Origin of the sequence: Escherichia sp. 93.0816 (assembly GCF_013368855.2) — a bacterium.
Lineage (GTDB): Bacteria > Pseudomonadota > Gammaproteobacteria > Enterobacterales > Enterobacteriaceae > Escherichia > Escherichia ruysiae.
In genome coordinates this window covers 1-57,551 of record NZ_JABWNC020000025.1, presented here as the reverse complement: position 1 = coordinate 57,551, position 57,551 = coordinate 1, and the positions used below count along the sequence as shown (strand labels likewise).

Annotated in this window: 54 protein-coding genes, 1 tRNA gene and 1 pseudogene; 26 read left to right on the top strand and 30 right to left on the bottom strand. The window is 49.4% G+C overall.

Annotation, left to right across the window (positions count from 1 at the left end):
* Positions 1 to 240: hypothetical protein (locus tag HEM79_RS22505; protein ID WP_207105871.1), on the top strand; the 240-nt coding region annotated here is incomplete at its 5' end.
* Positions 241 to 255: 15 nt separating this feature from the next.
* Here the strand turns inward: HEM79_RS22505 and HEM79_RS19540 are convergent.
* Entirely contained in the window at positions 256 to 363 is a 108-nt protein-coding gene (locus HEM79_RS19540; RefSeq protein WP_176241942.1) for a type I toxin-antitoxin system toxin Ldr family protein, read from the bottom strand.
* 475 nt (positions 364 to 838) lie between these two features.
* On the opposite strand from HEM79_RS19540, the gene HEM79_RS19535 reads away from it, so the two are divergent.
* Positions 839 to 2,110 (top strand): aromatic amino acid transport family protein, encoded by a 1,272-nt coding sequence (locus HEM79_RS19535; protein WP_176241938.1) that lies wholly within the window; start codon positions 839 to 841, stop codon positions 2,108 to 2,110.
* Between the two features lie 29 nt (positions 2,111 to 2,139).
* Here the strand turns inward: HEM79_RS19535 and dppF are convergent, their stop codons facing one another.
* From dppF to HEM79_RS19465, 14 genes are all read right to left on the bottom strand, one after another.
* Positions 2,140 to 3,144, bottom strand: coding sequence for a dipeptide ABC transporter ATP-binding subunit DppF (gene dppF / locus HEM79_RS19530; RefSeq protein WP_176241937.1), 1,005 nt, complete (start codon positions 3,142 to 3,144; stop codon positions 2,140 to 2,142).
* Positions 3,141 to 4,124, bottom strand: a complete 984-nt coding sequence (dppD, locus tag HEM79_RS19525) for a dipeptide ABC transporter ATP-binding protein (RefSeq protein ID WP_001196445.1) — start codon at positions 4,122 to 4,124, stop codon at positions 3,141 to 3,143. Before dppD ends, dppF begins: the two co-directional genes overlap by 4 nt.
* A 10-nt stretch (positions 4,125 to 4,134) precedes the next feature.
* Positions 4,135 to 5,037, bottom strand: a complete 903-nt coding sequence (gene dppC / locus HEM79_RS19520) for a dipeptide ABC transporter permease DppC (protein WP_130258811.1) — start codon at positions 5,035 to 5,037, stop codon at positions 4,135 to 4,137.
* 9 nt (positions 5,038 to 5,046) lie between these two features.
* The gene (gene dppB, locus HEM79_RS19515) at positions 5,047 to 6,066 is read right to left on the bottom strand and encodes a dipeptide ABC transporter permease DppB (RefSeq protein WP_000938857.1); all 1,020 of its coding nucleotides are present in this window, start codon (positions 6,064 to 6,066) and stop codon (positions 5,047 to 5,049) included.
* Positions 6,067 to 6,216: 150 nt separating this feature from the next.
* Entirely contained in the window at positions 6,217 to 7,824 is a 1,608-nt protein-coding gene (gene dppA, locus HEM79_RS19510; protein ID WP_001222876.1) for a dipeptide ABC transporter substrate-binding protein DppA, read from the bottom strand.
* Positions 7,825 to 8,564: 740 nt separating this feature from the next.
* Positions 8,565 to 8,641 (bottom strand) — tRNA-Pro (locus HEM79_RS19505).
* 91 nt (positions 8,642 to 8,732) lie between these two features.
* The gene (gene eptB / locus HEM79_RS19500) at positions 8,733 to 10,424 is read right to left on the bottom strand and encodes a kdo(2)-lipid A phosphoethanolamine 7''-transferase (protein WP_176241936.1); all 1,692 of its coding nucleotides are present in this window, start codon (positions 10,422 to 10,424) and stop codon (positions 8,733 to 8,735) included.
* Positions 10,425 to 10,687: 263 nt separating this feature from the next.
* Positions 10,688 to 11,218: a long polar fimbrial protein LpfE gene (gene lpfE, locus HEM79_RS19495; protein ID WP_176241935.1), complete on the bottom strand. Its 531-nt coding sequence runs from the start codon at positions 11,216 to 11,218 to the stop codon at positions 10,688 to 10,690.
* Between the two features lie 5 nt (positions 11,219 to 11,223).
* Positions 11,224 to 12,279 carry a fimbrial protein gene (locus HEM79_RS19490; protein WP_176241934.1) on the bottom strand — a complete coding sequence of 352 codons (1,056 nt, stop codon included), beginning with the start codon at positions 12,277 to 12,279 and terminating at the stop codon, positions 11,224 to 11,226.
* A 15-nt stretch (positions 12,280 to 12,294) separates the two neighbouring features.
* Positions 12,295 to 14,868 carry an outer membrane usher protein LpfC gene (lpfC, locus tag HEM79_RS19485; RefSeq protein WP_176241933.1) on the bottom strand — a complete coding sequence of 858 codons (2,574 nt, stop codon included), beginning with the start codon at positions 14,866 to 14,868 and terminating at the stop codon, positions 12,295 to 12,297.
* Positions 14,869 to 14,891: 23 nt separating this feature from the next.
* Positions 14,892 to 15,578 carry a long polar fimbrial biogenesis chaperone LpfB gene (gene lpfB / locus HEM79_RS19480; protein ID WP_176241941.1) on the bottom strand — a complete coding sequence of 229 codons (687 nt, stop codon included), beginning with the start codon at positions 15,576 to 15,578 and terminating at the stop codon, positions 14,892 to 14,894.
* 68 nt (positions 15,579 to 15,646) lie between these two features.
* Positions 15,647 to 16,171, bottom strand: a complete 525-nt coding sequence (gene lpfA, locus HEM79_RS19475) for a long polar fimbrial major subunit LpfA (RefSeq protein WP_176241932.1) — start codon at positions 16,169 to 16,171, stop codon at positions 15,647 to 15,649.
* A gap of 317 nt (positions 16,172 to 16,488) precedes the next feature.
* Complete coding sequence (locus HEM79_RS19470; protein WP_176241931.1) at positions 16,489 to 17,691, bottom strand: L-lactate MFS transporter; 1,203 nt, start codon at positions 17,689 to 17,691, stop codon at positions 16,489 to 16,491.
* Between the two features lie 228 nt (positions 17,692 to 17,919).
* The gene (locus tag HEM79_RS19465) at positions 17,920 to 18,618 is read right to left on the bottom strand and encodes an autotransporter outer membrane beta-barrel domain-containing protein (protein ID WP_016160033.1); all 699 of its coding nucleotides are present in this window, start codon (positions 18,616 to 18,618) and stop codon (positions 17,920 to 17,922) included.
* Between the two features lie 157 nt (positions 18,619 to 18,775).
* Here HEM79_RS19465 and tag point away from each other — a divergent pair, with 157 nt between their 5' ends.
* Both tag and HEM79_RS19455 read left to right on the top strand, forming a co-directional pair.
* On the top strand, positions 18,776 to 19,339 hold the full coding sequence (tag, locus tag HEM79_RS19460; protein ID WP_176241930.1) for a DNA-3-methyladenine glycosylase I: 564 nt from the start codon (positions 18,776 to 18,778) through the stop codon (positions 19,337 to 19,339).
* Positions 19,336 to 19,776 carry an N-acetyltransferase gene (locus HEM79_RS19455; protein WP_176241929.1) on the top strand — a complete coding sequence of 147 codons (441 nt, stop codon included), beginning with the start codon at positions 19,336 to 19,338 and terminating at the stop codon, positions 19,774 to 19,776. The genes tag and HEM79_RS19455 overlap by 4 nt, the downstream gene beginning before the upstream one ends.
* Here the strand turns inward: HEM79_RS19455 and bisC are convergent.
* On the bottom strand, positions 19,745 to 22,078 hold the full coding sequence (bisC, locus tag HEM79_RS19450) for a biotin sulfoxide reductase (RefSeq protein WP_176241928.1): 2,334 nt from the start codon (positions 22,076 to 22,078) through the stop codon (positions 19,745 to 19,747). The two genes, HEM79_RS19455 and bisC, sit on opposite strands and share 32 nt — an antisense overlap.
* A gap of 152 nt (positions 22,079 to 22,230) precedes the next feature.
* Between bisC and HEM79_RS19445 the strand changes: the two genes are divergently transcribed.
* The gene (locus HEM79_RS19445) at positions 22,231 to 22,890 is read left to right on the top strand and encodes an OmpA family lipoprotein (protein WP_000747625.1); all 660 of its coding nucleotides are present in this window, start codon (positions 22,231 to 22,233) and stop codon (positions 22,888 to 22,890) included.
* Between the two features lie 103 nt (positions 22,891 to 22,993).
* Positions 22,994 to 23,968, top strand: a complete 975-nt coding sequence (gene ghrB / locus HEM79_RS19440) for a glyoxylate/hydroxypyruvate reductase GhrB (protein WP_176241927.1) — start codon at positions 22,994 to 22,996, stop codon at positions 23,966 to 23,968.
* A gap of 49 nt (positions 23,969 to 24,017) precedes the next feature.
* Here the strand turns inward: ghrB and HEM79_RS19435 are convergent, their stop codons facing one another.
* On the bottom strand, positions 24,018 to 24,728 hold the full coding sequence (locus HEM79_RS19435) for a DUF3053 domain-containing protein (protein ID WP_000190517.1): 711 nt from the start codon (positions 24,726 to 24,728) through the stop codon (positions 24,018 to 24,020).
* A 432-nt stretch (positions 24,729 to 25,160) separates the two neighbouring features.
* Here HEM79_RS19435 and HEM79_RS19430 point away from each other — a divergent pair, with 432 nt between their 5' ends.
* Together HEM79_RS19430 and cspE are read left to right on the top strand one after the other, a co-directional pair.
* On the top strand, positions 25,161 to 25,451 hold the full coding sequence (locus HEM79_RS19430) for an HTH-type transcriptional regulator (RefSeq protein WP_010344962.1): 291 nt from the start codon (positions 25,161 to 25,163) through the stop codon (positions 25,449 to 25,451).
* A 280-nt stretch (positions 25,452 to 25,731) separates the two neighbouring features.
* Positions 25,732 to 25,944, top strand: coding sequence for a transcription antiterminator/RNA stability regulator CspE (gene cspE, locus HEM79_RS19425; protein ID WP_000014594.1), 213 nt, complete (start codon positions 25,732 to 25,734; stop codon positions 25,942 to 25,944).
* Positions 25,945 to 25,997: 53 nt separating this feature from the next.
* Here the strand turns inward: cspE and yidD are convergent, their stop codons facing one another.
* A complete protein-coding gene (gene yidD / locus HEM79_RS19420) occupies positions 25,998 to 26,390 on the bottom strand; it encodes a membrane protein insertion efficiency factor YidD (RefSeq protein ID WP_071995216.1) in 393 nt (130 codons plus the stop codon).
* Between the two features lie 112 nt (positions 26,391 to 26,502).
* Here yidD and HEM79_RS22775 point away from each other — a divergent pair, with 112 nt between their 5' ends.
* Complete coding sequence (locus tag HEM79_RS22775; RefSeq protein WP_286178639.1) at positions 26,503 to 26,574, top strand: hypothetical protein; 72 nt, start codon at positions 26,503 to 26,505, stop codon at positions 26,572 to 26,574.
* Here the strand turns inward: HEM79_RS22775 and hokA are convergent.
* The 4 genes and pseudogenes from hokA to HEM79_RS19400 form a co-directional block, all read right to left on the bottom strand.
* Positions 26,551 to 26,704 (bottom strand): annotated as a pseudogene (gene hokA, locus HEM79_RS19415) (type I toxin-antitoxin system toxin HokA). The gene HEM79_RS22775 and the pseudogene hokA sit on opposite strands and share 24 nt — an antisense overlap.
* 322 nt (positions 26,705 to 27,026) lie before the next feature.
* On the bottom strand, positions 27,027 to 29,096 hold the full coding sequence (gene glyS / locus HEM79_RS19410) for a glycine--tRNA ligase subunit beta (protein WP_021550005.1): 2,070 nt from the start codon (positions 29,094 to 29,096) through the stop codon (positions 27,027 to 27,029).
* 9 nt (positions 29,097 to 29,105) lie between these two features.
* Entirely contained in the window at positions 29,106 to 30,017 is a 912-nt protein-coding gene (gene glyQ, locus HEM79_RS19405; RefSeq protein ID WP_001168544.1) for a glycine--tRNA ligase subunit alpha, read from the bottom strand.
* 94 nt (positions 30,018 to 30,111) lie between these two features.
* Entirely contained in the window at positions 30,112 to 30,411 is a 300-nt protein-coding gene (locus tag HEM79_RS19400; RefSeq protein ID WP_021550004.1) for a YsaB family lipoprotein, read from the bottom strand.
* Between the two features lie 174 nt (positions 30,412 to 30,585).
* Here HEM79_RS19400 and HEM79_RS19395 point away from each other — a divergent pair, with 174 nt between their 5' ends.
* A complete protein-coding gene (locus HEM79_RS19395) occupies positions 30,586 to 31,581 on the top strand; it encodes an acyltransferase (RefSeq protein WP_021550003.1) in 996 nt (331 codons plus the stop codon).
* 41 nt (positions 31,582 to 31,622) lie between these two features.
* On the opposite strand, the gene yiaA is transcribed toward HEM79_RS19395, so the two are convergent.
* The 4 genes from yiaA to xylA form a co-directional block, all read right to left on the bottom strand.
* Positions 31,623 to 32,060, bottom strand: a complete 438-nt coding sequence (gene yiaA / locus HEM79_RS19390; protein ID WP_010349690.1) for an inner membrane protein YiaA — start codon at positions 32,058 to 32,060, stop codon at positions 31,623 to 31,625.
* A 45-nt stretch (positions 32,061 to 32,105) separates the two neighbouring features.
* Positions 32,106 to 32,447: an inner membrane protein YiaB gene (gene yiaB / locus HEM79_RS19385; RefSeq protein WP_010355159.1), complete on the bottom strand. Its 342-nt coding sequence runs from the start codon at positions 32,445 to 32,447 to the stop codon at positions 32,106 to 32,108.
* 167 nt (positions 32,448 to 32,614) lie between these two features.
* Positions 32,615 to 34,069, bottom strand: a complete 1,455-nt coding sequence (gene xylB / locus HEM79_RS19380; RefSeq protein ID WP_176242892.1) for a xylulokinase — start codon at positions 34,067 to 34,069, stop codon at positions 32,615 to 32,617.
* 71 nt (positions 34,070 to 34,140) lie between these two features.
* Entirely contained in the window at positions 34,141 to 35,463 is a 1,323-nt protein-coding gene (gene xylA, locus HEM79_RS19375) for a xylose isomerase (protein WP_001149551.1), read from the bottom strand.
* Positions 35,464 to 35,829: 366 nt separating this feature from the next.
* On the opposite strand from xylA, the gene xylF reads away from it, so the two are divergent.
* From xylF to xylR, 4 genes are all read left to right on the top strand, one after another.
* A complete protein-coding gene (gene xylF, locus HEM79_RS19370; protein WP_000694881.1) occupies positions 35,830 to 36,822 on the top strand; it encodes a D-xylose ABC transporter substrate-binding protein in 993 nt (330 codons plus the stop codon).
* 76 nt (positions 36,823 to 36,898) lie between these two features.
* A complete protein-coding gene (xylG, locus tag HEM79_RS19365) occupies positions 36,899 to 38,440 on the top strand; it encodes a D-xylose ABC transporter ATP-binding protein (protein WP_176242893.1) in 1,542 nt (513 codons plus the stop codon).
* Positions 38,418 to 39,599, top strand: a complete 1,182-nt coding sequence (xylH, locus tag HEM79_RS19360; protein WP_000045978.1) for a xylose ABC transporter permease XylH — start codon at positions 38,418 to 38,420, stop codon at positions 39,597 to 39,599. Before xylG ends, xylH begins: the two co-directional genes overlap by 23 nt.
* 77 nt (positions 39,600 to 39,676) lie before the next feature.
* On the top strand, positions 39,677 to 40,855 hold the full coding sequence (xylR, locus tag HEM79_RS19355) for a D-xylose utilization transcriptional activator XylR (RefSeq protein WP_176242894.1): 1,179 nt from the start codon (positions 39,677 to 39,679) through the stop codon (positions 40,853 to 40,855).
* A gap of 128 nt (positions 40,856 to 40,983) precedes the next feature.
* On the opposite strand, the gene HEM79_RS19350 is transcribed toward xylR, so the two are convergent.
* Entirely contained in the window at positions 40,984 to 41,808 is an 825-nt protein-coding gene (locus tag HEM79_RS19350; RefSeq protein ID WP_016160045.1) for a protein bax, read from the bottom strand.
* 410 nt (positions 41,809 to 42,218) lie between these two features.
* Between HEM79_RS19350 and malS the strand changes: the two genes are divergently transcribed.
* On the top strand, positions 42,219 to 44,249 hold the full coding sequence (malS, locus tag HEM79_RS19345) for an alpha-amylase (protein WP_176242895.1): 2,031 nt from the start codon (positions 42,219 to 42,221) through the stop codon (positions 44,247 to 44,249).
* 176 nt (positions 44,250 to 44,425) lie between these two features.
* Positions 44,426 to 45,679 (top strand): valine--pyruvate transaminase, encoded by a 1,254-nt coding sequence (gene avtA / locus HEM79_RS19340; RefSeq protein WP_000144334.1) that lies wholly within the window; start codon positions 44,426 to 44,428, stop codon positions 45,677 to 45,679.
* Positions 45,680 to 45,829: 150 nt separating this feature from the next.
* Here avtA and HEM79_RS19335 read toward each other — a convergent pair whose 3' ends face one another.
* Both HEM79_RS19335 and yiaJ read right to left on the bottom strand, forming a co-directional pair.
* Positions 45,830 to 46,303 (bottom strand): 4Fe-4S binding protein, encoded by a 474-nt coding sequence (locus HEM79_RS19335; RefSeq protein ID WP_176242896.1) that lies wholly within the window; start codon positions 46,301 to 46,303, stop codon positions 45,830 to 45,832.
* Positions 46,304 to 46,404: 101 nt separating this feature from the next.
* The gene (gene yiaJ / locus HEM79_RS19330; protein ID WP_176242897.1) at positions 46,405 to 47,238 is read right to left on the bottom strand and encodes an IclR family transcriptional regulator YiaJ; all 834 of its coding nucleotides are present in this window, start codon (positions 47,236 to 47,238) and stop codon (positions 46,405 to 46,407) included.
* 216 nt (positions 47,239 to 47,454) lie between these two features.
* Between yiaJ and yiaK the strand changes: the two genes are divergently transcribed.
* From yiaK to araD, 10 genes are all read left to right on the top strand, one after another.
* Positions 47,455 to 48,453 (top strand): 3-dehydro-L-gulonate 2-dehydrogenase, encoded by a 999-nt coding sequence (gene yiaK, locus HEM79_RS19325; protein WP_176242898.1) that lies wholly within the window; start codon positions 47,455 to 47,457, stop codon positions 48,451 to 48,453.
* Positions 48,454 to 48,464: 11 nt separating this feature from the next.
* Positions 48,465 to 48,929, top strand: a complete 465-nt coding sequence (locus HEM79_RS19320; RefSeq protein WP_176242899.1) for a YhcH/YjgK/YiaL family protein — start codon at positions 48,465 to 48,467, stop codon at positions 48,927 to 48,929.
* Between the two features lie 22 nt (positions 48,930 to 48,951).
* Positions 48,952 to 49,872 (top strand): DUF4862 family protein, encoded by a 921-nt coding sequence (locus HEM79_RS19315; RefSeq protein WP_176242900.1) that lies wholly within the window; start codon positions 48,952 to 48,954, stop codon positions 49,870 to 49,872.
* Positions 49,873 to 49,981: 109 nt separating this feature from the next.
* Positions 49,982 to 50,449: a 2,3-diketo-L-gulonate TRAP transporter small permease YiaM gene (gene yiaM, locus HEM79_RS19310; protein ID WP_000821448.1), complete on the top strand. Its 468-nt coding sequence runs from the start codon at positions 49,982 to 49,984 to the stop codon at positions 50,447 to 50,449.
* Positions 50,450 to 50,451: 2 nt separating this feature from the next.
* The gene (gene yiaN / locus HEM79_RS19305; protein ID WP_000153835.1) at positions 50,452 to 51,729 is read left to right on the top strand and encodes a 2,3-diketo-L-gulonate TRAP transporter large permease YiaN; all 1,278 of its coding nucleotides are present in this window, start codon (positions 50,452 to 50,454) and stop codon (positions 51,727 to 51,729) included.
* 12 nt (positions 51,730 to 51,741) lie between these two features.
* Positions 51,742 to 52,728 (top strand): 2,3-diketo-L-gulonate TRAP transporter substrate-binding protein YiaO, encoded by a 987-nt coding sequence (gene yiaO, locus HEM79_RS19300; protein WP_176242901.1) that lies wholly within the window; start codon positions 51,742 to 51,744, stop codon positions 52,726 to 52,728.
* A 3-nt stretch (positions 52,729 to 52,731) separates the two neighbouring features.
* Positions 52,732 to 54,228 (top strand): L-xylulokinase, encoded by a 1,497-nt coding sequence (lyxK, locus tag HEM79_RS19295; RefSeq protein ID WP_176242902.1) that lies wholly within the window; start codon positions 52,732 to 52,734, stop codon positions 54,226 to 54,228.
* Positions 54,225 to 54,887 (top strand): 3-keto-L-gulonate-6-phosphate decarboxylase UlaD, encoded by a 663-nt coding sequence (gene ulaD, locus HEM79_RS19290; RefSeq protein WP_176242903.1) that lies wholly within the window; start codon positions 54,225 to 54,227, stop codon positions 54,885 to 54,887. The genes lyxK and ulaD overlap by 4 nt, the downstream gene beginning before the upstream one ends.
* Positions 54,880 to 55,740, top strand: a complete 861-nt coding sequence (locus HEM79_RS19285) for an L-ribulose-5-phosphate 3-epimerase (RefSeq protein ID WP_176242904.1) — start codon at positions 54,880 to 54,882, stop codon at positions 55,738 to 55,740. Before ulaD ends, HEM79_RS19285 begins: the two co-directional genes overlap by 8 nt.
* Positions 55,734 to 56,429: an L-ribulose-5-phosphate 4-epimerase gene (gene araD / locus HEM79_RS19280; protein WP_176242905.1), complete on the top strand. Its 696-nt coding sequence runs from the start codon at positions 55,734 to 55,736 to the stop codon at positions 56,427 to 56,429. Before HEM79_RS19285 ends, araD begins: the two co-directional genes overlap by 7 nt.
* A gap of 81 nt (positions 56,430 to 56,510) precedes the next feature.
* On the opposite strand, the gene HEM79_RS19275 is transcribed toward araD, so the two are convergent.
* Complete coding sequence (locus HEM79_RS19275; protein ID WP_010357067.1) at positions 56,511 to 57,551, bottom strand: YiiG family protein; 1,041 nt, start codon at positions 57,549 to 57,551, stop codon at positions 56,511 to 56,513.

Here is a 57,551-nt window from a genome sequence, read left to right as displayed (position 1 = left end):
CCAGCAACCAATGCCACCAGGGATAAAGCCCCCGCAACATTGCGCCTCACCGGAATCTTCCGGCTTGCCGCTGATTCTACGACTGTTTTTCCGCTTCGAAATCCATCACTTCTTCACTCTGTGCTGCGCGTTCCGCACAATATTACCGGCTTGCAGCCGTTGCATTTTTCTTACGAAAAAGGCCGCAGAGTTTCCCCCTGCGGCCTGGTCCGGGCGCAAATTGCCATTACGGCAGCCTGACGCCCGCATGGCACGTTACTTCCGCTTATTCAGCCAGCTCACGATCAGGCTGGCGAGAATGCCAGCAATGACCGGAGCCGCTAAATCGTGCCAGAAGGCCACGCCTAACTGCGCGAGCGTCATATAGCCGCCTGTGTTGTAATGACAACGTTTCGCGGCTATTCTTGAGTTGTTCAGGTTCAAGAATGGCCCCCGTGATGTTGTCAGGTGCATACCTGCAACGTGCGGGGGTTTTCTCTCTCCAGCAACCAATGCCACCAGGGATAAAGCCCCCGCAACATTGCGCCTCACCGGAACCCTTCCGGCTTGCCGCTGATTTTACGATTGCTTTTTACTGTCAGCACCCGGCAATCTTCCTCATTGCGTGATGCCTTCCAGCTTAATTTCTTTATTTGCAATAGTTGCAGTTCATATCCGAGCTGACTCCAGACTGGTAGTGAAATGCGCAATTTTGTAGAATTGCGCCTCCTCGCGACCTCCCCAGTGAATCTGTTGCCTCATTTTTTACATACTGCGTATTCGACTTCTCCACCTGTTGCGCAAGAGAAACTGGGTTTATTCATTTTTGCGAGGCCGACTTCTTTCTGGACAGGACTTTATGCAGCACAACACACTACCGAAACACGATCAGAAATTGCCGTTTACACGCTACGACTTCGGCTGGGTTTTATTATGCATAGGCATGGCGATTGGTGCCGGAACCGTGCTGATGCCAGTACAAATTGGCTTGAAGGGAATTTGGGTATTTATTACCGCAGCGATCATTGCTTATCCTGCCACCTGGGTAGTGCAGGACATTTATTTAAAAACCCTTTCTGAAAGCGATTCCTGTAATGACTACACCGATATTATCAGTCATTACCTGGGGAAGAACTGGGGAATATTTCTCGGCGTTATCTACTTTTTGATGATTATCCACGGGATTTTTATCTATTCCCTCTCCGTAGTTTTCGACAGCGCCTCGTACCTGAAAACCTTCGGTTTAACCGATGCCGATCTTTCTCAATCTCTATTTTATAAAGTCGCCATTTTCGCCGTACTGGTGGCGATTGCGTCTGGTGGTGAACGATTACTGTTTAAGATTTCTGGGCCAATGGTGGTGGTCAAAGTAGGGATTATTGTCGTGTTCGGTTTTGCGATGATCCCGCACTGGAATTTCGCCAATATAACCGCGTTCCCACAAGCCTCCGTCTTCTTCCGCGACGTTCTGCTTACTATTCCTTTTTGCTTCTTTTCTGCGGTATTTATTCAGGTGCTTAACCCGATGAATATTGCCTATCGTAAACGGGAAGCGGATAAAGTACTGGCAACTCGGCTCGCGCTGCGTACCCACCGGATTAGTTATATCACGCTCATCGCGGTGATCCTGTTTTTTGCCTTTTCGTTTACCTTCTCAATTAGCCACGAAGAAGCCGTTTCTGCCTTTGAACAAAATATCTCGGCACTGGCACTGGCGGCGCAGGTGATCCCTGGGCATATCATTCATATCACCTCTACTGTGCTGAATATCTTTGCCGTACTGACCGCATTCTTTGGCATTTACCTCGGTTTCCACGAGGCCATTAAAGGCATTATTCTCAATCTGTTAAGCCGAATTATTGATACCAAGAAAATTAACTCACGCGTGCTGACTCTGGCGATCTGCGCTTTTATCGTCATTACGTTGACGATTTGGGTTTCGTTTCGCGTATCGGTGCTGGTGTTCTTTCAGATGGGAAGTCCGTTGTATGGCATTGTGTCGTGCCTCATTCCGTTTTTCCTGATCTATAAAGTCGCACAACTGGAAAAACTTCGCGGATTTAAAGCCTGGCTGATTCTGCTGTACGGCATTTTGCTATGCTTGTCGCCACTGTTGAAGCTGATTGAGTAAACCGGAGCGCATGGCCCCGGTTTTGTGAGTTAACGCTGCGGATTTTCATCCTGATCAACAGCAAAACAAGCGACCAGTTGACCGCCGTAGTCTTTTAGCTGCGGCTGCAACTGGGTGCAGGGGCCGAAGCGTCGACGGCAGCGGGCGTTGAAGGCGCACCCCGGCGGTGGATTCAGCGGGCTTGGCAGTTCACCGGTAAGCTTAATGCGCTCGCGGCGGTCGTCCGGATTCAGGCGTGGCGTCGCGGAGAGCAGCGCCTGGGTGTACGGATGGCGCGGGTTATTGAAGATTTGGTCCTTCGTCCCCTTCTCCACGCAGCGCCCCAGGTACATCACCATCACTTCATCAGCGATGTGCTCCACCACCGACAGGTCGTGCGAGATGAATACATAAGACAGCCCCAACTCCTGCTGCAAATCCATCATCAGGTTGAGCACCTGCGCACGCACCGAGACGTCCAGCGCGGAAACCGGCTCATCGGCAATCACCACGTCCGGGTCGAGCATCAGACCACGGGCGATGGCGATACGCTGGCGTTGACCGCCGGAAAACATGTGCGGATAGCGGTCGTAGTGCTCGGTTTTCAGGCCGACTTTCGCCATCATCGACAGGGCTTTTTCCCGGCGCTGTTCTTTGCTTAAACTGGTGTTGATCAGTAGCGGCTCTTCAAGAATTTGCCCGACTTTCTTACGCGGATTCAGCGAACCGTAGGGGTTCTGGAAGACGATCTGGATTTTCTGCCGACGCAGCTTCTGCGCCTGCGGATCGTGCTTGAGCAGATCCTGCCCCTGGTAATACAGCTCACCGCCGGTGGGCGTTTCAATCATCGTCAGCAGCCGACCAAGCGTCGATTTACCGCAGCCGGATTCCCCTACCACCGCCAGCGTTTTGCCGCGTTCAAGGGTAAATGAAACGCCATCCAGCGCCTTCACCAGACGTTCCGGTGCAAACATGCCTTTCTTCACCGGATAATGTTTTTTCAGGTCAATTGCCTGCAACAATGGCTGTTGCGAGGTGGCCTCATGCGTACTCATAGTGTGGGCCTCCCGGCATCATCAAGTGGGTAATGGCATTTGGACTGACGCCCGTCAGCGAGCATATTCAGCGCCGGTTCTTCGGCGCGGCATTTGTCCGTCGCGTAGGGGCAGCGCGGATTAAGCAGGCAGCCGTTCGGGCGGTCGTACTTGCCGGGAACGACGCCAGGCAACGACGCCAGACGTTCTTTGTCCTGAGCAAATTCCGGCAGCGCACGCAGCAATGCCTGAGTATACGGATGACGCGGCGCACGGAAGATGGCGTGAGCATCGCCCGTTTCCACCACCTGACCTGCATACATCACGATGATTTTATGTGCCGCTTCCGCCACCAGCGCCAGGTCATGGGTGATCAACACCAGCGCCATGTTTTCTTTCTGCTGTAGCTCCAGCAGCAGTTCGATGATTTGCGCCTGAATGGTCACGTCCAGCGCGGTGGTCGGTTCATCCGCAATCAGCAGTTTTGGCCGACAGGCAATTGCCATCGCGATCATTACACGCTGGCTCATGCCGCCGGAAAGCTGATGCGGGTAAACATCCAGACGCGACGCCGGATCGGGAATGCCGACCTGATTCAGCAGGTCAATTGCCCGCTGACGGCGGGTACTTTTGTTACCGCCCTGATGCACCTTAATCGCTTCCATAATCTGGAAACCCACGGTGTAGCACGGGTTGAGACTGGTCATCGGGTCCTGGAAGATCATCGCTACTTCGGCACCCACCAGATTGCGGCGCTCTTTTTCCGAGATACGCTGCAAATCCTGGCCGTTAAATTCCAGCTTTTCCGCCATCACGCGACCCGGATAATCAATCAGCCCCATAATCGCCAGTGAACTGACCGATTTACCCGAACCGGATTCCCCCACAATCCCGACCACTTCGCCCTGTTTCACGCTGTAGCTGATGCGGTCTACGGCGCGGAATGGTGCGCTTTCGTCACCGAAATGCACCGATAATTTATCTATATTTAATAACGCCATCTCGAACCTCTTACTGCTTCAGTTTGGGATCGAGCGCGTCACGCAGACCGTCACCCATCAGGTTAAATGCCAGCACCGTCAGCAGGATCGCCAGACCAGGGAAGGTCACGACCCACCAGGCGCTTTGCGCGAACTGCAACACGTCAGAGAGCATGGTGCCCCACTCCGGCGTTGGCGGTTGCGCCCCCATGCCGAGGAAACCAAGAGCAGCCATATCGAGAATGGCGTTAGAGAAACCGAGCGACGCCTGGACAATCAGCGGCGCAAGGCAGTTGGGAAGAATATTGATAAACATCTGCCGCAGCGCCCCGGCTCCCGCCACGCGGGAAGCTGTCACGTAGTCGCGGTTCACCTCCACCAGCACGGCGGCGCGAGTTAAGCGGACATAGTGCGGCAAGGCAACGAAGGTCAGCGCCAGCGCGGCGTTACCAATCGACGGGCCGAAGATAGCCACCAGCACCAGCGCCAGCAGCAGGCTTGGCAGCGCCAGCATGATATCGACCACGCGCATGATGATGTTATCGACCAGGCCGCCGAAGTAGCCGGCGATCAGGCCGAGAATAACGCCCATAATCAGCGATAACACCACCACCAGACAGCCGACCAACAGCGACAAGCGTGCGCCGTACATCAGGCGCGACATCACATCACGACCGACGTCATCAGTGCCCAGCAAGTGCGCCATGCTGCCGCCTTCCTGCCAGGCTGGCGGGGCGAGCAGCGCATCGCGGAACTGTTCCGCCGGGTTATAGGGTGCAATCCAGTTGGCAAAGATCGCGATAAACAGCACGATGACGACATAAACCAGTCCGACGACCGCGCCTTTGTTACGTTTAAAATAGTGCCAGAACTCCTGTAAAGGGGTCATCGGTACCGGTGCGCTAATTACTTTATTTTCAGTAACCTGTGACATGATATCCCCTTACTTCTTATGACGAATACGCGGGTTCACCACGCCGTACAGCAGATCAACCAGCAGGTTGACGAGGATAATCATCGTCGCCACCAGCAATACGCCGCCCTGCACCACCGGATAATCGCGGCGTTGCAGCGCGTCAATCAACCAGCGCCCCAGACCGGGCCACGAGAAGATGGTTTCGGTCAGAATCGCCCCCGCCAGCAGCGTCCCGACCTGTAGGCCAATAACGGTTACCACCGGCAGCATGGCGTTACGCAACGCATGGACGATAATCACCCGCATCCGGGTCAATCCCTTGGCACGCGCGGTGCGGATGTAATCCTCGCCCAGCACTTCCAGCATCGAGGAGCGCGTCATACGAACGATAACCGCCAGCGGAATTGTGCCCAGCACCATCGCAGGTAAGATCATATGCGCGACGGCGTCGATAAAGTTGCCGTCTTCACCCCAGATGGCGGTGTCGATCAACATAAAACCGGTTAACGGATTGGAATCATCAAGGAACACCATGTCGCTCACGCGACCGGAGACCGGCGTCAGGTTCCAGTGCACCGAAACCAGCATGATCAGCATCATGCCCCACCAGAAGATTGGCATTGAGTAACCGGTCAGTGCCAGACCAACCGCCGTGTGATCGAAAATGGAACCGCGTTTAACCGCTGCCAGTACACCGACCGGAATGCCAACTGCCGTAGCAAAAATCATCGCGCAGACACCAAGTTCCAGCGTTGCCTGGAAGCGCGGCACGAACTCTTCCCAAACCGGGATGCGGCTTTTCATCGAAATGCCTAAATCGCCGTGCATAACGCCCCAAATATAATGGAGGTACTGCTGCCACATCGGTTTATCTAAACCGAGTTCAGCCAGCAATTGCGCGTGACGCTCTGGGGAGATCCCACGTTCGCCCGCCATGATCATCACCGGATCGCCCGGGATCATGTGGACAAAGGCAAAGGTGAGAAGGGTAATACCGATAAACGTGGGGATGACGAGTCCCAAACGTCGGAGAATAAACTGCAACATAACCCGGATTCTCTATAGTGACCCGCAGCCTGGAACTGCGTGTCTGTATTGCTCACAAATCAATTCCCGCCCTTGTCTGACAGGGAATGAAGTATTGCTGCCGGATGGCGCTGTGCGCAGAGGCACAGCACCACCGGGTATGGCTTTTAATTATTCGATAGAGACGTTTTCGAAGTGATGTTTGCCTAATGGATCAACCACATAGCCTTTAACTTCTTTGCGTACCGGTTCAAACACGGTGGAGTGAGCGATGATCAGTGCCGGAGCCTGATCGTGCATCACGACCTGTGCTTGTTTGTACAGTTCAACACGCTTGTTGTGGTCGTCGGTGGCACGCGCCGGTTGAATCAGATCTTCAAACGGTTTGTAGCACCATTTTGAGTAGTTGGAACCTTGTTCAGAGGCGGCGCAACTGAAGAGGGTGGCGAAGAAGTTATCCGGATCCCCGTTATCGCCAGTCCAGCCCATCATTACCGTCTGGTGCTCGCCATCTTTCGCACGCTTGAGGTACTCGCCCCATTCGTAAGTGACGATTTTGGCCTGTACGCCCACTTTCGCCCAGTCCGCCTGAATCATCTCCGCCATGCGGCGAGCATTCGGGTTATACGGACGCTGTACTGGCATCGCCCACAGGTCGATAGAGAAACCTTTTTCCAGACCGGCTTCTTTCAGCAACGCTTTCGCTTTTTCAGGATCATAGGTGTAATCCTGAACGTCGTCGTTATAGCCCCACATGGTTGGCGGGATCAGGTTTTTCGCTGCTACGCCCGCGCCCTGATAAACCGCTTTGATGATCGCGTCTTTGTTCACCGCGTAGGTCAGAGCCTGGCGAACTTTCACATCATCCAGTGGTTTTTTCTGCACGTTATACGAGAGATAACCGACGTTCAGCCCCGGCATCTCCATCAGGTTGATGGATTTATCCTGCTTCATGCGGGCAATATCTGCCGGGTTCGGGTACGGCATCACCTGGCATTCGTTCTTCTGCAATTTAGCGTAACGCACGGAAGCGTCAGGAGTAATAGAGAAGACCAGCGTATCGATCTGCGGTTTGGTGCCCCAGTAGCCATCAAACGCTTTGTAGCGAATACGGGAATCTTTCTGGTACTGCTGTAACTGGAACGGGCCTGTGCCGATGGGGTTGAGGTCCAGTTTTTCCGGCGTACCGGCTTTCATCATCGCGTCAGCATATTCTTTTGACAGAATAGAGGCGAAGTCCATTGCCAGGTCAGCGAGGAACGGCGCTTCCGGGCGAGTCAGCACGAACTGAACGGTGTTATCGTCCACCTTTTTCACTTCGCTGATCAGCTCCGGTAAGCCCATGCCTTCGAAGTATTCGTAGCTGCCGCCAGAAACTTTATGGTACGGGTTTTGCGCGTTTTTCTGACGATCGAACGAGAACACCACGTCATCGGCGTTCAGTTCGCGCGTCGGTTTGAATTCTTTGTTGTCGTGCCACTTCACACCTTTACGCAGATGGAAGGTATAGGTTTTACCGTCTTCGCTGACTTCCCACTTTTCAGCAAGGCCCGGGATCACTTCGGTGGTGCCGATTTTAAATTCAACCAGGCGGTTATAAAGCGGTACGGAAGAGGCATCATAGGTGGTGCCGGAGGTAAACAGCTGCGGGTTAAACCCTTCTGGCGAACCTTCTGAGCAATAAACCAGAGTTTTAGCCTGAACACTTGCTGCGACGGTCATAGCCACCAGGCTGAGACCAAGCTTCAGCATCCCTGACTTTTTCAAGGAAATACGCATTATTCTGCTCCAATTGTGATGTTTGTTGTTTTAACCCTTTGCAGTGGGTTGTCGCTGCCTGACCTTTTTTGTTTTTTGCCCGGTCGGGTCAACGTTATGAGGTGGGGATGCCGTACTAATTAACATCAGTGTAACAGTGCGGATCCTCCATAAAATGCCCCTCGTGACCTACAATCTGTCAACAGAATGTGAAAACGTCAATACAGCCAACCGGGATTTACACCAACGGTGAGAATCCACAAACAAAGATTAAAAAAAGTTTGGACCTCTATTTGCAGCAGAGAAATTTGTGCTACTCCAACATAACCAGAACAATCAGCTTAATATTTCGCAACAATTGGTGATTAAGTTTTATGCTTTTAATGAAAAAAATCTGAGGAAAAGGTGGATATCTGAGCGATTAATACCATGAACGCTAAAACGCACAGCAGAAAATGCCAGCGCCAGCCATAAGTAACGCAAAAAAAGATTTAAGCAAATATAAAAAAAGACAATGGATTCTGTCACAAATCCGTTAATGGATAGTGAGATGTGGGGCGCAAATTTAGCAGGGAAATGTGTGGTGTGGGGGGATAAGGCCTTCACGCCGCATCCGACAATGGGCCGGCACATTTGCCTGATGCGACGCTGGCGCGTCTTATCAGGCCTACGTCGAGTCGAACCTCACTGCCCCCGGAGGTTCTCATCCTCTTCAGACCGCAGAAAGCAAAAAACCAGCCCGTAGGCTGGTTTTTCTAAATTGGTCGGTGATAGAGGATTCGAACCTCCGACCCCTTCGTCCCGAACGAAGTGCGCTACCAGGCTGCGCCAATCACCGAATGCGGGGCGCATCTTACTGCGCAGATACGCCCTCGTCAATCCCTTAATAGCAAAATGCCTTTTGATCGGCGAGAAAGTCAGCAGGCCGCTTAGTTAGCCGCAACAGCCTTCGCCTGTGGGATGTGGCACCAGTTGTTATTTTCGTTAATTCCACCATCCGGTGAAGTATAGCCAAGACAGCCCATGATGGTGTCGTACAGCTCTACGTGACGGCGCGGCACTTTCATATCGGCTTCTTTTTTCAACTGCGCGAATGCCTGCGCATTGGTCGGATTTTCCAGATATTTATCTGACATCCAGACCATCATCGGCACGCGGAACTGCTCCGGTGGTGCATATTCGCGTGGTGTACCATGCAAGTGCTCACGCTCGTTAATTGACTCACCGTGGTCCGCTGCATAGAAAATAATGGCCTTCTTATCGCGGAATTTGTCGATCACTGTATCGATAAAATGATCTACGTAGGTGATGGAGTTATCGTATGAGTTAATCATCGGCGCTCTTGGACATTTGCGATCAATTGCATAACACTCTGGCTTCCACTGGGCAAACTCACGTGGATAACGCTGAGTATAGTTGTAATGTGACCCTTTGGTATGCAGCACAATCAGATGCTTACCTTCTGGTTTTTTCTCCAGAGAACGTTCAATTTCATTAACCAGCAACATGTCGTCTACCGCTTTCCCACGGTTACGTGGCTCAGCCGCGATTTGCTCACGGTAGGCAATGTTGTCAGCCATGGTATTGCTGTAGAACCACATCTCGCTCTGCATGGCGTACAAATCAGAGCTAAACCCCAACTGCTTGAGAACCGCAAATACGTTCTGCTCTTTGAGCGTACGTTGAGGGTTATCTTCCGTTCCACCTTCACGCACAAACATACAGCGTAGTGATAATTTAGTCGCGGTATCGCAAGAATAACCACGGTACATCACCAGATTTTTCTCTTTCGCCAGCTTCGGCGTGGTATCACGCTCGTAACCCAGCATCCCCATATGATCCCAACGCGTGGTTTCACCAATAATGAAAATCACATAGGTGTCGTCGAGATTTTGCGTCGGGGTATAGGTGAATTTTTTCGCCGGGTTCATCAGCGAACGATTGTCTGAAGATTCATCCACTTGCGCCCAGGCATACAGCCCCAACGCAGAAAGCCAGTTCGAGGGTAAATAGGAGTTCGCCAACACCCCGCCATAACTAGGCATATCCACCCCAGCCATGCGATCGGCACGCTTTTGCGCTACATCCATCAGACGTATTGGCCCCCATACCAGCAAGCCCGCTAACAGCACAGTAAGCGCGCTACGCCAGCGTGTTTTCGGGGTACAAAGCTGACGCCAGAAGGTGTCTTGTGAGCGGTTCATCCAGATAAATAGCAACGGGATAATACTCACCAGTACAACCCATGCGATAAGCGTCCAGCCAACCACTTCTTTCGACAGGTCAATGTCGGTGGTCATCACCGAAGCGACAATCCCGTAGCCAATCATGACATTCATAAATGTCATGTAGTAGCTGGCTCCGGCAGAAATCAGCACCAGCAATGAAGCCAGTACTTTCCAGGCCGTTCTGCCAAAGAGTGAAATTAAGCGTAAAAAGAAGAAGGTTGCCAGAACCGTCCCTGCCAGTTCGATAACCGCCGAAACGCCATTAAGAAAAGTGAAGTTATGCGCGTAACCGTCAAACCGACGGAAATAGACTGCGCAATTCATAAACAAACCAATATAGGCAGCGAGCAAAAAGCTTAGCTTTTGCTGCGTTATCGTTTTGATGTATCTCATGCAAACAAACCCTGGGATAAAGGGGAAAAAATATCCAGCACTCCGTTTTTGCAGTAGGAGTATCAGGAAAAAATGCAGGAGTAGTGAAAGCTATCTTCTGCTCATGTCGTTAAGTAGACCACAGAGAGAAGGAAAAGTGGCAATGAAGTGAGTTTTAGCTACAGATATTTACAAAAAGCAAGTCAGAATGCAGACCAATAATTAACTGTTCTTGTAAAAAAGAGGAGTAATCTCCTCTTTTTCTGCCAAAAGTCCGAAACTGGTTATTCATACTCCACGGAGAAATTGACCATGGCGTTTGCATGTCCAGACGTTGCATTGGCGTTTACAACGACATAGCTCGCTTTGTAGTTAAGTTGGGTTGTTGTACCATTTATTGGCCACTCTATCGCCGTTCCACCAGCGACTTTCGGAATCTGTTTTGTGCCCTTTCCGTCAACAATTTGCAGGGCTATTCCCGTTGCGCCTCCGGCATCCAGAGCAAAAAGAGAGTTATCATTGGTGTCAGGAAGGCCGTCCATTGTTACTTTAGCTTTTGATATTCCGTCACAATCTTTTAATTCGATTATGAAGTTTTTTTCGTTTAAAACTCTTCCGACCGTGACTGGCTTCATCAACATCATTTTCCCCATGTTAACTTCTAAATCAGCGGCTTCAAACTCACACCCTTTGGCCACGACTGAAAGAGAAAACGTCAGTTTTCCTGCTTCACCGAGGCTTATTTTGGCTTCAGCACCGGGAAAATATGCCAGAGCTAAAAAGGGTAACAGGCAACGTATACTATTTCTCCACATGATGACTAATCCATATCCAGAAAGATTGTTGCAACCCCACTATATTGCCCTGCCGCTGGAGCATTTCCGGTCGTGCTGATTGGTGCTGCTTTCAGTTTAATTGTTGCATCGCGATGTTGTTGGGAATCGATCGGACCGAGGTTTAAGTTAACACTACTGTTGGTATCGTTAGGCTTTAAGACATTGCCGTTTGGATCCATAACCAACACACCAATGTCTGGGTTACCCATATCGATGGCACGCTCGTCAGCCTGACTTGTGTTTCCTTCAATCCTTAGAGATACCTGAATGCCATTGGTAATATTTTCACAATCGAACTGGAGGTTAATCTCTTTTTCAGTTCCTCCAACTGGAATGGTTCCTTTTTTATTTTTAAACGCCGAAGATGGATACTCGCCGAAGGGGACATCCAATACCGTACCGGCGTCAATTTTACAGCCTTGTGTAAATGTCAATTTTCCTGCAATACTGACCGTAGAAAGTGGATCCCTGTATGTATTTTTTTTCTTTGAGGCATACATTGTTGCAATAAGTGTGTAGGGAATTTCCACCTCGCCCTGGACAGGCTTTGCTATATAAAATGACAGATAGCCATTACTGCCAAATTGCCCCAGATTATTGCCTTTACAGTCTTGAGAAGCATTATTTAAATTGGGAACCTGCGCATTGGCCTCCGGAACGCGGAACAACACGCTTGGACCTTGAATCATGGTCATCACTTCCAGTTCGGGTGTCAACTGGTAGTATTGCTCACTATCTATTTTTCGTGTTTTAGTCGGTAATCCACTCTCAACTTTAACATATGTGTCTTTTTCAGTTTTATAGGTATCAGGGCATTCACAAATAAAGCTAAAGGGTTGCCCAACCCCATTCCATGAATAAATAAGTTTTAATTCTGTACCTGCAGTATTTTTACTGGAATCTGCTATTTTAATATCAAAATTTACTGGGTAGTCATGTACCCCAGATGTAGATGTACAGGGTCCCCAATCTGCAGCCATAACATTATTGGCCGTAAACAATATGCTCCAGACAATAAATAGCTTTAATATTTTTATCATGTTATACCTCCTTGTTTATTGACAATTTGCTGTCACGGAAATAATACCGGAAATTTTTTCCTCAACCGGTAGTTCATATTTCGCAACGCATTGTTGTGAAGTATCTTTACCCCATACGATCTTCACATTCCCTGTTTTAGGCATCCCACTGATATATAACTGCCCATCTTCACCAACAATACCGCTAATCTGTTCAGTTGTATCTGAAACCAGCGTTGCAGTTGCACCAAAGGGGACGCTCACTCCATTTTGCCGAATTAATGTCATAAGAACTCGATAACCCACACGGGTATCGAAATGCGCCCGTACAACAGCTCCTCGAGTTGGCACAACTGTCTGGAATGCGCTGTTCATATCAACACTGTCATTCAACGTTTCACTGCGAATGGACACATCATTTTCACGGTAGATACTCAAATAAGGAACTACCGCATTACCTTGCCAGTCAACACTCACACCACTATTATTTAGTACTTTCGCTCCCCGGGCACCTGGTGCTGAAACTATAGCAATTGTTTCACCCAAAGGTTGGGAAAGCGTGATCCCTTCACTGTGTGCTACAATGCCCCCACGCAGGCTGTAGTTAGTCTGCTGGTAGTCTTTACCATAACTGTAACCCACACTGATATTACCGGCGCTGCCCTGGTACGCCAAACTGGCATTTCCACTATTACCAACGCCATTACTGGAATACCCTTCCTGAACGTTATAGCTAAGATTGCGATCTTCTAACAGAGTGCCATTGACGCCAAGCTGTTGTGTCGTACGGCCATCCTGATCGGTTGTCACGCGGTAGTTGCTCCATGCCCGACCAAACGGAATAGAAATATTAAATGACCATAACTGGTCGTTTTCATCCCATTCAGGGCTTTTATTCCAACTGTAAGCAATACTGTAATTAACACGCCCAATACGACCATTATACCCGGTTGCCAAAGAAAGGCGCTTACCGTCGTCATTCCAGTAATCCTGCTGGGTCATATTGAAATAAACCGACCCATAGGTGCCCAATTGCTGTGTCAAATTACCCTGAATTTCACTACGCTTATGGTAACGGCCGTAATCGCTGTCAGCACCGCTACGCACATCTGTTGCTTCCTGGAAGGTATAAAAACCACTGGTAGAATACTTGTAACCCAATAAACGGAAATCTGTGCCGCTGGCAAAGCTTTTTGAATAAAGAAAGCGGTACGATTGTCCCTGATCGGTTTCATTATTATTTAATGTGCTTTTTGCCTGAGTAATATCAACCGATATTGCACCAATAGAGCCAAAGTTTTTTCCCAACCCCAGAGCAAATGCATTGTAATCCTTAGAAATTAATGCACCACCATAGGTGGTCATACCAAACGGTAAACCATACATCGCATTAAACTGACCAAAGCGTGGGTTGGCGCTATCGTAATTACCAGCACGGTATTCACCAGCGGAAAGGCTGTATTTGAGATGCCCTTCACGCTGGAAAATAGCTACTGAAGAGAATGGCTGAATAAATCTCTGTTCACTACCATCAGCTTCTTTAACAATTACGGTTAAATCACCGCTGTTCGCTGTGGGGTATAAATCGTTAATTTCAAACGCACCTGGCTGAACAAATGCCCGATAAATCACGTAACCATTTTGTTCAATACTGACTTCCGCGTTACTTTTCGCTATCCCTCGTACTACCGGAGCAAAACCACGTTGGCTGTCTGGCAGCATTTCTTCATCAGAGGCCAGTAATGCTCCACGCATCTGCACACTGTCAAAAATATCTGAAGGTGTGGCTGTATCACCCAATGTCAGTTGCGCTTTCAGCGGAACAATGGCCCGTGTTACATAGGTGCCAATATTGTCCCACTGCTTCTCACCATTGCTATAGCTCCAGTTACTGTAATTTCGTAGACGCCATGCTCCAAGGTTAAGTCCGCTACGCATACTGAGGTAGTAGCTATCACTCGTCTGACTCGTTTCGTTTTTATCCTGATGATTACCCTCTTCATCGACGTAGCGATTATAGCTTTTTATATCATGAGAACTATTGCTACCGCTGAAGCTGTAATCAAGCAGTAAAGCGGGTACGCCATCATCCCAGAGAGATTCAGGTACAGTGCCGCGAGCTACCTGCTGCATTGCCGCCTGAGGGAAACTCATTACCAGTTTCTGTTCACTAAAATCAAAATGACTGGTCGCTTGAGGGATAATTTCGTCAAACGCCACGCAGGCTTCTGCTGGTTCGAGATTAAGAGCCGAGAAGCTGTCTACACGAACGCCCATATCAGCCAGTTGTGTCCGGCTTAAACAAGGTATGAGAAATTCTCCCATCTCCTTTCGTTGGGATTCCGTTGCCGCTTTAAACTCCAGAGTTCGCGTTTCCATTTTTTGTTCATTGACGATTAAAGAAACGCGGTATGTACCAGGCAATTGCGCACTACGATCAGTTTCGTACATGGAAAGGTCAACATGCTGGTTGATTCCTGCGGTATCTTCCAGAAAGCGTGGATTAAACTTTCCGGCAGCCGCAGAAAAAGAGCCTGCAACCGTGAGCGCTAATACAGAAAAAGAAAAGGGCAGAGATGTGTAAGTGCGCGAGACGACCTTCCATGACATTAAGTTGGTTCTCCTGAAAACTATTAATTAATTTTGCGAATCAGATAATCACCTGAAGAGCCAAAATCATTAATTGTGTTATATTTTATTTGCGAAGCATTGCTCATGCCTGTCGGCAAATTGATATTCAACGCCCCTTTTGCTGGCACCATCCCGGATTTTTCAATTTCGTGTCCGTCAATAAACACATCACTGAAAGTGATATTAAAAACAGTTGGATTGTCAACTTTTATCTGTTTACCATTTCGCGTAAAACGTAGTTCACCTGGCGCGGATTTAATATCCCCTTTCAGTCCCGCTGGGCGATAAAAGAGTTTAATGCGAGTACGAACTGCAATCTGCAATACATTCTTCCCTTCACTTTCTTCATTTTGAGAAGGAATCGCTTTAACGTTTACCCAGTAAACAGATTCACGATCCTGAGGTAAGGAAGGGGTTATATTTACAATACGTAATATATTATTTTTTTCTGGTTCAAGTTTGAATAGCGGTGGTGTAATAATAAAAGGTGTTTTTTTACTACCCGTTGCATCATCAACCCAGGACTGAATAAGAAATTCTTCTGACTTATTTTTGTTCTGTACTGTTAGCGATGCTTCTTTCTTATTGCCGTCATAAATCACCCGAGTAGAACTAAGCCCAACTCCACTTGCCAGCACAGACTGCGAAATTAACGCAAGAAGAGTTAACGCAATGAAATTTTTTTTCATCATTCTATCCATGAACGTTTGACTACAAATGGCGGAAAACGCGCCTCCGCCATTTGTAAAACTGACGATTATTCGTAAGACAGATTGAAATCAACCTGAGCATTACCATAACCAGTAGTTACAGCAGCTAAGGTAGAAACGTAGTTTGCGGTGAAATAAAGAACTGTCTGGCCTTTTTTCAGGTCAGTGCTGGCTTCACCACTATTCATCGCAACCAGGGTATTGCTGTTATCATAAATACCGATACCTACGCCTTTCGCCGCACCTGCTTCGGTGCTAACAGAGATAAGTTCAGGTTTATCGGTATCACCAACGCCACTAAAGCTGACTTTCGCCTTTTTCATAGTGGTGATATCACAATCTTCCAGCTTGATTTCAAAAGGTTTTGATGGTGATTTATCACCAACTGCAGCAAATACAGATTTTTGCACCTGGCCCAGTACAACTTCCTGATTCTGAGAATCAACTGACAGTACGCAAGCTGCATCGACGATCTCACCTGTAAATTTCACAGTGCCATCACCGGAATCCGCTGCAAATACGGAACCAGAAGTTAACGCCAGTGCGGACAAGGCAAAAACAACCTTTTTCATGAATAACTCCATTTATATAGATAAATATGCTTAATGTTGTTCACACAACGGGGCGCAGATTATACAAATGGCACTAAAAAATAAAATTATTTTTACTAAATATTATTTTTTGAAATAAAAGAAAATATACATCAACTTCAACAAGTTATAAAAAACAACATCATTAGTAAAATACACTTTCGGAAAATATTCATATTAATTTTTTATATAAATAGAACAATACATCCATAATAAGAATGTATTGTTCTATTTATATACTGAAATATGAAAAGGGAGAAACTCACGTCCCTCCCCTTTCATTTTCTTACAATGCTTTTTTAGATGTGGGCCTCACACAACACTTTCTGCCCTGGCTGGCGAATGGTCGTAGAAAGTGCCAGAGACAGAATCAGCAGGGCGAAAATCACGTAGAAGGTCACATAGAAACCACCAAACAGTGAGGCAATAATCGAGCCGCAAATACTACCAATACCGAAACCGAGGTAAATTACACCGTAGTTTTTCGCCAGATTATTAAGTCCAAAGAACTCGCTGACCAGTGACGGGAACACCGTGATTGTACCGCCGAAGTTAAAGGCCACGCAGGCAATCGCTGCGAAGAACGTTAACGCATTGAGTGGAGCAAACAGCAGTGCCGCCATGCCCACCAGCGAAACTACCTGTCCAATGGTGATGACCCGAATACGGGCGATTTTGTCAGACAGAATACCCAGAACCAGACGACCAGAAAGGTTAGCAATAGAAATAACCGTCACTGCGTTGGCTGCGGAAATTGCATCAAGATGTGCCAGACTCTGGGCGATATCTTTCGCCACCCCAATTACATACAGACCGCTCATGCAGGCAGTCAGGAACATCACCGCTAACATCCAGTATTGTGGTTTTCGCATCGACTCTGCCAGAGTGAAATCATTTTCCACCACACCATTATGGGTTTTGACTTCCTGTTTCGGCGCATCTTTCATTAAGGTCGCACCAAAAACAATCATCACCAGCGCAATCGCCCCCCAAATTATAAAGGTTTTTTCCAGACCGACCGTTTCCAGCAGTTGCGTGTCGATAAATTTGAACCCCAGGCTACCCAGGCCATAGGAACCAATGGCGAATGCGGAGATCAAACCTTTACGTTCCGGGAACCACTTCACGCAGTTAGAGAGCGTCAGCAAGTAACCCGCGCCATCTGCCAGACCGACCAGCACACCGGCACTCAGCCACAGCATCATCAGGTTGTTGGAATGCGCGGTCAGGAAGAAGCCTAATCCCAGCAAAATACCAGAAGCCATAGTGACGCGTTTAACGCCAAAACGTTCCTGTAATTTTCCCGCGACAGAAGAAGAAATTGCCAGTCCCAGACTCAACAGGCCAAAAGAAAATGCCACCTGGCTTACCGGTGCATCCAGTTTGGCGGAAAGTGCACCGTTAAACAGGCTCCAGGTATAAACCGACCCCAGGGCAAACTGGGTAATAATAGTACCGATAAGCGTCAGCCAGCGCGTACGTTGATAGTTGGAAGGTGTCATGGCAGTGTTCCTGCATTAATAAAAAGGAAAGGTCTCTGCCAACAACCATATCGAAGTGCACTTTATGCCAGGGGAAAAACGGCATGAAATGCCATCAGAACGGAATGAAATGCCTTAGTTCAGGAATGAATGACGTGACAGATATTCACCGCAATAATAATTATGTCAGTTAGTACCCACTATCAGCACAATGATTGTTATACGCGGCCTTGAATTGTAAATGACAAGTTAAAATCTGGCGCTAACGCCCATGCTATACAAATAATCATTATTATTGTTGCTGTTTTCTGCCTGAGATAACGCGGCATAAGCGGCAATATGTGGGTTAAGCAACATATCGGCTCCCACCGTCACATCAAGCCAGTTGCCGTTCTGATTTGTCGCCGTCATGCGGCTCAGGCCTGATTGAGCCTTCCAGATATTCTCGCCAAATTGCTGGTTATAGCTGATTTGCGCCCAGGGACGAAAATCACCAAGCCGGGAATCAACACGCCAGCCTAATGTACTGACGCTGGCATGCCATAACGGATCGGTCAATGTTGCAGTGCTGTCGCCAAACTCGTTATACATCGAATTGGTCGTACCATCATAATGCAATGCGGCGACTGGGCCTGTTGTAACATGTTCATATAAAGGGAAATTCCAGCCCATACTCATACTGCTGGTCACATCCACAGGCGTATCCTCCGCCAGATTGACTTCCAGTCCCAGCGCCCTTTGGCTACTTTGAATACGTTGCGACAAAATATCATTGTAATCAGGTTGGTGATCGCTATCCCAGGTATAACGCTCCGTAGTATGCCCAGGCTGCGTATCAACGATATATTCTTGTTGCCAGGCATAAGCTGTGTTGAGAAAAAGAGAACTGGTTACAACGCTCGCCAGCAAACTTAACGTCCAGTGGCCACCGCATTTTTTTATGATCATTAACACGACTCCAGGAAAGAGCCGAATTCGGCGATATTATTGTCATTGTATGAAGGATATCGGGCATATTAGCCCTGTATTAAATATTGACTTTTTCACCGATGCGTCAAGAAAAGCAGGTGAAATTTTTACGACCGGGTATATAACGAGGGAAAGTATGGAACGTTGCGGCTGGGTGAGTCAGGATCCACTTTATATTGCCTACCACGATAATGAGTGGGGCGTGCCTGAAACCGACAGTAAAAAACTGTTCGAAATGATCTGCCTTGAAGGACAACAGGCTGGGTTATCCTGGATTACCGTCCTCAAAAAACGTGAAAATTATCGCGCTTGTTTTCATCAGTTTGATCCCGTCAAGGTTGCGGCAATGGAGGAAGACGATATCGAAAGACTGGTACAGGATGCCGGGATTATTCGCCATCGAGGAAAAATCCAGGCCATTATCGGCAATGCGCGCGCTTACCTGCAAATGGAGCAAAACGGCGAAACGTTTGCCGACTTTGTCTGGTCGTTCGTAAACCACCAGCCACAAGTGACACAAGCCAGAACATTGAGCGAAATCCCTACTTCAACGCCCGCCTCCGACGCGCTCTCCAAAGCTCTGAAAAAACGCGGCTTTAAGTTTGTTGGCTCGACGATTTGTTACTCCTTTATGCAGGCATGTGGGCTGGTGAATGATCATGTGGTTAGCTGCTGTTGCCATCCGGAGAACAAAACATGATTCGGGAAGCGCAACGTTCGGAACTGCCCGCGATTCTGGAGTTATGGCTGGAAAGCACAAGCTGGGGACATCCCTTTATAGAAACAAGCTATTGGCGTGACTGCATTCCGCTGGTGCGTGATGCATATCTTGCCAACGCGCAAAACTGGGTGTGGGAAGACGATGGTGAATTTCTCGGTTTTGTCAGCATTATGGAGGGGCGATTTCTCGCAGCAATGTTCGTTGCACCGAAGGCCATCAGGCGCGGTATCGGTAAGGCGCTGATGCAACATGTACAGCAGCGCCATCCCCATTTGTTGCTGGAGGTTTATCAAAAAAACCAACCGGCGATAAATTTTTACCATGCGCAGGGGTTTCATATTGTCGACTGCGCATGGCAGGAGGAAACCCAACTCCCTACCTGGATTATGGATTGGCAGGCGGATCAAACGCCGTAAGCGACAGCTCCGGGCCATTATATTTTTCCAGCCACGCCAGCGCCGTGTTACCCGCACAGCCATTCCCCAGCCGCGAGCTGGGAAGGTCTTTAGTTAGCACGTTAACCGCACCATTTTTACAAATGCCGCCAGCAGATAAATCCAGATCTGGCCATGCACCTTCGTGAATACAAATCACGCCTGGCTTAATACCTTCGCTAATGACTGCTCCGGCAAGGATTTGCCCGCGCGAGTTCCACACCCGAACTGTATCACCATCTTGTATGCCGCGCGCCCGCGCATCCTCTGGGTGAATGGTGACAGGTTCACGATTTGCCACCGCATACAATTCGCGTAGAGAACTGTAATTCAGCTGACTGTGCAGACGATGTGCCGGGTGAGCAGAAAGCACCTGCAACTGTTCCGGTTCGGCATTGCCCTGCCACTCATCCGGCTCCAGCCACGTTGGATGTCCCGGACAATCCCGGTAACCATAATCCGCAATGCGCTGCGAGAATATTTCAATCTTACCGCTGGCGGTTTTTAACGGATGAGCCTGCGGATCGCGGCAGAAATCAGCGAAGCGAATAAACCGCTCACTGTCTGGATTTTCCGGCATCTCAATTAACTGATTGGCTTCCCAAAATTCATCAAATGGCGGCAATTGTACCTGCTGACTTGCCCCACGCTGCCGGGCGACGTTATAAAACATTTCCAGCCATTGCAGCTCACTTTTTCCTTCCGTAAATCGCGCATAACCGCCCTTTTCCCACCGTTCGCTTAATTCAGCAAAAACATCAAAATCATTACGTGCTTCATCACGCGGTGGCACCACTTGTTTCATCGGCACCAGATGCTGATTGCTGTAATCTCCGGTCATGGTGAGATCGTTACGCTCAAACGAGGTGGTTGCAGGGAGGACAATATCGGCGTGTTTCGCCGCCGCCGTCCAGAAGCATTCAGATATCACCACCAGCTCTGGTTTTTGCCAGGCGCGGATCAGGCGATTGGTATCCTGATGATGGGTAAAGTTGGCACCACCCGCCCACCAGATAAAACGAATATCTGGAAAATGTCGGTTCATGCCGTTGTGTTGATATGCACCACCGGGATTTTCCAATGCTTCAACAATGCGGGCTACGGGGATTTTATCTACCGCATCGGTGCCGCCGGGCAAACTACTCTGCATGGAAGAGAGCACCGCAGCGCGGCGGGTCGGATTGCCGCCGTTAGCAAAATGGTAAGAAAGACCAAAACCGCCACCGGGTGTGCCGATTTGCCCCAACATTGCCGCCAGCGTGACGATCATCCAGTGTTTTTGCTCACCAAACTGCTGGCGCTGCATTCCCCATCCCGCCATCAGCATCGTAGTGTTTTGGTGGAAAATAGCCGCCAGCTCGCGAATTTTCTCCGCTGAAATGCCACAAATCTCCGCCGCCCATTCGGCGGTTTTCGCTATTCCATCGTTCTCACCCAGCAAATAAGAAGCGAAGATGTCATAACCCGTGGTGCAACGCGCCAGAAACGCCTCATCGTGCCAGCCGTTTTTCACCAGCGTATGGGCGATCCCCAGCATTAATGCCACATCGGTGCCCATATGTGGCGCTATCCACTCCATTTTATCGCCAAAGAACTCGACGGTTTCCGATCGCATGGGATCAATACAGATCAGTTTTTTCCCGCTATCACGCAATGCGGAAAAATAAGAAAGCCCCTGCTCATCGGACGCATTCCATGCAATTTTCAGCGTATTTAGAGGGTTAGCACTCCACAGCACCACCACATCGCTATGTTGCAGCACCAGCGGCCAGCTGGTCTGCTGCTGATAGACTTCGCTACCCCCCACGACATACGGCATGATCGCCTGTGCCGCGCCGGTCGAATAATCCCCCAAATGCCCGGTATAACCACCTGCCAGCGCCATATAGCGTTGTAATAAAGTTGACGCTTTATGCAATACACCGTTTGAACGCCAGCCGTAGGAACCAGCAAAAATCGACGCCGGTCCATAAGCATCACGAATACGTTTATGTTGATGGTGGATGAGATCCAGCGCCTCATCCCAACTCACACGAACAAATTCATCCTGCCCACGAATGCCTTGCGGGGTTTCTGGAGACGCGAGAAAGCCTTTGCGCACCATTGGAAATCGCACCCGCGTATTGCTGTGAACCTGGTCGCGAACCGCGCTCTGCAAGGAGTTTTCCAGTCTTGTCGCTAGCGCACCACGCGAGCTAAACACTGTTTCGCCGTCGGTTTCAACCAGCATGGGTCCCCAGTGGGCGGCAGTAAGAACGGAATAACGTGAGGATGAATTGGCCAAACCGAAGGCTCCTGAAAGGTTAGATGTATTGAGCAGTTAAATATTACTTACAAATTTCCGAGTATTCCCAGGAATAATCTTCATGTTCACACGGCATAATCTCCCGCCACGGCACCCGTGAACAAGAATAAAAAGGTTATTAAGGATTAACAATGAAGAAACGTGTTTATCTTATTGCTGCCGTCGTGAGCGGCGCTCTGGCGGTATCTGGCTGTACAACTAACCCTTACACCGGCGAACGTGAAGCAGGTAAATCTGCTATCGGTGCAGGTCTGGGCTCTCTCGTTGGCGCGGGTATTGGCGCACTCTCTTCTTCGAAGAAAGATCGCGGTAAAGGTGCGCTTATTGGCGCAGCCGCTGGCGCGGCACTGGGCGGCGGCGTTGGTTATTACATGGATGTGCAGGAAGCGAAGCTGCGTGACAAAATGCGCGGCACCGGCGTTAGCGTAACCCGTAGCGGGGACAACATTATCCTTAACATGCCGAACAATGTGACCTTTGACAGCAGCAGCGCGACCCTGAAACCGGCTGGTGCTAACACGCTGACTGGCGTGGCAATGGTGCTGAAAGAGTATCCGAAAACGGCGGTTAACGTGATTGGTTACACCGACAGCACGGGTGGTCACGACCTGAACATGCGTCTCTCCCAGCAGCGTGCGGATTCCGTTGCCAGCGCGTTGATCACCCAGGGCGTGGACGCCAGCCGCATCCGTACTCAAGGTCTTGGCCCGGCTAATCCGATCGCCAGCAACAGCACCGCAGAAGGCAAAGCGCAAAACCGCCGTGTAGAAATCACTTTAAGCCCGCTCTAATCCCTTTCATGCCGGGTGATGCAGAAATCACCTGGCATTCTTCAGTTTTCCTTCATCATATTTCAGGCTAAGGTGATTGCCTTATCAGTGAATGGAGAGAAGAATGAAGCCGTCCGTTATCCTCTACAAAGCCTTACCTGATGATCTACTGCAACGCCTGCAAGAGCATTTCACTGTTCACCAGGTAGCAGACCTCAATCCACAAACCATCGAACAAAACGCGGCGATTTTTGCCGAAGCTGAAGGTTTACTGGGTTCAAACGAGAATGTTGATGCCGCATTACTGGAAAAAATGCCAAAACTGCGTGCCACTTCAACTATCTCCGTCGGCTATGACAATTTCGATGTCGATGCGCTTAACGCCCGAAAAATCCTGCTGATGCATACGCCAACCGTATTAACAGAAACCGTCGCCGATACGCTGATGGCGCTGGTGTTATCTACCGCTCGTCGGGTTGTGGAGGTAGCAGAACGCGTAAAAGCAGGCGAATGGACCGCCAATATCGGCCCGGACTGGTACGGCATTGATGTTCACCATAAAACACTGGGCATTGTCGGGATGGGACGGATCGGCATGGCGCTGGCACAGCGCGCGCATTTTGGCTTCAACATGCCCATTCTCTATAACGCTCGCCGCCACCATAAAGAAGCAGAAGAACGCTTTAACGCCCGCTACTGCGATCTGGATACGCTGTTACAAGAATCAGATTTCGTTTGCCTGATCCTGCCGCTAACTGAAGAAACTCATCACCTGTTTGGCGCGGAACAATTCGCCAAAATGAAATCCTCCGCTATTTTCATTAATGCAGGGCGTGGACCGGTAGTTGACGAAAATGCGCTGATTGCAGCGTTGCAGAAAGGGGAAATTCACGCCGCTGGTCTGGATGTCTTCGAACAAGAGCCATTGCCAATAGGTTCGCCGTTGCTTTCAATGGCAAATGTCGTTGCAGTACCGCATATTGGTTCAGCCACCCATGAGACGCGTTATGGCATGGCTGCCTGTGCCGTGGATAATTTGATTAATGCGTTGCAGGGGAAGGTTGAGAAGAACTGTGTGAATCCGCACGTCGCGGACTAAGCCGCGACTGCGTGGAGAAAAGCCCGATAACCGCTCGGGCTTTTACTCTTTATTGGGTTGCAGTAACTGCCGTAGTCCAGGCCTGATTAAACGCCTGATGCTGTGCCGGTAATGGCGCAATCAGTTTGTTATATTCACTCGCCTGCTGTGAAGTCGGGAACTGGATGCCATTCGCGACAAAGCTCACCTGAGTACCTTGTTGAGCGATGTAGTCCCCCACCATCACCAGTTGCTGCGTGAACGTTTGAGCCGCCGGAATCAGCGGTTGCAACGCATCAGCTGGGGTCGTCACTACTTTAGTGAATGCCTGATCAAAGACCGGTTTCAGGTCATCGGTCTGTTTTAGCGCAGAGTGTGCGGCATCGGCCTGCAACTTCGCATTTTGCAATTGTTGCGCCAGTACGCCCAGAGATCCGTTCATTTCACGCAGTGGACCACTTTGCGTGACGTAATCCTGTGGTACGCGAATCGCGTTAACGCTGTCTACAACCGGACGCAGACCGGAATCCATCGCCTGATTAACCTGTTGGGAATAGCCATACAGGATCGCGTAATCAGAGACAAAAGGACCAAACTGTTTTTTCTGATCGGCAGTTAGGGTTGGTAGACGTTCACCGCTACGCATCACTGTATTCTGCAGGAAGTCGATAAACGCTTTACGCTGATCGCCTTCTTTATCAAAACACCCACTCAGGCTAACTACCATTAATAACGCCGCAAGAGGCGCAAACCAGCGAGAGCAGGACTTTCCTGTCGCCATTTTCTTACTCCTTTCACCCAAAAAAAGCGCACAACGACACACGCGTGTCTGACGCTGACAAGGATAGTCCAGGACAGGCTTACAGGATACCCTTTATGCATAATCTTCCTGGGAAAATGATGTAGAAAATGAAGAAGAGTTAATTTGTTGTTTTATTGTTAAAAACAGGCATTACTATTGCGTTTTTGTGGCCAGCCCCTCCCTTCTCTTGGTAGGCCAAATTTTCGGAATCTTTACAATCCCTGGACGCAGCGAAATATATCGGCATTAATCATATTGTTAGGCGACTATAAGTCACGGCAACTTAGCAGCTGAATCGAATCATACTTAAATCACTCACGGGTTTCTCCCCGCTGTGTCTGCTTTTCCCGACTATTCTTAATGAGCTTCGATGAAATTCACGATCCCGCAGTGTGATTTGAGGAGTTTTCAATGGAATATAAAGATCCAATGCATGAGCTGTTGAGTAGCCTGGAACAAATTGTTTTTAAAGATGAAACGCAAAAGATTACCCTGACGCACAGAACAACGCCTTGTACCGAAATTGAGCAATTACGTAAAGGGACAGGGTTAAAAATTGATGATTTCGCCCGAGTTTTGGGCGTATCAGTAGCCATGGTGAAAGAATGGGAGTCCAGACGCGTAAAGCCTTCCAGTGCCGAACTAAAATTGATGCGCCTGATCCAGGCCAACCCAGCATTAAGTAAACAGTTGATGGAATAGACTTTTATCCACTGTATTGATGTTTACGGTCCTGATGACAGGACCGTTTTCCGACCAATTAATCATAAATATGGAAAATAATTGTTGCATCACCATTCAATGCGTGGCTTAATGCACATCAACGGTTTGACGTACAGACCATTAAAGCAGTGTAGTAAGGCAAGTCCCTTCAAGAGTTATCGTTGATACCCCTCGTAGTGCACATTCCTTTAACGCTTCAAAATCTGTAAAGCACGCCATATCGCCGAAAGGCACACTTAATTATTAAAGGTAATACACTATGTCCGGTAAAATGACTGGTATCGTAAAATGGTTCAACGCTGACAAAGGCTTCGGCTTCATCACTCCTGACGATGGCTCTAAAGACGTGTTCGTACACTTCTCTGCTATCCAGAACGATGGTTACAAATCTCTGGACGAAGGTCAGAAAGTGTCCTTCACCATCGAAAGCGGCGCTAAAGGCCCGGCAGCTGGTAACGTAACCAGCCTGTAATCTCTGCTTAAAAGCACAGAATCTAAGATCCCTGCCAATTGGCGGGGATTTTTTTATTTGAAAAAACGCTTTAAATGTAGAGAAGAGCAGTCGCAGGAGCAATCCAGATCTGGCACAGGAATATTCGGACAAAAGTCCGGCATGTGGCAATCACGACAGACTGCACCATCACAGCCGGTACAATCACAATCATTATTCTTCTTTTTACGTATACTCTCACCCAGGCGTTGTTTCTGCCTGATTGTCTGTGCTGCAAGTCGGCAATCTGCAAAACGCTGACGTATCTCGCTCCACCCAGCAAGAACACCTTTCTGCTGAATAATATTTTTGACGGCACCAGAACATCCCTGCGTTTGGTACAACACACTGTAAGCACAGCGATATCCTTTACGAGGAGAAAGATGTCGTTGATAAAACATTATCAATAGTAAAATCAGCTTATTCATGAATGCTCCAAGCCATTCCTGTTCCCGATGTAAAAACTGATCTAATAGCCAAATCCATTCGCTTTTATTTTAAATAACATTCACTAAACAGATAAATTAGGGTGCATTGAGAATGCGCAACACCATAAGAAAGGCGGGAATAATTTCCCGCCGAAGACTCTTACTCTTTCAAATTGCAGGCTAAAAATGCCGCCAGCTCATAACTCCCCTGTTTAATATGTAATTCACACAGTGAATCTCTTATCATCCAGGTGAATAATAAAAGCGTGAAACAAATCACTATTAAAGAATAGTAATCTATATTTCTGCGGCATTCCCAGCCTCCTGTGTTGATTTCCAACGAGTAAGAGGCTAACCTTATGGTGTCTATGCATAGAGGGGCCTCACTTTGATTTATAGTCAGGTGGGGCTTTTCTCTGTCTGCCTTTTGGTGAATACCTGAGACAAACAGTCTCAAGCACCCAGACTTATTTTAGCGTAATAACTCTTTTCCTTTCCTTAATAAATTCCGAAAAAAAATCTCATGAAATTAATATATGAGATAATTTTTATTCAGCAGAAGATTATTACAGGTAGCTGTATTATTTAGTGATAAAAAAAGTCTGCCATCTGGCAGACTTTTTAATAAAGGAGTTATTACTGCAGTAAAGAAATATCCGCAACGCGCAGGAATAATTCGCGCAGTTTTTCCAGCATGGTCAGACGGTTGATACGCAGTTCTTTGTCATCGACCATTACCATCACTTTATCGAAGAAGGCATCAACCGGTTCACGCAGCTCAGCCAGTTCGACCAACGCATCCTGGTAACGACCTTCAGCGAAGTACGGTTCCAGCTTGTCGCGCAATACAACCACCTGCATCGCCAGTTTAATTTCTTCCGGCTCTTTCAGGGTGGAGGCATTCACGCGATCGCTCAGCACTTCGTCTGATTTCGCCAGAATGTTAGATACACGCTTGTTCGCCGCCGCCAGTGCTGCCGCTGCTTCCAGCGTACGGAAGTGCGATACTGCTTTCATACGCGCATCGAAATCAGCCGGACGAGTCGGACGACGCGCCAGTACCGCCTGGATGGTGTCGACGGTGTAACCTTCGTCCTGATACCAGGCGCGGAAGCGACCGAGCATAAAGTCGATAACGTCATCAACCACATTGGCGTTAGTCAGCTTATCACCGTACAAGCGCACCGCTTCTTCGGTCAGCGTTTGCAGATCAAGATTGAGGTTCTTCTCAACGATAATACGCAGCACGCCCAGCGCAGCACGACGCAGCGCAAACGGGTCTTTATCACCTTTCGGATGCTGACCAATACCGAAGATGCCCGCCAGGGTATCCATCTTGTCAGCAATCGCCAGCGCACAAGCTACCGGGTTAGACGGCAGGGAATCACCAGCAAAGCGCGGTTGATACTGCTCGTTCAGCGCCACCGCGACATCTTCCGCTTCACCATCATGACGCGCGTAGTGCATACCCATAACGCCCTGGGTGTCGGTGAACTCAAAGACCATGTTGGTCATCAGGTCACACTTGGACAGCAGCCCCGCACGAGTTGCGTGGTTAACGTCAGCGCCAATCTGTTCAGCGATCCAGCCAGCCAGAGCCTGGATGCGGTCAGTTTTATCGCGCAGTGTCCCCAACTGTTGCTGGAACAGTACGGTTTGCAGGCGCGGCAGGTTATCTTCCAGACGTTTTTTACGGTCGGTGTTGAAGAAGAACTCGGCATCCGCCAGACGCGGACGAACGACTTTCTCGTTACCGGAAATGATCTGCTGCGGATCTTTCGACTCAATGTTGGCAACGAAGATAAAGTTCGGCAGCAATTTGCCGTCATTCGCATACACCGGGAAGTATTTCTGGTCACCTTTCATGGTATAAACCAGTGCTTCAGACGGCACAGCGAGGAATTTCTCTTCGAATTTCGCGGTCAGAACAACCGGCCATTCAACCAGCGAAGCCACTTCTTCCAGCAGGCTTTCGCTTAAGTCAGCATTACCGCCAATCTTACGCGCCGCTTCTTCAGCATCGGCTTTAATCTTCGCTTTACGCTCTTCGTAATCGGCAATGACTTTACCGCGCTCACGCAGAATTTCCGGATACTGATCGGCATTGTCGATGGTAATTTCCGGCTCACCCATAAAGCGATGCCCACGAATTACGCGATCGGACTGAATACCCAGAATAGTTGCCGGAATGACTTTATCGCCCAGCAGCAAAGTTACGGTGTGCACCGGACGCACAAAGTGCACGTCAGACGCGCCCCAGCGCATCAGTTTCGGGATCGGTAATTTCGCCAGCGAAGTGGCTACCATGTTCGGTACAAGCGCCTCGGTGCTTTCGCCTTTCACGTGAGCGCGATACAGCAACCATTCACCTTTGTCAGTAGTCAGACGCTCGGCCTGGTCAACGGAGATCCCGCAACCACGCGCCCAGCCTTCTGCTGCTTTACTCGGTTTGCCTTCGGCGTCGAAAGCCTGGGCAATAGCCGGGCCGCGTTTTTCGATTTCACGGTCAGGCTGGGCTTCCGCCAGGTTAGCCACTTTCAGCGCCAGACGACGCGGAGCTGCAAACCATTGAACGGTGCCGTGTGCGAGGCCAGCGTTATCCAGCTCCGCAGTAAAGTTCGCAGCAAAGGACTCAGCCAGGCTGCGCAGTGCTTTTGGTGGCAGCTCTTCAGTGCCGATTTCCACCAGAAAAGTTTTCTCAGACATAGCCGCCTCTTACTTATCTTTGTTGCACATCGGGAAGCCGAGGGCTTCACGGGAAGCGTAGTATGCTTCTGCCACTGCTTTGGTCAGGGTGCGAATGCGCAAAATATAACGCTGACGCTCGGTGACGGAGATGGCTTTACGCGCATCCAGCAGGTTGAAGCTGTGGGCGGCTTTCAGAATACGCTCGTAGGCAGGCAGCGGCAGCGGATTTTCCAGTGCCAGTAGCTGCTGCGCTTCTTTCTCGTACTGCTCGAAGCAGGTGAACAGGAAGTCCACGTCCGCGTATTCGAAGTTATAAGTGGACTGCTCCACTTCGTTCTGATGGAACACGTCGCCATAAGTGGTTTTACCCAGCGGGCCGTCGCTCCAGACCAGGTCGTAAACGCTGTCTACGCCCTGAATGTACATCGCCAGACGTTCCAGACCATAGGTGATCTCGCCGGTAACCGGTTTACACTCCAGACCACCAACCTGCTGGAAGTAAGTGAACTGAGTCACTTCCATGCCGTTCAGCCACACTTCCCAGCCCAGCCCCCAGGCACCCAGCGTCGGGTTTTCCCAGTTATCTTCCACGAAACGAATATCGTGGATAGTCGGATCCATGCCCAGCTCTTTCAGAGAACCGAGGTACAGCTCCTGGATATTGTCCGGCGATGGCTTAATCACCACCTGGAACTGATAGTAATGCTGTAAGCGGTTGGGGTTTTCGCCGTAGCGACCATCGGTCGGGCGACGAGAAGGCTGAACATAAGCAGCCGCCATCGGTTCTGGCCCCAGCGCGCGCAGACAGGTCATTGGGTGAGAGGTTCCCGCGCCGACTTCCATGTCCAATGGTTGAACAATGGTGCAGCCCTGGCGAGCCCAGTAATCCTGTAAGGTCAGGATCAAGCCCTGGAAGGTCCTGGTATCAAACTTTTGCATATTATTTCGTGCTGGATACGTGTGGATTTAAAGGAAGGGATCAGTATACCCGCTGGATGGAAGATATACAGTACGAAACGGGAAAAAGCAGGGCTTAACGCATGGAAAGATGCAAAAAATGGCCATCCGCGTCAAAAGAACAGACAAAGTGCTCTTTCCGAAAGGTATAGCCGCGCATTTCGTAACTCCCCTGGAACTGTTCAAATGCGGTGACGTCGATTTTTTGCTCGCCGGTGTTATAACGTTTTGCTGCCTGATCCTTGCACAAGGCTTCCATATTCAACGAACGCAGAGGATCAACTTTTACCCGTTGTGCTTTCTGTACGGGTGGCGGTGTCGAGCATCCCACTAACACCATAAGCGCCATTGCCGGAAAGAAATAGTTCATCATCATTAAATTACCGTCTGGTTTGCAGGTGAGTCTTATTATTTATATCGGTATAGTGGCTGATATCTTACGAATTTCCTCAAGCCTCTATAAGCTGTAGTGATAAAACTCAGATTATTCCAGTGCGCCAACCGAATGATTTATCGGTCAGACTTTTTTTAACCAGATACAGAGACACAGATGCAGCCCAAAATTTACTGGATTGATAACCTGCGAGGGATAGCGTGTTTAATGGTGGTGATGATTCACACCACTACCTGGTATGTGACCAATGCCCATAGTGTTAGCCCCATCACCTGGGATATCGCGAATATTCTAAATTCTGCCTCTCGTGTCAGTGTACCCCTATTTTTCATGATTTCCGGCTATCTCTTTTTTGGCGAACGTAGCGCCCAGCTGCGTCATTTCTTACGTATCGGCTTATGCCTGCTGTTTTATAGCACTGTCGCACTGCTCTACATTGCACTGTTTACTTCCATCAATGTGGAGTTATCGCTGAAAAATCTGCTGCAAAAGCCGGTGTTTTATCACTTATGGTTTTTCTTCGCGATTGCGGTGATTTATCTGGTTTCGCCGCTGATTCAGGTAAAGCACGTCGGCGGTAAAATGTTGTTGGTGCTAATGGTGGTGATTGGCATCATCGCCAACCCAAACACTGTGCCACAGAAGATCGACGGTTTTGAATGGCTACCAATTAACTTATATATCAATGGCGATACCTTTTACTACATCTTGTATGGCATGTTGGGCCGCGCCATTGGGATGATGGACACGCAACATAAGCCGCTGTCGTGGATGAGCGCCGCACTGTTTATAGCCGGGGTATTTATTATCTCTCGTGGGACATTATATGAATTACGGTGGCGCGGAAATTTTGCCGATACCTGGTATCTTTACTGTGGGCCGATGGTTTTTATCTGCGCAATTGCGTTACTGACTCTGGTAAAAAATACACTGGATACGCGTACTGTTAGCGGGCTTGGACTGATATCCCGTCATTCTCTGGGTATATACGGGTTCCACGCGTTGATTATCCATGCGCTGCGCACCAGTGGTATTGAGCTTAAAAGCTGGCCAATACTGGATATTATTTGGATCTTTTGCGCGACGCTGGCAGCAAGCTTGTTACTTTCTGTGCTGGTGCAACGAATCGATAAAAACAGATTAGTGAGTTAAGTAAAAACCCGGTCATACTGGGCTGACCGGGTTTACCTGGATTATTCGCTATATTCTTCCTGCGCAGCCATCGTTTCTTTTGGGGCGTTGATTCCGGCATCACGGATATTTTTCTGCACCGCTACTGCACCAAACAAGCTTAAAAAGAAGGCCAGACCATAAAAGCCTTTTTCACTGAGTAATAACGTTGCATTCCACAGACCTACCATCAGTAACGCGACAGAGATGATAAATACCACCAGGCAGGTCATATAATAAATAGATGTGGTAGGAATACCTTCATACTTATCCCGAACGGTCTTTTGATAGGAAGCTGCCGAAAACAGCCCTAACACCAATACGGCAAAATAATATCCCTTTTCATTTAACTGCATCTCTGCATTCCATAGCCCCAACAGATAGGTAACGATACCACCAGCAAGAGCTACCCATGACACAATACTGAATGCCGGAGAATAGGTTGATATTTTGTTTTCCATCACAGATTTCCTTTCATTCCTGAATTATTAAGAGCTTTATGGCGATCATGCCGAGCGAAACAAGCGCATTTGACCAAACAAGCAAACAAAAAAGGCAATCGGGTAGATCACCATTTCATAAGCATTGATAGGTGCGTTTAAAACACCGATAAACAAAAGACCGATAGTGATTAACGCAACTAACTGGCAAATGCGAATAAAGAAATCATCCAGTTGCCCGAGTTTTTCTGCGCGCAGATAGGCATAGTTGCCAAAAGTCCCCGTCATTAACACGCCAAGAAAATAGCCTTTGCCACTTAACAATGGACATGAGATCCATAATCCAATCAGATAAACCAGCGCCCCGACCACAAATAATAGTTTTGCCACAGTCTTTGAGGTTTTCATAACGATCTCCGTATCTACCGATGATACATTACGAGTAACCAACGAAAGACAAAACTGAAAAACACCATTAACAAATGATTTTCAGAATAAATTCATATAAAAAATTAATATATTATAAATATATATAGATGGAGATTATCCCCCGCCACATAAGGCAGGGGGAAATATTATGCCATTAGCGGCAGAAGTTGCTGATAGAGACGACGGAACGTTTCACGCCGTGGCTGATAAGCAGCATAACGCTGCGCGTTCGGCAGATGCGACTGTTCTAAAGGAAGTTGCGGCAACAACTCAATGAGAGATTTATCTGGGTTTACCGCAATCTGTGCCAGTCTTGCAGCGCCTAATGCTGGCCCCACATCCCCCCCCGTGCGGTAATCCAGTTGCTGACCGCTAATATTCGCCAGCATCTGACGCCAGTACTCGCTACGCGCTCCGCCACCAATCAGTGTAATGCTTTGCGGTTGAATGCCACAGGCATGTACGACATCCATGCCATCCGCCAACGCATACCCCACGCCTTCCAGTACCGCGCGTGCCAGTTCTGCGGGGCCGTGTTGGTGGGTGAGGCCGAAGAAAACGCCCTTTGCCTGTGGATTATTGTGCGGCGTACGCTCGCCAGAAAGATAAGGCAAAAACCAGACAGGATCGACGCTCTCATCGGCCTGCTGGGCTGCGGCAATTAAAACAGGGACATCACTCAGACCGGTTAATTTCGTCGCCCAGTCCAGACACGACGCCGCACTCAACATCACAGACATTAAATGCCAACGCTCAGGTAAAGCATGGCAAAAGCTATGTACGGCGCTTTCCGGCTTACTGAGGAAACCTTCGCTCACCGCAAAATAAACGCCTGAAGTTCCCAGCGATAACATTGCCTGATTGGCATCAACCATACCCACACCAACCGCGCCAGCCGCATTATCGCCGCCGCCCGCAACAACCGGCACTGCATTCATTCCCCACGCTTTTGCAACCTCAGGTAGCAAAGTGCCGGTAATTTCGCTGCCTTCGTATAATGCTGGCATCTGATCTCGAGATAACTGGCAAGCCTCCAGCATAACATCGCTCCAGTCACGCTTTGCGACATCCAGCCACATGGTGCCAGCTGCATCAGACATATCACTGGCGAATTCTCCAGTCATCCGCAGACGCAAATAATCTTTCGGCAATAATACTTTGTCTACCTGAAGGAATATCTCTGGCTCATTTCGCTGAATCCACAGCAATTTAGGCGCGGTAAATCCGGGCATCATCAGGTTGCCTGTAATATCCCGCGACTGCGGAACTCGCGCTTCCAGCAAAGCACACTCCTCCGCGCAGCGCCCGTCGTTCCACAAAATGGCGGGACGTAGCACCCGCTGCTGAGCATCAAGTAAAGTTGCACCATGCATTTGCCCGGCAATACCCAATGCTTTAACGTCTCGCAGAGAATGCTGTTCACCCAGGGTTTTCATCGCGCGACCAGTCGCCAGCCACCACTGTTCCGGATCTTGCTCCGACCAGAGTGGATGCGGACGCGAAACGGTTAGTTTTTCCGTTTGCGAAGCGACCACTTCACCTTGCTCGTTGAGCAAAATAACTTTTACGCCCGATGTGCCAAGATCTATCCCGATATACATAGCGATTGTTCCTTAAAAAAATGCCCGGTATCGCTACCGATAACCGGGCTTGCGGACTGCACAATTAGCCGTTATTTGTCGAACAGATAATGATTTACCAGATTTTCCAGTTGCTCCTGGCGTCCACTCTGATGCACCGGCGCCAGATTGTTGTCCTGAGCATATTTTGCTAAATCAGCCAATGACATTTGGCCTTTCAGGATTTGCTGACCCAGTTCGCTATTCCAGCCGGAATAACGCTGCGCTACGCGTTTATCCAGTTCGCCGTCTTCAATCATGCGTGCTGCAATTTTCAGTGACAGCGCCATCGTATCCATCGCCCCAATATGGCCGTAGAACAGATCATATTTATCAGTGCTCTGACGACGTACTTTGGCATCAAAGTTCAGACCACCGGTCGTGAAACCACCTGCTTTGAGGATTTCATACATTACCAGCGCGTTCTCTTCCACGCTGTTCGGGAACTGGTCAGTATCCCAGCCCAATTGCGCGTCGCCACGGTTAGCATCGACAGAACCGAACAGACCAAGCGCAATGGCTGTGGCAATTTCATGGTGGAAAGAGTGACCCGCTAGCGTCGCGTGGTTCGCTTCAATATTCAGTTTAATCTCTTTCTCCAGGCCAAACTGTTTCAGGAAACCGTAAACCGTTGCGGCATCGTAATCATATTGATGTTTGGTCGGTTCTTGCGGTTTCGGTTCGATAAGCAGCGTGCCCTGGAAACCGATTTTATGTTTATGCTCAACCACCATCTGCATAAAGCGACCAAGCTGTTCACGCTCCTGACGAAGATCGGTATTCAACAGAGTTTCGTAACCTTCACGACCGCCCCACAGCACATAGTTTTCACCACCCAGTTTATGCGTTGCTTCCATCGCGGTAACAACTTGTGTAGCTGCCCAGCTAAAGACCTCGGGATCTGGGTTCGTCGCCGCGCCCGCGCCATAGCGAGGGTTAGTAAAGCAGTTAGCGGTTCCCCACAACAGTTTCACGCCGCTCTCTTCTTGCTTGCCAGCCAGCACATCGACCATTTGCGCAAAGTTATTGATGTACTCTTTTAACGATGTGCCTTCCGGGGAAACATCCACGTCATGGAAGCAATAAAAAGGCACATGTAATTTGTGGAAAAACTCGAATGCGACATCGGCTTTACGCTTCGCCAGCGCCAGAGCTTCGCCAGGCTGCTGCCACGGACGATTAAAAGCGCCCACACCAAACATGTCCGCCCCGTTCCAGCAGAAGGTGTGCCAGTAGCAGGCGGCAAAACGCAAGTGGTCTTCCATACGCTTGCCCAACACCAGTTCGTCGGGATTGTAATGACGGAATGCTAACGGGTTAGAGGATTTCGGACCTTCATAACGAACGCGATCGAGCTGGTCAAAATAGGCTTGCATAATGAACTCCATAATCAGGTAATGCCGCGTGTGATGGATGATGTCGTAATATTGGGCACTCCCTTTCAGTTGCTCAATTATGTTATTTCACACTGCTATTGAGATAATTCACAAGTGTGCGCTCGCTCGCAAAAATAATATGGAATGATGAAATTGGGTGATTTCTCGAATAGAAAAATGCAACAAGTACAATTAATCAACAAAAGTAAGATCTCTGTCATAAATCAAGAAATAAACCAAAAATCGTAATCGAAAGATAAAAATCTGTAATTGTTTTCCCCTGTTTAGTTGCTAAAAATTGGTTACGTTTATCGCGGTGATTGTTACTTTTTAAGCTGACCTCTAACAACAGAAGGCCTCTGAATCATGAAAATAAAGAACATCTTACTCACCCTTTGCACCTCACTCCTGCTTACTAACGTCGCAGCGCATGCCAAAGAAGTAAAAATAGGAATGGCGATTGATGATCTCCGTCTTGAACGCTGGCAAAAAGATCGGGATATCTTTGTTAAAAAAGCAGAATCTCTCGGTGCAAAAGTATTTGTACAATCTGCGAATGGCAATGAAGAAACCCAAATGTCGCAGATTGAAAACATGATTAACCGGGGCGTCGACGTTCTTGTCATTATTCCATATAACGGTCAGGTATTAAGTAACGTTGTAAAAGAAGCCAAACAAGAAGGTATAAAAGTATTAGCTTACGACCGCATGATTAATGATGCAGATATAGATTTTTATATTTCTTTCGATAATGAAAAAGTCGGCGAACTGCAAGCAAAAGCCCTGGTTGATATCGTCCCACAGGGCAATTATTTCCTGATGGGTGGCTCCCCGGTCGATAACAACGCCAAGCTATTTCGCGCCGGGCAAATGAAAGTATTAAAACCTTATGTTGACTCAGGAAAAATTAAAGTCGTTGGCGACCAATGGGTTGATGGTTGGTTACCAGAAAATGCGCTGAAAATTATGGAAAATGCGCTAACTGCCAACAATAACAAAATTGATGCGGTTGTTGCCTCAAACGATGCTACCGCTGGCGGAGCGATTCAGGCATTAAGTGCTCAAGGTTTATCAGGCAAAGTGGCAATTTCCGGTCAGGATGCAGATCTCGCGGGCATAAAACGCATTGCTGCCGGTACGCAAACTATGACGGTGTATAAACCCATTACGTTATTGGCAAATACTGCCGCAGAAATTGCCGTTGAGTTAGGCAATGGTCAGGAACCAAAAGCAGATACCACTCTGAATAATGGTCTGAAAGATGTTCCATCCCGCCTGCTGACACCAATCGATGTTAATAAAAACAACATCAAAGATACGGTAATTAAAGACGGATTCCACAAAGAGAGCGAGCTTTAAGCGTCACGCCCCGGCGCTGACCGGGGCGTGATTTCTCTCCATGCCGCGTGAACTGATTGGCTTAGGTGGAGTCGTTATGTCTTATCTACTTGAAATGAAGAACATTACCAAAACCTTCGGCACCGTGAAGGCGATAGATAACGTCAGCTTGCGGCTAAACGCTGGCGAAATCGTCTCACTCTGTGGGGAAAATGGGTCTGGTAAATCAACGCTGATGAAAGTGCTGTGTGGAATTTATCCTCATGGTTCCTACGAAGGCGAAATTATTTTTGCTGGCGAAGAGATTCAGGCAAGTCACATCCGCGATACCGAACGCAAAGGTATCGCCATCATTCACCAGGAATTGGCCCTGGTGAAAGAATTGACCGTGCTGGAAAATATCTTCCTGGGTAACGAAATAACCCACAATGGGATTATGGATTATGACCAGATGACGCTACGCTGCCAGAAGCTATTAGCGCAGGTGAGTTTATCCATTTCACCAGATGCCCGCGTTGGCGATTTAGGACTTGGGCAACAACAACTGGTTGAAATTGCCAAGGCGCTAAATAAGCAGGTACGTTTATTAATTCTTGATGAACCGACAGCCTCATTAACCGGGCTGGAAACCACGGTTTTACTGGATATTATTCGCGATCTGCAACAACACGGTATCGCCTGTATCTATATTTCGCACAAACTCAACGAAGTTAAAGCAATTTCCGATACGATTTGCGTTATTCGCGACGGCCAGCATATAGGAACACGTGATGCAGCCGGAATGAGCGAAGACGATATTATCACTATGATGGTAGGGCGAGAATTAACGGCACTTTACCCTAACGAACCGCATATCACTGGTGATGAAATATTACGTATTGAGCACTTGACGGCGTGGCATCCGGTTAATCGTCATATTAAACGGGTTAACGATGTCTCTTTTTCTCTGAAACGCGGTGAAATACTGGGTATTGCCGGGCTGGTCGGTGCCGGACGCACCGAAACCATTCAATGCTTGTTTGGCGTTTGGCCCGGACAGTGGGAAGGGAAAATATATATTGACGGAAAACAGGTGGATATTCGCAACTGCCAGCAAGCGATCGCCCAGGGTATTGCGATGGTGCCAGAAGACAGAAAGCGCGATGGTATCGTTCCGGTAATGGCGGTTGGTAAAAATATTACCCTCGCCGCACTCAATAAATTTACCGGAGGCATCAGCCAGCTTGATGATGCCGCAGAGCAAAAATGTATTCTGGAATCCATCCAGCAACTCAAAGTTAAAACATCCTCCCCAGACCTTGCTATTGGACGTTTAAGCGGTGGCAATCAGCAAAAAGCGATCCTCGCACGCTGCCTGTTATTAAATCCACGCATTCTCATTCTTGATGAACCCACCAGGGGTATTGATATTGGCGCTAAATACGAGATTTACAAATTAATTAATCAACTCGTCCAGCAAGGTATTGCTGTTATTGTCATCTCTTCTGAATTACCTGAAGTACTCGGCCTTAGCGATCGTGTGCTGGTGATGCATGAAGGAAAACTAAAAGCCAACCTGATAAATCATAACCTGACTCAGGAGCAGGTGATGGAAGCCGCATTGAGGAGCGAACATCATGTCGAAAAGCAATCCGTCTGAAGTGAAATTAGCCGTACCGACATCCGGTGGCTTTTCTGGGCTGAAATCACTGAATTTACAGGTCTTCGTGATGATTGCAGCGATCATCGCAATTATGCTGTTCTTTACCTGGACCACCGATGGTGCCTACTTAAGCGCCCGTAACGTTTCCAACCTGCTACGCCAGACCGCAATTACCGGCATTCTCGCGGTAGGTATGGTGTTCGTCATAATTTCTGCTGAAATCGACCTCTCGGTCGGCTCCATGATGGGGCTATTAGGCGGGGTCGCCGCTATCTGTGACGTTTGGTTGGGCTGGCCGCTGCCACTCACTATCATTGTGACATTGGTTCTGGGACTGCTTCTCGGAGCGTGGAATGGGTGGTGGGTCGCGTACCGCAAAGTCCCGTCATTTATTGTCACCCTTGCAGGTATGTTGGCATTTCGCGGCATCCTGATTGGTATCACCAACGGCACGACCGTTTCCCCCACCAGCGCCGCGATGTCACAAATTGGGCAAAGCTATCTACCAGCCAGTACCGGTTTCATCATCGGCGCGCTTGGTTTAATGGCTTTTGTCGGCTGGCAATGGCGCGGAAGAATGCGCCGTCAGGCTTTGGGTTTGCAGTCTCCGGCATCTACGGCGGTGGTCGGTCGCCAGGCATTAACGGCTATTATCGTTTTAGGCGCAATCTGGCTGCTAAATGATTACCGTGGCGTTCCCACTCCTGTTCTGCTGCTGACGTTGCTGTTACTCGGTGGAATGTTTATGGCAACACGGACAGCATTTGGGCGACGCATTTACGCTATTGGCGGTAATCTGGAAGCGGCGCGGCTATCCGGGATTAACGTTGAACGAACAAAACTTGCCGTGTTTGCTATCAACGGTTTGATGGTAGCCATCGCCGGGTTAATTCTTAGTTCTCGACTTGGCGCTGGTTCACCTTCTGCGGGGAATATCGCCGAGCTGGACGCGATTGCAGCATGCGTAATTGGCGGTACTAGTCTGGCTGGCGGTGTGGGGAGTGTTGCCGGTGCAGTAATGGGGGCATTCATCATGGCTTCGTTGGATAACGGTATGAGTATGATGGATGTACCGACCTTCTGGCAGTATATCGTCAAAGGTGCGATTCTGTTGCTGGCAGTATGGATGGACTCCGCAACCAAACGCCGTTCCTGATTTTGATAAAAATTTTCTCAAAGCCGGTAACGTATTACCGGTTTTGAGTTTTTGCATGATTCAGCAGGAAAAGAACCATGTTTACTAAACGTCATCGCATCACGTTGCTGTTCAATGCTAATAAAGCCTATGACCGTCAAGTAGTAGAAGGTGTAGGGGAATATTTACAGGCGTCGCAATCGGAATGGGATATTTTCATTGAAGAAGATTTCCGCGCCCGCATTGATAAAATCAAGGACTGGTTAGGAGATGGCGTCATCGCCGACTTTGACGATAAACAAATCGAGCTAGCATTGGCTGATGTCAACGTTCCTATTGTTGGGGTTGGTGGCTCGTATCACCTGGCAGAAAGTTACCCACCCGTTCATTACATTGCCACCGATAACTATGCGCTGGTTGAAAGCGCATTTTTGCATTTAAAAGAGAAAGGCGTTAACCGCTTTGCTTTTTATGGTCTGCCAGAGTCGAGCGGCAAACGTTGGGCCGCCGAACGCGAGTATGCCTTTCGCCAGCTTGTGGCTGAAGAGAAGTACCGAGGTGTGGTTTATCAGGGGCTGGAAACCGCACCAGAGAACTGGCAACACGCGCAAAATCGGCTGGCAGACTGGCTGCAAACGCTGCCACCGCAAACAGGGATTATTGCCGTCACTGACGCCCGGGCGCGGCATATTCTGCAAGTATGCGAGCATCTGCACATCCCCGTACCGGAAAAATTATGCGTGATTGGCATAGATAACGAAGAATTGACCCGCTATCTTTCGCGTGTCGCCCTTTCTTCTGTCGCCCAGGGCGCCCGACAAATGGGCTATCAGGCGGCAAAACTTTTGCATCGCTTATTAGATAAAGAAGAAATGCCGTTGCAGCGGATTTTGGTTCCGCCAGTCCGTGTCATCGAACGGCGTTCAACGGATTACCGTTCGTTGACCGATCCCGCCGTTATTCAGGCCATGCATTACATCCGCAATCATGCCTGCAAAGGAATTAAAGTGGATCAGGTTCTGGATGCGGTGGGCATATCGCGATCCAATCTTGAAAAACGGTTTAAAGAAGAAGTGGGTGAAACTATTCACGCCATGATCCATGCCGAGAAGCTGGAGAAAGCGCGCAGCCTGCTGATTTCTACTACCTTGTCGATCAATGAGATATCGCAAATGTGTGGTTATCCATCGCTGCAATATTTCTACTCTGTATTTAAAAAAGCGTATGACACGACGCCAAAAGAGTATCGCGATGTAAACAGCGAGGTAATGCTGTAGCGGGAGGGGAAAATCCGCCAGGCATGATAAGACGCGCCAGCATCGCATCAGGTAACTCAGCACAACCACCTGATGCGAACAAAAGCCCTATCCGACCAACAAGTCGGATAAGGCTCAAGGGAATGCAATTACATATGCGCAGCGATTAACCGCTGGTTATCCTGGTACATCGCGAACAGGTAGTTGTTATAGCTCTGCCCTTTCGTGGAATAACCTTTCAGCTTATGAATCATCGCTGTGGCGGTAACTTCCTGATCCGCTTTACGCAATTGTGCACGTGATTTGCGGAAAGAAGCGTAAGCCGGATGCGTATTCAGGTTAGTAACATAGGCGCTCACCGATTCTTTTACAGAACTGAACTGTGAGTACCCCTTCACTTTACCCGGCGCATTGGTACAACGTCCTTTCATGCACTTCATGCCGAACAGGTTGTTGTTGCTACGCGCCAGTTTCGACGTTCCCCAACCGCTTTCTGCTGCAGCCATCGTCGCCACCATACTGGTCGGGATAATGTCTACACGTTCGAGCAGCGTATTCCACGGGATTTTTCGCGTATTACCGGACCACTTCACCTTATAGCGTTTGGCAATGTCTTGCAGACGTGCACGCTCTGAAGGCGACCATTGACCCTGGTACTGTTTTGAGATCAGCCAGTTACGTTCCGCCGTAATGGCAGCATTTTGGCTGGTAATATAGGGCATTACAGTCCGGAGAAACGCTTTTTTTCTTGGTGTTCCGGAAGGGTATTTTCGCAAATCAGGAAGTGAACTGCTCTTTGCACTATTGCGAGAATACTCTTGTTTACTGCTTACCTGTTTATTACTAGCTTTAGTTAAGTGGGACTTTTGACTCGTTGTTGTCGTGTGCGTCTTCGCTAACACCTCACTCGAAAACACCAGAGTGAGTAACATAAGAATCATCGCCCCATATCGTCGTATGGGAGTCAAAATCATCAGGTCTCCTGATCGGATTTAATCATTCAAACACCTTATACTCGTCATACTTCAAGTTGCATGTGCTGCGTAAACGCTGTTCAAAACGCCATTGGTGTTTTGTCCTGCAACTCGAATGATTTAGAGTAATATTTTTCCCAAATTTGAGAGTTGAATCTCAAATCATATCAAAAATAGCGGTCAAGCGCACCCCAAGGAATAGTCCAAATCTGAAACAATGTCACGTGGTAATGGTTCAGATTGGTGCAAGATCGCAGAAAATGTGGATTTTATCGCAAAATTCAGCTGTTTTTTGCGCGCGATCGCTCACCCCTGCGTCTCATCCTGTGGACTTACTACTCAGGGATGAGTTTTGTCTGGTTATTCGCTGGCAAACTGTCTGAAATCGCAGCAATAAGGACTCACCCGCCATGAAACTTGCCGCCTGTTTTCTGACACTCCTTCCCGGCTTTGCCATTGCCGCCAGCTGGACTTCGCCGGGGTTCCCCGCCTTTACCGAACAGGGGACAGGAACATTTGTCAGCCACGCGAAGCTGGCTAAAGGTACGCGTCCACTAACGCTAAATTTTGACCAACAGTGCTGGCAGCCGGTGAATGCGATAAAACTCAATCAGATGCTTTCCCTGCAACCTTGCAACAACACACCGCCACAATGGCGATTGTTCAGAGATGGCGAATATACGCTGCAAATCGACACCCGCTCCGGCACGCCGACGTTGATGATATCGCTCCCAAACACCGCCGAACCAATAGCAACCCCAATCCGTGAATGCCCGAAATGGGATGGTCGCCCACTTACGCTTGATGTCAGTGCCACCTTCCCGGAAGGTGTGGCAGTCCGTGATTATTACAGTCAACAAATCGCGACAGTGAAAAATGGCCAAATTACATTACAACCTGCAGCCACCAGTAACGGCTTACTACTACTGGAACGGGCAGAAACTGACACCTCTGCCCCTTTCGACTGGCATAACGCCACCGTTTACTTTGTGCTGACAGACCGTTTCGAAAACGGCGATCCCAGCAATGACCAGAGCTACGGTCGTCATAAAGACGGTATGGCGGAAATTGGCACTTTTCACGGCGGCGATTTACGCGGCCTGACCAACAAACTGGATTATCTCCAGCAGCTGGGCGTCAATGCCCTGTGGATCAGCGCCCCGTTTGAGCAAATTCACGGCTGGGTGGGCGGTGGTACAAAAGGCGATTTCCCGCACTATGCCTACCACGGTTATTACACACAGGACTGGACGAATCTTGATGCAAATATGGGCAACGAAGCCGATCTACAGGCGCTGGTTGATAGCGCACACCAGCGCGGTATTCGTATTCTCTTTGATGTGGTGATGAACCATACCGGTTATGCCACGCTGGCGGATATGCAGGAGTATCAGTTTGGCGCGTTATACCTTTCCGGTGATGAGCTGAAAAAAACACTGGGTGACCGCTGGAGCGACTGGAAACCCGCCGCCGGGCAAACCTGGCATAGCTTTAACGATTACATTAATTTCAGCGACAAAACAGGCTGGGATAAATGGTGGGGAAAAAACTGGATCAGAACGGATATTGGCGATTACGACAATCCTGGATTCGACGATCTCACCATGTCGCTGGCCTTTTTGCCGGATATAAAGACCGAATCTACCACCGCTTCAGGTCTGCCGGTGTTCTATAAAAACAAACCTGATACCCACGCTAAAGCCATCGATGGTTTTACCCCCCGCGATTATTTAACACATTGGTTAAGCCAGTGGGTTCGCGACTACGGGATTGATGGTTTTCGGGTCGATACCGCCAAACATGTTGAGTTGCCCGCCTGGCAGCAACTAAAAACCGAAGCCAGCGCCGCACTTCGCGAATGGAAAAAAGCTAACCCCGATAAAGCGTTAGATGACAAACCTTTCTGGATGGCCGGGGAAGCCTGGGGTCATGGCGTAATGCAAAGTGACTACTATCGCCACGGCTTCGATGCGATGATCAATTTCGATTATCAGGAACAGGCCGCGAAAGCCGTCGATTGTCTGGCACAGATGGATACCACCTGGCAGCAAATGGCAGATAAATTGCAGGATTTCAACGTGTTGAGCTATCTCTCCTCGCATGATACCCGCCTGTTCCGCGAAGGGGGCGACAAAGCAGCAGAGCTATTGCTATTAGCGCCAGGTGCGGTGCAAATCTTTTATGGTGATGAATCCTCGCGTCCGTTCGGAGCTACCGGTTCTGATCCGCTGCAAGGCACACGCTCGGATATGAACTGGCAGGATGTTAGCGGTAAATCTGCCGCCAGCGTTGCGCACTGGCAACGCCTCGGTCAGTTCCGCGCCCGCCATCCAGCGGTTGGCGTGGGTAAGCAGACCACATTGTCACTGAAACAAGGTTATGGATTTGTCCGTGAACATGGCGACGATAAAGTGATGGTTGTCTGGGCGGGGCAACAGTAACTTTTCCGGCTTCCCACTTGCGGTATGTCGGGAAGCCGTATTCCAGTATAAAAGACCAGACATATCATAAACCTTAGCATGATACGCCAATCCTCTTGCAGCAACCCGATTTGCACCCCAGCAAATGTAGCGTTATTGTTACTTTCCTTGCTACAGAGTTCGACAGATATCCCGCTATGACATTCTCCCTTTTTGGTGACAAATTTACCCGCCACTCCGGCATTACGCTGCTGATGGAAGATCTGAACGACGGCTTACGCACGCCCGGCGCGATTATGCTCGGCGGCGGCAATCCGGCGCAGATCCCAGAAATGCAGGACTACTTCCAGACGCTGCTGACCGACATGCTGGAAAGCGGCAAAGCCACTGATGCGCTGTGTAATTACGACGGCCCGCAGGGGAAAACGGAGCTACTCACACTACTTGCCGAAATGCTACGCGAGAAGCTGGGTTGGGATATCGAACCACAGAATATTGCACTAACAAACGGCAGCCAGAGCGCGTTTTTCTACTTATTTAATCTGTTTGCCGGACGCCGCGCCGATGGTCGGGTCAAAAAAGTGCTGTTCCCGCTGGCACCGGAATACATTGGCTACGCTGACGCCGGACTGGAAGAAGATCTTTTCGTCTCTGCGCGTCCAAATATTGAACTGCTGCCAGAAGGCCAGTTTAAATACCACGTCGATTTTGAACATCTGCATATTGGCGAAGAGACCGGGATGATTTGCGTCTCCCGACCGACGAACCCAACAGGCAATGTGATTACTGACGAAGAGTTACTGAAGCTGGATGCGTTGGCGAATCAGCACGGTATTCCACTGGTGATTGATAACGCTTATGGAGTCCCATTCCCGGGCATTATCTTCAGCGAAGCGCGCCCACTGTGGAATCCAAATATCGTGCTGTGCATGAGCCTTTCCAAACTGGGGCTGCCTGGTTCACGCTGCGGCATTATCATCGCCAATGAAAAAATCATCACCGCCATCACGAATATGAACGGCATTATCAGCCTGGCACCTGGTGGTATTGGTCCGGCGATGATGTGTGAAATGATTAAGCGTAACGATCTGCTGCGCCTGTCAGAAACGGTCATCAAGCCGTTCTACTACCAGCGTGTTCAGGAAACTATCGCCATCATTCGCCGTTATTTACCAGAAGATCGCTGCCTGATTCATAAACCCGAAGGCGCTATTTTCCTCTGGCTATGGTTTAAGGATTTGCCGATTACCACCGAGCAGCTTTACCAGCGCCTTAAAGCGCGCGGCGTGCTGATGGTGCCAGGACACAACTTCTTCCCTGGGCTGGATAAACCGTGGCCGCATACGCATCAATGTATGCGCATGAACTATGTGCCGGAGCCGGAGAAAATCGAGGCAGGTGTGAAGATTCTGGCGGAAGAGATTGAACGCGCCTGGGCTGAGAGTCATTAAAAATTGCCTGATGCGCTACGCTTATCAGGCCACATAATTTCTGCAATATATTGAATTTGTAAGATTTTGTAGGCCAGATAAGACGTTCACGCCTCATCCGGCATAAACGAAACGCACTATTCCGGCGTTGAGAACCGCCGGAATAATGTCTCAAACAGGCTGCTGCCGTAACCGATACCGCTGCACTTTCTCGACATCCATGCACTGCAATGCCTTTGTCGGGCAGGCTTCAACACAGGCCGGTCCCGTCGCCCGATGCCAGCACAGGTCACACTTAATCGCTCTCGCCTTTGTGCGCGAAGAAACCACTTCCATCGCACCAAACGGGCAAGCCAACATACAGCTTTTACAGCCAATACAACGTGATTGTTCAACGAAGATATGCCCATGTTCGCGGCGAATAGCGTCCACAGGGCAAACATTCGCGCACGGTGCATCTTCACACTGATGACAGGCTACTGCCGTGGTCCAGGTGTGGTCTTTGATGACTCGAATACGGGAAATAAACTCGCCAGGTAACAACGAAGCGCAATCCTGATTCTCCTGATGCGACACTGCGCAAGCCACTTCACAGGTACGGCAACCGATACATTTCGTCGCATCAGCAATAATAAACCGGTTCATGATCACTCCTTTGCACTAAAACCGCAGCGTGCCAGAGAGTGCGCCATTATTGCTTTGATCCAACGAAGGAAATATTAAAGTTTTGCCACCTGCCAAAAGCGTTATGTGATCGCGCCCTGGTCATCCCGGACGGTAAATCCCAGTTCATTGGAGATAGCCTGCGCAGTTTCACGCAGCGGTTTCAGGAGATTTTTCTCCCCCACCTGTTTCAGGCGTGATGTCGAAAGCGAAATCGACACCGCATACGGCACCCGCCCATGAATATCAAACACCGGAACAGCAATACAGGAGACGCCGAGTTCATTCTCTTCTCTGTCCATTGCCACGCCGCTTTCACGAATGTGCGCCAGTTCATCGAACATCGCGGGCAGTTCGGTAATGGTATTGCGGGTTAGTGGCTGGATTTCATTCTGATGGCTTTCCCAATACGATTTCACGTAGTCCTGATGACCAAACGCCATATAAACCTTACCCATCGCCGAACAGTAGAGCGGCATATGCTGACCAATATAGGCGCGGGTTCGTAGCATACCGGTAGTAGGTTCCAGTTTATAAATCAAAATAGCGTGATCGTCTTCGCGGCTGGAGAAGTTAATGGTTTCACCAGTGGCGATGTTCAGCGTCTCAAGATGTGGCGCAGCAATATGAATGATATTCAGCGACGACAGCGCCTTTTGCCCGACAGCAATAAATTTTGTGGTCAGGCGGTAACTCCCCGCAGCGGGCGCAGTTGTCACATAGCCACAGGACTGTAGCCCCTGCAATAAACGATGGACCGTGCTTTTATTTAAGCCAGCCAGTTCAGAGAGATGCGCCAGCGGGCAACCGTTTGGATAGTTGCTCAAAATCTCAATCAGCATCAACCCGCGAAACAGGCTCTGACTTCCAGCTGGGCGCTCTTTTTCCTGCGCCAACTCGTGCTCTTTTTTTCCCATCGCTTTCTTCCCCTTTTTATCGCGCCCTGATGGTAACGCAAAGTGTGTCGCAGTTCACGATCTCGACAGATAATTTGTAACTATTTGATTTTAATAATTTTTGAAAATCATGGCGCGGATTGCTTTGTTAAAAAGCGATCGATATATTTGAAATCAAATTTCGCATAGTGGAATTTTAAGCTAAAAAAGCGATCAACAAACACAAGGAAGCCAGGGATGAAAGTGACATTTGAGCAGTTAAAAACAGCCTTTAATCGGGTATTAATTTCACGTGGCGTTGACAGTGAAACGGCCGATGCATGTGCAGAGATGTTCGCCCGCACCACCGAATCCGGCGTTTATTCTCATGGCGTTAACCGTTTCCCCCGTTTCATTCAGCAACTGGAAAACGGCGATATCATTCCTGACGCCCAACCCAAACGTATAACCAGCCTCGGCGCGATTGAGCAGTGGGACGCCCGGCGTTCGATCGGTAACCTGACAGCGAAAAAGATGATGGATCGCGCCATTGAACTGGCGGCAACTCACGGGATTGGCCTGGTCGCGTTACGCAATGCCAACCACTGGATGCGCGGCGGTAGCTACGGCTGGCAGGCGGCGGAAAAAGGCTATATCGGCATCTGCTGGACTAACTCCATCGCCGTAATGCCGCCGTGGGGCGCAAAAGAGTGTCGCATCGGCACTAACCCACTGATCGTCGCTATTCCTTCGTCACCCATCACCATGGTCGATATGTCGATGTCGATGTTCTCCTACGGCATGTTAGAAGTGAATCGTCTGGCGGGACGCGAGCTGCCGGTCGATGGCGGGTTTGATGATGAGGGCAATTTGACCAAAGAACCTGGCGTTATCGAGAAAAATCGCCGCATTTTGCCGATGGGTTACTGGAAAGGTTCTGGCATGTCGATTGTGCTGGATATGATAGCCACTCTCCTTTCTGACGGCGCATCGGTTGCTGAAGTCACCCAGGACAACAGCGACGAGTACGGCATTTCACAAATCTTTATTGCCATTGAAGTGGACAAACTGATCGACGGTTCCACCCGCGATGCCAAACTGCAACGCATTATGGATTACGTTACTAGCGCCGAGCGCGCAGACGAAAACCAGGCCATTCGTTTACCCGGTCACGAATTCACTACCCTGCTGGCAGAAAACCGTCGTAACGGAATTACCATTGACGACAGCGTATGGGCAAAAATCCAGGCATTATAAGGAGATAGACCATGATTTTTGGACATATCACACAACCTAATCCGTGCCGTTTGCCCGTCGCCATTGAAAAGGCGCTCGATTTTCTGCGCACCACCGATTTCAACGCCCTGCCGCCGGGCATTGTCGAAATCGACGGCAAGAATATTTTTGCGCAAATTATCGATTTAACCACACGCGAGGCGGTGGAAAACCGTCCTGAAGTTCATCGGCGCTATCTGGATATTCAGTTTCTGGCCTGGGGCGAAGAGAAAATAGGTATCGCCATTGATACGGGAAATAATAAAGTCAGCGAATCACTATTAGAGCAACGCGATATTATTTTTTATCAAGATAGTGAACATGAATCATTTATAGAAATGATACCGGGCAGCTACGCTATTTTCTTCCCGCAGGATGTTCACCGACCGGCATGTAATAAAAATGCCCCAATGGCAATCCGCAAAATCGTGGTTAAAGTAGCCCTCTGCGCTTTATAAAAAGTTATTACTGGAGCACAAAATGAAAGCGAATAATGCCGGTTATATTATCGGTGCGTATCCCTGTGCACCTTCTTTCCACCAAAGAAGTGAAGAGGAAGAGAAGGAATTCTGGCGACAATTATCAGATACCCCTGATATTCGCGGTCTGGAACAACCCTGCCTGGAAAACTTCCATCCTCTTGGCGATCAATGGTTACTTCGCCATACGCCGGAAAGCTGGAAATTTGTCGTCACCGCTGTGATGGAAACCATGCGTCGCCGCAGCGAAAACAACGGCTTTGGTCTCGCCTCCAGCGATGAAGAACAACGCAAGGCGTGCGTGGCGTACTATCACCACTTGTTCAATAAAATCAACTCCTTGCAGGTTAATAAAGTGCTCGCACTGGAGATCCAGGCTGCACCGTTAGCAACGAATCCCAATGTTATGCAAGCAACGGATGCTTTTGCCCGCTCGTTGAAAGAAATCGCCAGTTGGGACTGGCCGTGCAGACTGGTGCTGGAACACTGCGATGCCATGACGTCTGCCGCTCCACGCAAAGGCTTTTTGCCTTTAGAAAATGTGCTGGAAGTCATTGCCGATTATGACATCAGCATCTGTATCAACTGGGCGCGATCCGCCATTGAAGGCCGCAATACAGCGTTGCCACTGACCCATACCCAAATGGCTAAACAGGCCGGGAAACTCGGCGCGTTGATGTTCTCTGGTACGACGCTAAACGGAGCATACGGAGAATGGCAGGATTTACACGCGCCGTTTGCACCATTCTGTGCAGAAAGCCTGATGACCACAGATCACGTTCGCGAGTTATTTAATGCAGCAGAACCGTCAACATTGCATTTTGCTGGCATCAAGCTGCTAGAAATAAATGAATCGGCTGATGTACAGCATCGCATCGATATATTACGTAACGGTATTCACTCTCTGAATGAATCTATTTAAAACGATTCATTTATTTTGCCAAATTCTAATTAGTCGTTTTCCAATAAACATTACGAATACCAACAATATTAATTAATGAAATTATATTACATAACAAGAAGGACTCGTTATGAAACGGATACTCGAAGGCATTCTTGCGCTCATCATCGCAATACTGTCTTGTATTATTTTTATTAATATCATTCTTCGATATGGATTTCACACAAGCATATTATCGATTGATGAATTATCCCGGCTTTTATTTGTCTGGTTAACCTTTATTGGCGCTATCGTTGCTTATATGGACAACAGCCATGTGCAGGTTACTTTTTTAGTCGAAAAACTCTCTCCCGCTAATCAACAACGTGTTTCGCTGCTAACCCATACGCTCATTTTATTGCTGTGTCTGGGTCTGGCCTGGGGTGCAATAGAAAAAACGTCACAGGACTGGAGTAACTTATCGCCCATTCTCGGCGTACCCGTTGGCTTAATGTACGCCGCCGCTATCCCCACCAGCCTGATTATCGCATTGCTGGAATTGCGTCACTTATACCGGCAGTTCACAAATACCACCAGCCAAAACCAACAAGGAGTCTGACGATGACAATTCTTATATTTATTGTCAGTTTGTTAGGCGCTATCGCGATTGGTGTTCCCATCGCCTGGGCATTATTGCTGTGCGGCATCTCATTGATGTTCTGGATGGATATCTTTGATGTGCAAATTCTGGCGCAAACGCTGGTCAACGGTGCGGACAGTTTCTCTCTGTTAGCCATTCCCTTCTTTGTGCTGGCGGGTGAGATCATGAACGCGGGCGGCCTGTCGCAACGTATTGTCGACCTGCCAATGAAACTGGTGGGTCACAGGCCAGGCGGTCTGGGTTATGTTGGCGTGCTGGCGGCAATGATCATGGCAAGCCTTTCCGGTTCTGCGGTTGCTGATACCGCAGCTGTCGCGGCGCTGCTGGTGCCGATGATGCGTCAGGCCAACTATCCGGTAAACCGCGCCGCCGGGCTTATCGGATCGGGCGGTATTATTGCGGCCATTATCCCGCCCTCTATTCCACTCATTATCTTCGGCGTCTCCAGCGGCCTCTCCATCAGCAAACTGTTTATGGCGGGCATCGCGCCGGGCATCATGATGGGCGTCACGCTAATGATTACCTGGTGGTGGCAGGCAAAACGGCTGAATCTGCCTTGCCAGCCAAAAGCCTCACTGCGGGAAGTCTGGCAATCCTTAGTTTCCGGTATTTGGGCGCTCTTTTTACCGATAATCATTATTGGCGGTTTCCGTTCGGGGTTATTTACGCCCACCGAAGCAGGCGCGGTTGCCGCCTTCTACGCTCTGTTCGTCTCGGTGGTGGTCTATCGCGAAATGACCTTCTCCACGCTTTATCATGTTCTGATTAACGCGGCGAAAACCACATCCGTGGTCATGTTCCTGGTGGCCTCTGCTGCGGTATCTGCATGGCTTATTACCATCGCCGAATTACCCATGATGGTATCGGAGCTATTACAACCGTTGGTTGATTCGCCCCGCTTATTATTCATCGTCATTATGCTCGCTATTATGGTGATCAGCACGGTAATGGACTTAACGCCCACCGTATTAATTCTTACACCTGTATTAATGCCATTAGTGAAAGAAGCGGGAATAGATCCGGTCTATTTCGGCATCATGTTTATTATCAACTGTTCAATATCACTGATTACGCCTCCAGTGGGTAACGTCCTTAATGTGGTATGCGGCGTGGCAAAACTTAAATTTGACGATGCGGTAAAAGGCGTTGCGCCTTACGTCATGGTTTTATTCATGTTGTTAGCATTATTTATTTTTATACCGGAGCTTATTACCGCTCCTCTTAAATGGATGAGTTAAAAGGAAATCATAATGAAATTACGTTCTGTAACCTACGCTTTATTATTTGCCGGAGTGGCGGCGTTCAGTACATCTTCTCTGGCGGCACAATCATTACGTTTCGGTTATGAAACCTCGCAAACCGATTCACAACATATTGCAGCAAAAAAATTCAACGAATTATTGCAAGAAAAAACCAAAGGTGAACTGAAGTTAAAACTGTTTCCGGACAGCACCCTCGGCAATGCGCAGGCGATGATCAGCGGCGTGCGCGGCGGCACTATTGATATGGAGATGTCTGGCTCCAATAACTTTACGGGACTCTCGCCCGTCATCAACCTGCTCGATGTCCCTTTCCTGTTCCGCGATACCGCCCATGCGCATAAAACCCTCGATGGCAAAGTCGGTGATGAGCTGAAAATTTCCCTTGAAGGTAAAGGGCTGAAAGTACTGGCCTACTGGGAAAACGGCTGGCGCGATGTCACCAACTCGCGTGCACCAGTTAAAACTCCCGCCAATCTGCAAGGGCTGAAGATCCGTACCAACAATAGCCCAATGAATATTGCGGCATTCAAAATCTTTGGCGCTAACCCGATCCCGATGCCATTTGCTGAAGTCTATACCGGGCTGGAAACCCGCACCATCGACGCCCAGGAACACCCGATTAACGTCGTCTGGTCAGCAAAATTTTATGAAGTGCAGAAGTACCTTTCTCTGACCCATCACGCCTACTCCCCACTTCTGGTGGTGATCAACAAAGCGAAGTTTGATGGCTTAACCCCGGAGTTCCAGCAGGCACTGATCTCATCAGCGCAAGAAGCGGGTAGCTATCAGCGCAAGCTGGTCGCCGAAGATCAGCAAAAAATCATCGACGGCATGAAAGAAGCTGGCGTGGAAGTGATTACCGATCTCGACCGCAAAGCCTTTAGCGATGCATTGGGTAATCAGGTTCGCGACATGTTTGTTAAAGATGTTCCACAGGGCGCTGATCTGCTGAAAGCCGTGGATGAGGTGCAATAAACCATGAAGCAATACTGGCTGGGGTTAGATTGTGGCGGTAGCTGGCTGAAAGCCGGACTGTATGACCGCGAAGGCCGGGAGGCGGGCGTGCAGCGCCTGCCGCTGTGCGCATTAAGCCCGCAGCCAGGCTGGGTAGAGCGCGATATGGCAGAACTGTGGCAATGCTGCATGGCTGTCATTCGCGCCCTGCTTACCCATTCCGGCGTTAGCGGGGAGCAAATTGTGGGTATCGGTATCTCCGCACAAGGGAAAGGTTTGTTTTTACTCGATAAAAATAACAAACCGCTCGGTAACGCTATTTTGTCCTCTGACCGCCGGGCGATGGAAATCGTTCGTTGCTGGCAGGAAGATGGCATCCCGGAAAAACTCTACCCGCTGACCCGACAAACATTGTGGACTGGGCATCCGGTGTCGCTGTTACGCTGGCTGAAAATGCACGAACCTGAGCGTTATGCGCAAATTGGCTGCGTGATGATGACGCACGACTACCTGCGCTGGTGTTTAACCGGTGTCAAAGGCTGTGAAGAAAGCAATATTTCTGAGTCCAATCTCTACAACATGAGTCGCGGGGAATATGATCCGTGCCTCACCGACTGGCTGGGGATCGGTGAAATCAATCACGCCCTGCCGCCTGTTGTTGGATCTGCCGAAATCTGCGGGGAGATCACCGCTCAGACAGCCGCACAGACCGGTCTGAAAGCGGGTACGCCCGTTGTCGGCGGCCTGTTTGATGTGGTTTCCACCGCACTCTGCGCCGGGATCGAAGACGAATCTACCCTCAATGCGGTGATGGGAACCTGGGCGGTGACCAGCGGCATAACCAGCGGTTTACGTGACGGTGAAGCGCATCCGTATGTCTATGGCCGCTACGTTAATGATGGTCAATTTATCGTTCACGAAGCCAGCCCTACCTCTTCCGGCAATCTCGAATGGTTTACCGCGCAGTGGGGAGAAATCTCTTTTGCTGAGATTAATCAGGCCGTTGCCAGCTTGCCGAAAGCCGGAGGCGATCTCTTTTTCCTGCCGTTCCTGTACGGCAGCAACGCCGGACTTGAGATGACCAGCGGTTTCTACGGGATGCAGGCCATTCACACCCGCGCGCACCTGTTGCAGGCCATTTATGAAGGCGTGGTGTTCAGCCACATGACCCACCTCAACCGGATGCGTGAACGTTTTACCGCTGTTCACACCCTGCGCGTGACTGGCGGTCCGGCGCACTCCGATGTCTGGATGCAAATGCTGGCGGACGTCAGCGGTCTGCGTATCGAGCTGCCGCAGGTGGAAGAAACGGGATGCTTTGGCGCGGCGCTCGCTGCCCGTGTCGGTACGGGCGTTTATCGCAACTTCAGCGAGGCCCAGCGCAGCTCGCAACATCCGCTACGCACATTACTGCCGGACATGACCGCGCATCAGCATTACCAACAAAAATATCAACGCTATCAGCAACTCATTGCCGCACTTCAGGGTTATCACACCCGCATTAAGGAACACACACTATGAGCAGACCACTTCTGCAACTGGCTCTCGACCACTCATCACTTGAAGCCGCGCAGCGCGACGTGACGCGGTTAAAAGACAGCGTCGATATCGTCGAAGCGGGCACCATTCTCTGTTTAAACGAAGGGCTGGGCGCGGTGAAAGCCCTGCGCGAACAGTGCCCAAACAAAATTATCGTCGCCGACTGGAAGGTGGCCGACGCCGGTGAAACCCTCGCGCAACAGGCGTTTGGCGCTGGCGCCAACTGGATGACCATCATCTGCGCCGCGCCGCTCGCCACGGTAGAAAAAGGCCACGCGATGGCGCAACGCTGCGGCGGTGAAATCCAGATAGAGCTGTTTGGCAACTGGACACTGGACGACGCCCGTGACTGGCATCGCATTGGTGTACGGCAGGCCATTTATCATCGTGGTCGTGATGCACAGGCCAGCGGGCAACAGTGGGGCGAGGCCGATCTGGCACGCATGAAGGCGCTTTCCGATATTGGCCTTGAGCTTTCCATTACCGGCGGGATTACCCCTGCTGACCTGCTGCTGTTTAAAGATATCCGCGTGAAAGCGTTTATTGCCGGGCGGGCGCTGGCGGGCGCTACCAATCCAGCGCAGGTTGCCGCTGATTTTCATGCGCAAATTAACGCAATCTGGGGAGGTTCTCGTGCGTAGTCATCCGTTAGGGATTTATGAAAAGGCGCTGGCGAAAGATCTCTCATGGCCGGAGCGGCTGGTGCTGGCAAAAAGCTGCGGTTTTGATTTTGTCGAAATGTCAGTGGATGAAACCGACGAACGTCTGTCACGCCTGGACTGGAGCGCCGCACAACGTGCTTCGCTGGTTACCGCGATGATCGAAACGGGCATTGCCATTCCATCAATGTGCCTGTCTGCCCATCGCCGTTTTCCTTTTGGTAGCCGCGACGAGGCGGTACGCCAGCGAGCGCGGGAAATCATGAGTAAAGCGATTTGCCTGGCGCGCGATCTCGGCATTCGCACCATTCAACTGGCGGGTTATGACGTCTATTACGAAGAGCATGACGAAGGCACACAGCAGCGATTTACTGAAGGGCTGGCGTGGGCGGTTGAACAGGCGGCGGCATCACAAGTGATGCTGGCGGTGGAGATTATGGACACCGCGTTTATGAACTCCATCAGCAAATGGAAAAAATGGGACGAGATGCTCGCCTCGCCATGGTTCACCGTCTACCCGGATGTCGGCAACCTCAGCGCCTGGGGCAATGATGTTCCCGCAGAACTAAAACTGGGCATTGACCGTATCGCGGCTATTCACCTGAAAGACACCCTGCCAGTCACCGAGCAAAGCCCCGGACAGTTCCGTGATGTGCCGTTTGGCGAAGGCTGCGTCGATTTCATTGGCATCTTCAAAACGTTAAATGAACTGAACTATCGCGGTTCTTTCCTGATTGAGATGTGGACAGAAAAAGCCAAAGAGCCGGTGCTGGAGATTATTCAGGCGCGGCGCTGGATTGAAGCTCGTATGCAGGAGGCGGGTTTCGTATGTTAGAGCAACTGAAAGCCGAAGTGCTGGCGGCGAATCTGGCGCTTCCCGCTCACCATCTGGTGACGTTCACCTGGGGCAATGTCAGCGCGGTAGACGAAACGCGACAATGGATGGTGATCAAGCCTTCCGGCGTCGAGTACGACGTGATGACCGCCGATGATATGGTGGTGGTTGAGATAGCCAGCGGTAAGGTAGTGGAAGGCAGCAAAAAGCCCTCTTCCGACACGCCAACGCATCTGGCGCTTTATCGCCGCTATGCAGAAATTGGCGGCATTGTGCATACCCACTCGCGCCATGCCACTATCTGGTCGCAGGCCGGGATTGATCTCCCTGCCTGGGGTACGACTCACGCTGACTATTTTTACGGTGCGATCCCCTGCACGCGCCAGATGACCGCAGAGGAGATCAACGGCGAGTATGAATACCAGACTGGCGAAGTGATCATTAAAACCTTCGAAGAGCGCGGCAGGAGTCCGGCACAAATCCCGGCGGTACTGGTGCATTCTCACGGCCCGTTTGCCTGGGGTAAAAACGCCGCCGATGCGGTGCATAATGCTGTGGTGCTGGAAGAGTGCGCGTATATGGGGCTGTTCTCGCGCCAGCTCGTGCCGCAGCTTCCTGCCATGCAAAATGAACTCTTAGATAAGCACTATCTGCGTAAGCACGGGGCTAATGCCTATTACGGGCAGTAATCTCTCACGCCGGGGCTTCATCGCCCCGGTACCATGAATTGATATGCTCCCGACTACATTGCGCACAAAAATCAGAAACGTTTAACGTAGGCGATTATAATCATCGACCATTTCGTTGTACTCGCGTAACGCTCTCGGGAAAGAGTCTTCGACCATCCAGCTTGAGTTTGCGTCCTGAAGTTGCTCTTTATCCCAGTCAGAGTACGGGACTTTATCTCTTACGCGGCGAACATATTTTTTAGCCTCAAGCTGATATTGGTCTGCCGAATGGATGAATGAGAAATTCATGCCACCTTTATCCGCTTCTTTGGCCTGCGCCACCAGCGTTTCCAGCTCAGTCACTTTCTTCATTGCCGCTTCGGCATCAAACTTATCTTGCGATATCAGGTTATTAATTTGTTTCGCTGAAATCATGACTGCCAGAGAGTAGTAGTGGAATGTTTTCCCTTCTCTTTCTTCAATATTTTTCAGTTCCGCAAGCTGGCGCTTATCATTAATTTCCTGAATTGCCGCATGATAAGATTCGGCGACAGGTTCAAAGGCATCAAGATTTTTTAAGAATGTCTGGTGCAGCGTTTTCCCTTTGGCAAACGCATCGTCTTTATAATTTTCCTGGGTGTAATATTTATCCATTTCGTTAATGGTATTACCCAACGCCACGGCAGCATCGATATAACTCACCGCCACGCCGTCAATAGGTTGCAGTGCAGGCGTTAACGCCACAGCACTTTTCACGCCTTTCTCACACTCTGAGAGATTGGATTCACTAATACTGTAGATGCCATAGACAGTCCTCTCTTTACCGGTAGGCCCCTGTTTAAAATCTTCCAGCCAGTCAGCATAACGCGCCAGACTACGCTGTACAGGGATCTGTAACTTGTTGTAGCACTTGATATAGACATCCATTTTTTCGTCGAAAACCGCTTGTTCATCGACCACCGGTTGCGCAGGCGTTTCAGGCTTAGCTTCTGCTTTTGCAACGGGGGCTTCAGGAGCTGGTGCGGCAGGTTGACTATTGGCGGGCGGGGGAGTTTCTGTTTCGGCTTTTTTATCATCACATCCAGTGATACCGAGGGCCATTATAGCGATAATAATAGCTGAAGATAATAAATTCCTTTTCAT

Coding starts and splice junctions, on each gene's coding strand:
- HEM79_RS19540 (WP_176241942.1), bottom strand. CDS start 363: ATGACGCTCGCGCAGTTAGGCGTGGCCTTCTGGCACGATTTAGCGGCT.
- HEM79_RS19535 (WP_176241938.1), top strand. CDS start 839: ATGCAGCACAACACACTACCGAAACACGATCAGAAATTGCCGTTTACA.
- dppF (WP_176241937.1), bottom strand. CDS start 3,144: ATGAGTACGCATGAGGCCACCTCGCAACAGCCATTGTTGCAGGCAATT.
- dppD (WP_001196445.1), bottom strand. CDS start 4,124: ATGGCGTTATTAAATATAGATAAATTATCGGTGCATTTCGGTGACGAA.
- dppC (WP_130258811.1), bottom strand. CDS start 5,037: ATGTCACAGGTTACTGAAAATAAAGTAATTAGCGCACCGGTACCGATG.
- dppB (WP_000938857.1), bottom strand. CDS start 6,066: ATGTTGCAGTTTATTCTCCGACGTTTGGGACTCGTCATCCCCACGTTT.
- dppA (WP_001222876.1), bottom strand. CDS start 7,824: ATGCGTATTTCCTTGAAAAAGTCAGGGATGCTGAAGCTTGGTCTCAGC.
- eptB (WP_176241936.1), bottom strand. CDS start 10,424: ATGAGATACATCAAAACGATAACGCAGCAAAAGCTAAGCTTTTTGCTC.
- lpfE (WP_176241935.1), bottom strand. CDS start 11,218: ATGTGGAGAAATAGTATACGTTGCCTGTTACCCTTTTTAGCTCTGGCA.
- HEM79_RS19490 (WP_176241934.1), bottom strand. CDS start 12,279: ATGATAAAAATATTAAAGCTATTTATTGTCTGGAGCATATTGTTTACG.
- lpfC (WP_176241933.1), bottom strand. CDS start 14,868: ATGTCATGGAAGGTCGTCTCGCGCACTTACACATCTCTGCCCTTTTCT.
- lpfB (WP_176241941.1), bottom strand. CDS start 15,578: ATGAAAAAAAATTTCATTGCGTTAACTCTTCTTGCGTTAATTTCGCAG.
- lpfA (WP_176241932.1), bottom strand. CDS start 16,171: ATGAAAAAGGTTGTTTTTGCCTTGTCCGCACTGGCGTTAACTTCTGGT.
- HEM79_RS19470 (WP_176241931.1), bottom strand. CDS start 17,691: ATGACACCTTCCAACTATCAACGTACGCGCTGGCTGACGCTTATCGGT.
- HEM79_RS19465 (WP_016160033.1), bottom strand. CDS start 18,618: ATGATCATAAAAAAATGCGGTGGCCACTGGACGTTAAGTTTGCTGGCG.
- tag (WP_176241930.1), top strand. CDS start 18,776: ATGGAACGTTGCGGCTGGGTGAGTCAGGATCCACTTTATATTGCCTAC.
- HEM79_RS19455 (WP_176241929.1), top strand. CDS start 19,336: ATGATTCGGGAAGCGCAACGTTCGGAACTGCCCGCGATTCTGGAGTTA.
- HEM79_RS19445 (WP_000747625.1), top strand. CDS start 22,231: ATGAAGAAACGTGTTTATCTTATTGCTGCCGTCGTGAGCGGCGCTCTG.
- ghrB (WP_176241927.1), top strand. CDS start 22,994: ATGAAGCCGTCCGTTATCCTCTACAAAGCCTTACCTGATGATCTACTG.
- HEM79_RS19435 (WP_000190517.1), bottom strand. CDS start 24,728: ATGGCGACAGGAAAGTCCTGCTCTCGCTGGTTTGCGCCTCTTGCGGCG.
- HEM79_RS19430 (WP_010344962.1), top strand. CDS start 25,161: ATGGAATATAAAGATCCAATGCATGAGCTGTTGAGTAGCCTGGAACAA.
- cspE (WP_000014594.1), top strand. CDS start 25,732: ATGTCCGGTAAAATGACTGGTATCGTAAAATGGTTCAACGCTGACAAA.
- yidD (WP_071995216.1), bottom strand. CDS start 26,390: ATGAATAAGCTGATTTTACTATTGATAATGTTTTATCAACGACATCTT.
- glyS (WP_021550005.1), bottom strand. CDS start 29,096: ATGTCTGAGAAAACTTTTCTGGTGGAAATCGGCACTGAAGAGCTGCCA.
- glyQ (WP_001168544.1), bottom strand. CDS start 30,017: ATGCAAAAGTTTGATACCAGGACCTTCCAGGGCTTGATCCTGACCTTA.
- HEM79_RS19400 (WP_021550004.1), bottom strand. CDS start 30,411: ATGATGATGAACTATTTCTTTCCGGCAATGGCGCTTATGGTGTTAGTG.
- HEM79_RS19395 (WP_021550003.1), top strand. CDS start 30,586: ATGCAGCCCAAAATTTACTGGATTGATAACCTGCGAGGGATAGCGTGT.
- yiaA (WP_010349690.1), bottom strand. CDS start 32,060: ATGGAAAACAAAATATCAACCTATTCTCCGGCATTCAGTATTGTGTCA.
- yiaB (WP_010355159.1), bottom strand. CDS start 32,447: ATGAAAACCTCAAAGACTGTGGCAAAACTATTATTTGTGGTCGGGGCG.
- xylB (WP_176242892.1), bottom strand. CDS start 34,069: ATGTATATCGGGATAGATCTTGGCACATCGGGCGTAAAAGTTATTTTG.
- xylA (WP_001149551.1), bottom strand. CDS start 35,463: ATGCAAGCCTATTTTGACCAGCTCGATCGCGTTCGTTATGAAGGTCCG.
- xylF (WP_000694881.1), top strand. CDS start 35,830: ATGAAAATAAAGAACATCTTACTCACCCTTTGCACCTCACTCCTGCTT.
- xylG (WP_176242893.1), top strand. CDS start 36,899: ATGTCTTATCTACTTGAAATGAAGAACATTACCAAAACCTTCGGCACC.
- xylH (WP_000045978.1), top strand. CDS start 38,418: ATGTCGAAAAGCAATCCGTCTGAAGTGAAATTAGCCGTACCGACATCC.
- xylR (WP_176242894.1), top strand. CDS start 39,677: ATGTTTACTAAACGTCATCGCATCACGTTGCTGTTCAATGCTAATAAA.
- HEM79_RS19350 (WP_016160045.1), bottom strand. CDS start 41,808: ATGATTTTGACTCCCATACGACGATATGGGGCGATGATTCTTATGTTA.
- malS (WP_176242895.1), top strand. CDS start 42,219: ATGAAACTTGCCGCCTGTTTTCTGACACTCCTTCCCGGCTTTGCCATT.
- avtA (WP_000144334.1), top strand. CDS start 44,426: ATGACATTCTCCCTTTTTGGTGACAAATTTACCCGCCACTCCGGCATT.
- HEM79_RS19335 (WP_176242896.1), bottom strand. CDS start 46,303: ATGAACCGGTTTATTATTGCTGATGCGACGAAATGTATCGGTTGCCGT.
- yiaJ (WP_176242897.1), bottom strand. CDS start 47,238: ATGGGAAAAAAAGAGCACGAGTTGGCGCAGGAAAAAGAGCGCCCAGCT.
- yiaK (WP_176242898.1), top strand. CDS start 47,455: ATGAAAGTGACATTTGAGCAGTTAAAAACAGCCTTTAATCGGGTATTA.
- HEM79_RS19320 (WP_176242899.1), top strand. CDS start 48,465: ATGATTTTTGGACATATCACACAACCTAATCCGTGCCGTTTGCCCGTC.
- HEM79_RS19315 (WP_176242900.1), top strand. CDS start 48,952: ATGAAAGCGAATAATGCCGGTTATATTATCGGTGCGTATCCCTGTGCA.
- yiaM (WP_000821448.1), top strand. CDS start 49,982: ATGAAACGGATACTCGAAGGCATTCTTGCGCTCATCATCGCAATACTG.
- yiaN (WP_000153835.1), top strand. CDS start 50,452: ATGACAATTCTTATATTTATTGTCAGTTTGTTAGGCGCTATCGCGATT.
- yiaO (WP_176242901.1), top strand. CDS start 51,742: ATGAAATTACGTTCTGTAACCTACGCTTTATTATTTGCCGGAGTGGCG.
- lyxK (WP_176242902.1), top strand. CDS start 52,732: ATGAAGCAATACTGGCTGGGGTTAGATTGTGGCGGTAGCTGGCTGAAA.
- ulaD (WP_176242903.1), top strand. CDS start 54,225: ATGAGCAGACCACTTCTGCAACTGGCTCTCGACCACTCATCACTTGAA.
- araD (WP_176242905.1), top strand. CDS start 55,734: ATGTTAGAGCAACTGAAAGCCGAAGTGCTGGCGGCGAATCTGGCGCTT.
- HEM79_RS19275 (WP_010357067.1), bottom strand. CDS start 57,551: ATGAAAAGGAATTTATTATCTTCAGCTATTATTATCGCTATAATGGCC.